The sequence below is a fragment of the Winogradskyella sp. 3972H.M.0a.05 genome (genome assembly GCF_040493455.1).
GTDB lineage: Bacteria > Bacteroidota > Bacteroidia > Flavobacteriales > Flavobacteriaceae > Microcosmobacter.
On record NZ_JANFDA010000004.1, the window covers coordinates 173,015 to 230,685 of the forward strand.

At 36.5% G+C, this 57,671-nt stretch carries 45 protein-coding genes and 1 tRNA gene (2 of these 46 running past the window's edge); 23 read left to right on the plus strand and 23 right to left on the minus strand.

The features are described 5' to 3' along the window. The 14 genes from NCE97_RS09910 to NCE97_RS09975 form a co-directional block, all read left to right on the plus strand. Positions 1-335 carry the 3' portion of a helix-turn-helix and ligand-binding sensor domain-containing protein gene (locus tag NCE97_RS09910; protein ID WP_353778957.1) on the plus strand. The gene continues 2,476 nt to the left of window position 1, outside the view, so 335 of the gene's 2,811 nt are visible here — the last part of the coding sequence; its start codon lies off the left edge, out of view; the stop codon is at positions 333-335. A 282-nt stretch (positions 336-617) separates the two neighbouring features. After that, entirely contained in the window at positions 618-3,794 is a 3,177-nt protein-coding gene (locus tag NCE97_RS09915) for a glycoside hydrolase family 2 TIM barrel-domain containing protein (protein WP_353778958.1), read from the plus strand. Positions 3,795-3,806: 12 nt separating this feature from the next. Then, on the plus strand, positions 3,807-5,222 hold the full coding sequence (locus tag NCE97_RS09920; RefSeq protein ID WP_353778959.1) for an immunoglobulin-like domain-containing protein: 1,416 nt from the start codon (positions 3,807-3,809) through the stop codon (positions 5,220-5,222). 13 nt (positions 5,223-5,235) lie between these two features. Further along, a complete protein-coding gene (locus NCE97_RS09925) occupies positions 5,236-6,090 on the plus strand; it encodes a glycoside hydrolase family 16 protein (protein ID WP_353778961.1) in 855 nt (284 codons plus the stop codon). A 32-nt stretch (positions 6,091-6,122) separates the two neighbouring features. Next, the gene (locus tag NCE97_RS09930) at positions 6,123-8,369 is read left to right on the plus strand and encodes a carbohydrate binding domain-containing protein (RefSeq protein ID WP_353778963.1); all 2,247 of its coding nucleotides are present in this window, start codon (positions 6,123-6,125) and stop codon (positions 8,367-8,369) included. 123 nt (positions 8,370-8,492) lie between these two features. Continuing rightward, positions 8,493-11,942: a 1,3-beta-D-glucan phosphorylase, GH149 family gene (locus tag NCE97_RS09935; RefSeq protein ID WP_353778964.1), complete on the plus strand. Its 3,450-nt coding sequence runs from the start codon at positions 8,493-8,495 to the stop codon at positions 11,940-11,942. Between the two features lie 7 nt (positions 11,943-11,949). Then, complete coding sequence (locus NCE97_RS09940) at positions 11,950-13,236, plus strand: glycoside hydrolase family 17 protein (RefSeq protein WP_353778966.1); 1,287 nt, start codon at positions 11,950-11,952, stop codon at positions 13,234-13,236. A 53-nt stretch (positions 13,237-13,289) separates the two neighbouring features. Beyond that, complete coding sequence (locus NCE97_RS09945) at positions 13,290-14,735, plus strand: glycoside hydrolase family 30 protein (RefSeq protein WP_503066096.1); 1,446 nt, start codon at positions 13,290-13,292, stop codon at positions 14,733-14,735. Between the two features lie 10 nt (positions 14,736-14,745). After that, positions 14,746-16,176, plus strand: a complete 1,431-nt coding sequence (locus NCE97_RS09950; protein ID WP_353778968.1) for an MFS transporter — start codon at positions 14,746-14,748, stop codon at positions 16,174-16,176. A 41-nt stretch (positions 16,177-16,217) separates the two neighbouring features. Then, the gene (locus NCE97_RS09955) at positions 16,218-16,853 is read left to right on the plus strand and encodes a hypothetical protein (RefSeq protein WP_353778969.1); all 636 of its coding nucleotides are present in this window, start codon (positions 16,218-16,220) and stop codon (positions 16,851-16,853) included. Positions 16,854-16,886: 33 nt separating this feature from the next. Next, entirely contained in the window at positions 16,887-18,317 is a 1,431-nt protein-coding gene (locus tag NCE97_RS09960) for an MFS transporter (RefSeq protein WP_353778971.1), read from the plus strand. A gap of 10 nt (positions 18,318-18,327) precedes the next feature. Then, positions 18,328-19,233 (plus strand): glycoside hydrolase family 17 protein, encoded by a 906-nt coding sequence (locus NCE97_RS09965; RefSeq protein ID WP_353778972.1) that lies wholly within the window; start codon positions 18,328-18,330, stop codon positions 19,231-19,233. Between the two features lie 208 nt (positions 19,234-19,441). Beyond that, the gene (locus NCE97_RS09970) at positions 19,442-20,908 is read left to right on the plus strand and encodes a T9SS type A sorting domain-containing protein (protein WP_353778973.1); all 1,467 of its coding nucleotides are present in this window, start codon (positions 19,442-19,444) and stop codon (positions 20,906-20,908) included. A 78-nt stretch (positions 20,909-20,986) separates the two neighbouring features. Further along, positions 20,987-21,994, plus strand: a complete 1,008-nt coding sequence (locus tag NCE97_RS09975) for a LacI family DNA-binding transcriptional regulator (RefSeq protein ID WP_353778974.1) — start codon at positions 20,987-20,989, stop codon at positions 21,992-21,994. Between the two features lie 3 nt (positions 21,995-21,997). Here the strand turns inward: NCE97_RS09975 and NCE97_RS09980 are convergent, their stop codons facing one another. Continuing rightward, on the minus strand, positions 21,998-22,747 hold the full coding sequence (locus tag NCE97_RS09980; RefSeq protein WP_353778976.1) for a hypothetical protein: 750 nt from the start codon (positions 22,745-22,747) through the stop codon (positions 21,998-22,000). Positions 22,748-22,996: 249 nt separating this feature from the next. Here NCE97_RS09980 and NCE97_RS09985 point away from each other — a divergent pair, with 249 nt between their 5' ends. Further along, complete coding sequence (locus NCE97_RS09985) at positions 22,997-23,446, plus strand: carboxypeptidase-like regulatory domain-containing protein (protein ID WP_353778977.1); 450 nt, start codon at positions 22,997-22,999, stop codon at positions 23,444-23,446. A gap of 24 nt (positions 23,447-23,470) precedes the next feature. After that, on the plus strand, positions 23,471-24,484 hold the full coding sequence (locus NCE97_RS09990) for a transglutaminase domain-containing protein (protein ID WP_353778978.1): 1,014 nt from the start codon (positions 23,471-23,473) through the stop codon (positions 24,482-24,484). A gap of 171 nt (positions 24,485-24,655) precedes the next feature. Here NCE97_RS09990 and NCE97_RS09995 read toward each other — a convergent pair. The 15 genes from NCE97_RS09995 to NCE97_RS10065 form a co-directional block, all read right to left on the minus strand. Continuing rightward, positions 24,656-24,729 (minus strand) — tRNA-Arg (locus NCE97_RS09995). Positions 24,730-24,743: 14 nt separating this feature from the next. Further along, positions 24,744-25,193: a GatB/YqeY domain-containing protein gene (locus tag NCE97_RS10000; RefSeq protein WP_353778979.1), complete on the minus strand. Its 450-nt coding sequence runs from the start codon at positions 25,191-25,193 to the stop codon at positions 24,744-24,746. A 103-nt stretch (positions 25,194-25,296) separates the two neighbouring features. Then, positions 25,297-27,207 carry a cell division protein FtsZ gene (gene ftsZ / locus NCE97_RS10005; RefSeq protein WP_353778980.1) on the minus strand — a complete coding sequence of 637 codons (1,911 nt, stop codon included), beginning with the start codon at positions 27,205-27,207 and terminating at the stop codon, positions 25,297-25,299. 47 nt (positions 27,208-27,254) lie between these two features. Beyond that, on the minus strand, positions 27,255-28,577 hold the full coding sequence (ftsA, locus tag NCE97_RS10010; RefSeq protein ID WP_353778982.1) for a cell division protein FtsA: 1,323 nt from the start codon (positions 28,575-28,577) through the stop codon (positions 27,255-27,257). Positions 28,578-28,580: 3 nt separating this feature from the next. Beyond that, positions 28,581-29,300, minus strand: a complete 720-nt coding sequence (locus NCE97_RS10015) for a cell division protein FtsQ/DivIB (protein WP_353778983.1) — start codon at positions 29,298-29,300, stop codon at positions 28,581-28,583. Beyond that, entirely contained in the window at positions 29,290-30,642 is a 1,353-nt protein-coding gene (murC, locus tag NCE97_RS10020; RefSeq protein WP_353778984.1) for a UDP-N-acetylmuramate--L-alanine ligase, read from the minus strand. The genes NCE97_RS10015 and murC overlap by 11 nt, the downstream gene beginning before the upstream one ends. Continuing rightward, positions 30,642-31,736 carry an undecaprenyldiphospho-muramoylpentapeptide beta-N-acetylglucosaminyltransferase gene (gene murG / locus NCE97_RS10025; protein WP_353778985.1) on the minus strand — a complete coding sequence of 365 codons (1,095 nt, stop codon included), beginning with the start codon at positions 31,734-31,736 and terminating at the stop codon, positions 30,642-30,644. The genes murC and murG overlap by 1 nt, the downstream gene beginning before the upstream one ends. After that, the gene (locus NCE97_RS10030; protein WP_353778986.1) at positions 31,736-32,929 is read right to left on the minus strand and encodes an FtsW/RodA/SpoVE family cell cycle protein; all 1,194 of its coding nucleotides are present in this window, start codon (positions 32,927-32,929) and stop codon (positions 31,736-31,738) included. Before NCE97_RS10030 ends, murG begins: the two co-directional genes overlap by 1 nt. 19 nt (positions 32,930-32,948) lie before the next feature. Next, positions 32,949-34,280, minus strand: coding sequence for a UDP-N-acetylmuramoyl-L-alanine--D-glutamate ligase (gene murD / locus NCE97_RS10035; protein ID WP_353778988.1), 1,332 nt, complete (start codon positions 34,278-34,280; stop codon positions 32,949-32,951). Further along, entirely contained in the window at positions 34,281-35,522 is a 1,242-nt protein-coding gene (mraY, locus tag NCE97_RS10040; protein WP_353778989.1) for a phospho-N-acetylmuramoyl-pentapeptide-transferase, read from the minus strand. Next, positions 35,522-36,985, minus strand: coding sequence for a UDP-N-acetylmuramoyl-L-alanyl-D-glutamate--2,6-diaminopimelate ligase (locus tag NCE97_RS10045; protein WP_353778990.1), 1,464 nt, complete (start codon positions 36,983-36,985; stop codon positions 35,522-35,524). The genes mraY and NCE97_RS10045 overlap by 1 nt, the downstream gene beginning before the upstream one ends. Then, positions 36,985-38,946: a PASTA domain-containing penicillin-binding protein gene (locus tag NCE97_RS10050; protein ID WP_353779216.1), complete on the minus strand. Its 1,962-nt coding sequence runs from the start codon at positions 38,944-38,946 to the stop codon at positions 36,985-36,987. The genes NCE97_RS10045 and NCE97_RS10050 overlap by 1 nt, the downstream gene beginning before the upstream one ends. A 61-nt stretch (positions 38,947-39,007) precedes the next feature. Beyond that, the gene (locus NCE97_RS10055) at positions 39,008-39,328 is read right to left on the minus strand and encodes an FtsL-like putative cell division protein (RefSeq protein ID WP_353778992.1); all 321 of its coding nucleotides are present in this window, start codon (positions 39,326-39,328) and stop codon (positions 39,008-39,010) included. Then, positions 39,325-40,221: a 16S rRNA (cytosine(1402)-N(4))-methyltransferase RsmH gene (rsmH, locus tag NCE97_RS10060; RefSeq protein WP_353779217.1), complete on the minus strand. Its 897-nt coding sequence runs from the start codon at positions 40,219-40,221 to the stop codon at positions 39,325-39,327. Before rsmH ends, NCE97_RS10055 begins: the two co-directional genes overlap by 4 nt. Further along, positions 40,208-40,678, minus strand: a complete 471-nt coding sequence (locus tag NCE97_RS10065; RefSeq protein ID WP_353778993.1) for a division/cell wall cluster transcriptional repressor MraZ — start codon at positions 40,676-40,678, stop codon at positions 40,208-40,210. The genes rsmH and NCE97_RS10065 overlap by 14 nt, the downstream gene beginning before the upstream one ends. A 291-nt stretch (positions 40,679-40,969) precedes the next feature. On the opposite strand from NCE97_RS10065, the gene NCE97_RS10070 reads away from it, so the two are divergent. Next, a complete protein-coding gene (locus NCE97_RS10070) occupies positions 40,970-41,734 on the plus strand; it encodes an alpha/beta fold hydrolase (RefSeq protein WP_353778994.1) in 765 nt (254 codons plus the stop codon). Between the two features lie 20 nt (positions 41,735-41,754). Continuing rightward, positions 41,755-42,369: a ribosome biogenesis GTP-binding protein YihA/YsxC gene (gene yihA, locus NCE97_RS10075; protein ID WP_353778996.1), complete on the plus strand. Its 615-nt coding sequence runs from the start codon at positions 41,755-41,757 to the stop codon at positions 42,367-42,369. Positions 42,370-42,408: 39 nt separating this feature from the next. On the opposite strand, the gene NCE97_RS10080 is transcribed toward yihA, so the two are convergent. Genes NCE97_RS10080 through NCE97_RS10090 form a run of 3 tightly spaced genes read right to left on the minus strand, consistent with a single transcriptional unit; the run spans position 42,409 to position 46,446 of the window. Beyond that, the gene (locus NCE97_RS10080; RefSeq protein ID WP_353778998.1) at positions 42,409-43,158 is read right to left on the minus strand and encodes a hypothetical protein; all 750 of its coding nucleotides are present in this window, start codon (positions 43,156-43,158) and stop codon (positions 42,409-42,411) included. Between the two features lie 12 nt (positions 43,159-43,170). Continuing rightward, positions 43,171-44,268 carry an ABC transporter permease gene (locus tag NCE97_RS10085; protein ID WP_353778999.1) on the minus strand — a complete coding sequence of 366 codons (1,098 nt, stop codon included), beginning with the start codon at positions 44,266-44,268 and terminating at the stop codon, positions 43,171-43,173. Positions 44,269-44,274: 6 nt separating this feature from the next. After that, a complete protein-coding gene (locus NCE97_RS10090) occupies positions 44,275-46,446 on the minus strand; it encodes a carboxy terminal-processing peptidase (RefSeq protein ID WP_353779218.1) in 2,172 nt (723 codons plus the stop codon). Between the two features lie 145 nt (positions 46,447-46,591). Here NCE97_RS10090 and surE point away from each other — a divergent pair, with 145 nt between their 5' ends. From surE to NCE97_RS10110, 4 genes are read left to right on the plus strand one after another with little or no spacing between them, the layout of a single operon-like run. Next, the gene (surE, locus tag NCE97_RS10095) at positions 46,592-47,368 is read left to right on the plus strand and encodes a 5'/3'-nucleotidase SurE (RefSeq protein WP_353779000.1); all 777 of its coding nucleotides are present in this window, start codon (positions 46,592-46,594) and stop codon (positions 47,366-47,368) included. Positions 47,369-47,413: 45 nt separating this feature from the next. Next, positions 47,414-48,532, plus strand: a complete 1,119-nt coding sequence (gene lpxB, locus NCE97_RS10100) for a lipid-A-disaccharide synthase (RefSeq protein ID WP_353779001.1) — start codon at positions 47,414-47,416, stop codon at positions 48,530-48,532. A 4-nt stretch (positions 48,533-48,536) separates the two neighbouring features. Then, positions 48,537-49,040, plus strand: a complete 504-nt coding sequence (locus tag NCE97_RS10105; RefSeq protein ID WP_353779002.1) for a C40 family peptidase — start codon at positions 48,537-48,539, stop codon at positions 49,038-49,040. 41 nt (positions 49,041-49,081) lie between these two features. Next, positions 49,082-51,103 carry a ComEC/Rec2 family competence protein gene (locus NCE97_RS10110; RefSeq protein WP_353779003.1) on the plus strand — a complete coding sequence of 674 codons (2,022 nt, stop codon included), beginning with the start codon at positions 49,082-49,084 and terminating at the stop codon, positions 51,101-51,103. Positions 51,104-51,108: 5 nt separating this feature from the next. On the opposite strand, the gene NCE97_RS10115 is transcribed toward NCE97_RS10110, so the two are convergent. From NCE97_RS10115 to NCE97_RS10130, 4 genes are all read right to left on the minus strand, one after another. Further along, entirely contained in the window at positions 51,109-51,672 is a 564-nt protein-coding gene (locus NCE97_RS10115; RefSeq protein ID WP_353779005.1) for a thioredoxin family protein, read from the minus strand. A gap of 88 nt (positions 51,673-51,760) precedes the next feature. After that, positions 51,761-53,539 carry a peptide MFS transporter gene (locus NCE97_RS10120; RefSeq protein ID WP_353779006.1) on the minus strand — a complete coding sequence of 593 codons (1,779 nt, stop codon included), beginning with the start codon at positions 53,537-53,539 and terminating at the stop codon, positions 51,761-51,763. A 52-nt stretch (positions 53,540-53,591) separates the two neighbouring features. Further along, positions 53,592-54,977, minus strand: coding sequence for a peptide MFS transporter (locus NCE97_RS10125; RefSeq protein ID WP_353779007.1), 1,386 nt, complete (start codon positions 54,975-54,977; stop codon positions 53,592-53,594). Between the two features lie 26 nt (positions 54,978-55,003). Continuing rightward, entirely contained in the window at positions 55,004-57,235 is a 2,232-nt protein-coding gene (locus NCE97_RS10130; protein WP_353779009.1) for a S9 family peptidase, read from the minus strand. A 159-nt stretch (positions 57,236-57,394) separates the two neighbouring features. Between NCE97_RS10130 and NCE97_RS10135 the strand changes: the two genes are divergently transcribed. After that, positions 57,395-57,671, plus strand: the 5' portion of a protein-coding gene (locus tag NCE97_RS10135; protein WP_353779010.1) for a hydroxymethylglutaryl-CoA reductase, degradative. 1,016 nt of this gene lie beyond the right edge of the window; only the first 277 of its 1,293 coding nucleotides appear in the window; its start codon is at positions 57,395-57,397; its stop codon lies off the right edge, out of view.

Consider the following 57,671-nt stretch of genomic DNA (forward strand, 5'->3'; position numbering starts at 1 on the left):
AAGGTGAACTCAAAAATGTAGAAAGTAATGATCTTAAGAGAGTAATCAGAATTATTGATAATAATATAAACAATACAGATGATTGGAAACTATTCGAAGAAGCTTTCAATAATGCAGATAAAGATTTTCTAAAAAAGATAAAAGCAAAACACAAATCCCTTACTCCAAACGACCTTAGACTATGTGCTTACTTAAGGCTTAACTTATCTTCCAAAGAGATTGCCCCTCTCCTTAACATATCTCCAAGAAGTGTCGAAGTAAAACGATATCGTTTGCGAAAAAAGATGAATTTACCACACGAAGCTAGCTTAACAAATTATATACTCGAAATTTAAAGACTAAACAAAACCTCTTTTCACCTATACAACAACACAACATGCCCTGTATTTTAACAATATAGCGCGCTCCCAAAGAGAAACTATTAATAACTTATATCAATGAATAACCACAAGGTTTTATTGAGAATACTACAATAAAACTGGGTTTTTTTTGAATTGTATGTTTTTTGTTGGGTCTTATTTTATCAGATTCATATTCCATAACATTAAATTTACAATGAGCGGTAAACGTATTCTTACTTAGTGTTTATCGCTTTGGTCAACTTAAAACACAACATTATGAAAAACTACGTTCTAAGATTATTTCTCTTCTTTTTTGCAAGTGCTCTTTTTGCACAAGCCGATAAGGTTTCTGTTGTAAAAAATAATGATGGAATGAAATTAGTGGTCAATGGAAAAGATTTCATCATTAATGGTATGAATTGGGATTACATCCCCATAGGTACCAACACATTAGATGCAAAATTTTGGGAGAAGTCTGACGACATCATTAAAGCTGGCTTAGATTCAGAGATGTCTCTCTTAAAGAACATGGGAGTAAATGTAATTCGTCAATATACAGGAGTACCTGCAAGGTGGATTCAATACATCTATGAGAACTATGGCATTTACACAATGCTAAATCACTCTTTCGGACGATATGGACTTACATTAGACGGTGTTTGGACACCAGTAACAATTTACGATGATCCTGTAACTCAGCAATTTTTAATGTCCGAAGTCACTACACTAGTAGAAGAATACAAGGACACACCAGGACTTCTATTATATCTTCTAGGTAACGAAAATAACTATGGACTCTTCTGGCAAGGGGCAGAAACGGAAGATTTCCCTGATGATGAAGATGAAAAGAAATTTATAGGAGAGCAAAGAGGTAGACCAATGTATAGGTTAATGAATGAAGCTGCAGTAGCCATGAAAGCAATAGACTCTTCTCACCCTGTTGCCATTTGTAATGGAGATGTATTATTCATCGATATCGTTGCAGAAGAATGTAAAGATGTAGATATATATGGTACAAACACATATAGAGGAGCCTCTTTCACGGACATGTTCAATGTCGTGAAGGAAAAATTAGATATGCCGTTAATGTTTACTGAGTTTGGTGCAGACGCATTTAATGCCAAGGAAAACAGAGAAGATCAAAAAGCGCAAGCATACTACATGGTAGAAAACTGGAGAGAGATTTATGCCAATGCTTATGGCTTAGGAGCTGGAAACTCTATAGGTGGTTTTACTTTTCAATTTAGTGATGGATGGTGGAAGTTTGGATTTGATGATAGAGAGAATGCAGACGTTCACGACAACAATGCATCTTGGGCAAATGGTGGTTATGCTATTGATTTAGCCCCTGGCCGAAACAACATGAATGAAGAATGGTTTGGAGTTTGTGCCAAAGGACCAACTAACGAAAGAGGACTTTATCAATTATATCCTCGTGCTGCATACTACGCTCTTAAAGAAGCACACGAATTAAATCCTTTTGAACAAGGAGTGAACGTTGACTTTGTCAATAACTACTTTGACAATATTCAAATAATGGATCATGTACTAAGAGCTAGAGGTGATAAAGCTGCTTTAGGCGGAAGTAGTAATGATAAAATACGAATTAGTCAATTACGCGCAGAGTTCACAACATTTAATACAGGTGGAAGCCTTATTACGACTCCAGATACAGAAGACCCTAATGACAATATCTTCCCTAATCAACTAGGATTTGATCACATGCAATCCTATTATGTAGGTATAGGCGGTAACCCTGCTCCTAACATGAAAGCAAACGTCACCTTTAATATATTAGGTAATGTTGCAGAAAATCCTATTGACGAAATCTTCTACGAAAACGCCGGTAGACCGATTACTGTTCAAGGTGTAGATGGTGGAAACGATTTAGATGTTGAAATAGGTGATTTTAATAGACTAAGAGTTTATAACGCAGAGTTCGAATGGAATGCTAAAGATTTTGACCTCAGAGGTTTTTATCGTACAGGACACTATCACTGGGGATATGAAGGTGACTTTTTTGGATTATATCCAGAAGCTAACTACGGTCCAAACTTAGATATATATGGTGGTGAAATTTTGGGAATTGAAATAGATGGTAAGGGATCCTTTGATGGGTTAAAAGCAGCCTTTGGACCACAATTATGGTGGGGAGCTAACCCTACTGCACTATTTAAGTATAGTAGAAAAATTGGCCATTGGGATGTTACAGGTATTTACCATAGAGATTTACAAACAGATTTAGAGTTTGATGAAAATGGTCAACGTGTACTAGATGCAAATCAAGTTCGAAGTGGTATTATTCCAGGATGGCCAGTAGAAAGAGCAACAGTAGCCGTAGAACGAGAGTTTGGAAAATTTGGAATCACCTTAGGTGGAATTTGGGGTGGTAGCCCTCTAAATGGCAGTACTTTCCAAGCTATGCGAGGTAACACCGTAGTTGAAGACGTCATTGAAAGTAGAGATAATTGGGGAGGTAAAGCCAAGATTACTTATGAAGGCGGAAAATTTAACTGGTATGCACAAGGTTCCGTGATGGGGTTAGTTGCTAACGGTGGTGCAGATGCAACACAAACATTTACTGGTTGGAAACTAAGAGATAGTGGTAGCGGAAATATGACTAACGTCTTAACAGGATTTACATATTCCTTTGACAACTTTCAAATAGCACCAAACTTCATGTACAGAAAACCGCTTGTAGATCCTATGCCTAACGGAGTAGATGCGCCAGGAAGATTACGAAATGTAATCGATGACCCATTTGCTGTCAGAAATGGCAACAGAGAAACGACTTCTGGAGAAATATTACTCACATTCGACCCAACACCAGGAACTTGGATGTACCAATGGGACAACGACCGAGCCGAAGACGCAAAATTCGCGATGAATCTTGGTTTTGTTTATCAACATTTCCCAACATCAATGGATGCACACATAGGTTTCCAGGCTAATCGTACATTCTTTGCGTTCCCTAACGCAGTACCAGCAGAAGACCTTTGGGAAATACATTCTAGAATGGTATCTAAACTTTCATCAGACTTAGGCTTAATAGGTAATTTCTACTATGGAAGTGCACAAGGTAATGGTGATAGCGAGAGACTTATCAAACGTTTTGGAGGTGATATAAGAATGATATACAAGAAGATGAAAGTACAAACCCACGTTAAAGTAAATGATTGGGGACCTTTCGATTATCACAGAGATTTCAACCTTACGTTTCCTGTACAACTAATGTTAGATGTTTCTACATCACTTGGAAAACCAGATTGGTTCATATTACCAAGCACAACAGTTGGTATTAGAGGAACATGGAGATCACTAGATGAATTCTCACCAAGATATTTACCATTACAAGCACCACCTTTCGGAGAGCCGCCATTGAGCACTGCTGGATTCGACGATGGTCAAGAATGGGAAATCAGAACCTATATACATATCAATATTGGAAAATAAAAATAGCAAATGATGAAAAATATAAATTCAATTAAATTCAAAAAAGTACTCCTACTAAGTTTAGCGTTAATTATAACCTTAGGCTGTGAGAGAGACCTTTCGGATGATGCGGCGGAAGCTACCTTTTCTACGCTAGGAGAAATTTTCGTTGAAGGACCAATTGGTATGGGTGTAAATTTCTACTTTCCTTACTTAGGTTCAAAAAATGACGCACTAGACTTCAACGGCACTAATGCTTTTGAAAGCAATACTTCAATGCGTATCGATGTTCCTAATGCGGACGATCCTACTGGTAACTACGCAGGAGCTATACTCAGAATCGATGGTGCAGGAAGAGACCTATCGGGTTATGATGCTTTAACCTTTTACGCAAGAGCCTCTCAAGGGGTAACACTAGATGCAATTGGTTTTGGAGAAGATTTTATAGAAAATAAGTATCAAACTACAATCACAAATCTTAGTATTGGAACTGGTTGGGCTAAGTATATTATTCCAATTCCAGATCCTTCAAAACTAGTCGAAGAAAGAGGTATGTTAAGATACTCCGCTGGGACACAAAACACAGGAGGATTTGGATACACCATTTGGTTAGACGAAGTGAGATTCGAAAACTTAGGAACGCTTGCACAACCGCAACCAAGAATTTTGAATGGTGAAGATGTGGTAGTTCAAGGGTTTACCAATATTGATGCTATATTAAGTGGTTTTAGTCAAACATTCAATGGACCCAATGGTCAAAATATAACTGTTGAGACAACCTCAGCTTATTTTGACTTCGAATCTTCTGATGAATCTGTAGCTACAGTAGATGAAAACGGACTGATCACTACATTAGGACCAGGCACTGTTACCATTACAGGGTCTATAAACGGAGTCCTTGCTGAAGGTTCATTGACTTTAAATATCTCAGGACCATTTGAATTTGCTCCTACTCCACCAGCTAGAGACCCAGGAGATGTTATTTCTATATTCAGTAATGCTTATGAAAATGTGCCAGTTGATTATTACAATGGTTTCTTTGCGCCTTTCCAAACTACACTAGGTGGTTCACCACCATTAAACATTAATGGAGATGATATAATACTATACACAGATCTAAATTTTGTGGGCGTAGGTACATTCTTAAATGTGGCACCAGTCAATATTTCCGGAATGACTCATCTTCATATAGATATAAGACCTGCCGAGAATATTGATCCCGGAGACTATATGAATATTCAACTCTTAAACGATGTTGGAGGTAATGAAACTTCAGGTACAGTAGGATTCGATTCAAGCAATTTTGCGCAAGACCAATGGACAAGCTTAGATATTCCAATTGCTGATTTTGGATTAGGTGATGTTACACAAATTGGACTACTGTTCTTTATCTCGGATGCAACAATTTCAAATGTTTATGTAGACAACATATACTACTACAGTGAATAAAAAAAATAAAGCGATGAAGAATATTATTGAAATAATGAAATATAGAACAAGCAAGAGAGCAATTAAAGCTTTAACATTCTCTATGTTACTGGTAGCCACTACGCTATTGGTTAACAGTTGTGAAACAGACGAAACTCAAACGGTAACAACACTCAACAACCTTGTGATGGCAGATGAGTTTGATGTTGAAGGTACTCCAAACCCAGCAATGTGGGGCTTTGATATTGGCACAGGTGTAAATGGTTGGGGAAACCAAGAATTACAATACTACACCAACAGACCAGAAAATGTAAGAGTAGAAAATGGCTTCTTATTAATAACTGCTATTGAGGAATCATTCGAAGGCTCCAGTTACACCTCTGGTCGTATCCTAACCAAAGGATTGTTCGAAACTCAGTATGGTCGTTTCGAAGCTCGTATGAGATTACCATATGGAAAAGGATTCTGGCCTGCTTTCTGGTTATTAGGAGCTAATATAGACGAAGTAGGTTGGCCACAATGTGGTGAAATAGATGTCATGGAAAATGCAGGTGCTAGACCTACAATAGTTAGTAGTGCAGTACATGGTCCAGGTTATAATGCAGGGCTTGCTATTACTAAAGAATATGATTTCGAAGACGCGAGAATCGATAATGAATTTCATGTATATGGAATAGAATGGAGTCCAAATCAAATAAACTTCTATGTTGATGATGACTTATATCATACGATTACTCCTGCTGATGTTACAGGTGAGTGGGTTTTTAATAATGGAGAGTTTTTCATTCTCATAAACCTTGCCGTTGGTGGTGTTTTTGACGGACCACCAAATGACGAAACGGTCTTCCCGCAAACAATGGTAGTAGACTATGTTCGTGTCTATCAATAATTATTAACAACCAAAAAAACTATTAAAAAGTCATGAAAAAATTCATAACAAATAACAATATAATTTGGCTATTTATCTTAGCACCCTTTTTCTTTGGTTGTGAAGACGATGATGATGCTATTGTAGTAGCAGATGTAGTAGCCAGTTTCGTGCATACGATAAACGAAGACACTGGTATGGTCTCATTCAACAATCTCTCTGAAAATGCAGATTCATATTCTTGGGATTTTGGAGATGGTACAAGTTCAGAACTAATAAATCCTGAAAAAACATACCCAACTGGAACATATACAGTGGTGTTGACTGCAACTAATTCTTCTGGCAGCGATACTTTCGAAGATGAAATAGTAATTAACATACCGCTTCCAATTAATTTCCCTGTCAATTTTGATGACCCTAATGTTAGCTACGATGTAAGTACATTCGGAGGAGCCTCTTTTGCGGTTGTCGAAAATCCTGATCCTTCTGGTACCAATCCAGATGTTTCAAACGTTGGAGCAGTTACCAATATAGGAGCTGCATTTGAAGGATTCTTTTTCGATCTAGGTGTACCATTAGACCTTTCAGTATTACAATCTGTTAAAGTTAATTTCTGGTCCAATACGCCTATCGATGTGCTTATGAAGCTAGAAGAAGGTACCGAGGGTAATATTGAAACAACCGCCAGTCATGGAGGTACAGGTTGGGAAGAAATAGTTTTCACATTTAGTTCATCAGCAAGCTATTCAAGAATTGTATTCTTTGTAGATGGTCCAGGCACAACTGCTGGTACATTCTATTTTGATGATATTACACAAGTAGAAACACCACCAGATCCTTGTACTCCAGATGACATGCAATCATTAGATGCATCTGACTTTAATTTATCTTTCGAGACAGATCCAACAGCAAGTATTATGTCGTTCGACGTTGGATTCTCTTGGATAGATAATCCAGACTTCATGAATTCTGTTAATACGTCTTGTAAAGTGGGACAAATTGATAGAAGTGGTGCCGCACTTTTTGCAAATAATCAAATTGATTTCGATTCAAAATTCGATTTTACAACTAACTCAGGTTTCAAACTTAAAGTTTGGTCTCCAAATGCAGGTACTAATGTTCTAGTGAAATTAGAAGACAAAACTAATCCAGCAATCAACACTGAAGTTCCTGCTGTAACAACTGTGGCAAGTGGATGGGAAGAACTAACCTTTGATTTTCCTGGTAGCCAGAGTAATCTATATGACAAAATTATTCTATTCTTTGAATTAAATACTAATACCACAGAAACATATTACATTGATGACTTCATGCTATACGGTACTGGAAGTGGCGGTGGCGGTGGACCATTTGATGATGGTCTTTTAACCAATGGAGATTTTGAAGACGGTACTACAGCTTGGAGCGGAAATGCATTGAATGTACTTACAGAAGGTGGTAATTCTTTCAACTTTGCCAATGTAATGACTGCTGGTAATCCGTTCGATGTTAACTTGAGCCAGGTTGTATCCATCACTCAAGGAGAAACTTACGAACTATCCTTCAAAGCTTCTTCCGATGTTAACCGTACTATGGTAGTTGGTATCGGATTAAATGAAGCACCTTGGACAGCTAATACCCAAGTTGTAAACCTTACACCAGATCAACAAACGTTCACACTAACACTTGAAGCTGCCGACTTTGGCATCCCTAACAGTCGTGTACTATTCGATATGGGAGCGGATGTTGGTGTTGTAGTTATCGACGATGTCGCCCTATTCTTAGAAGACGGCGGTGGCGGTGGCGGCGGCGGCGGTGGAGGCACCGGCGACAACATTGCTACTAATGGTGATTTCGAAACTGGTGATGATACAGGTTGGATGCTATTCCCGAATGGCGGAACCGCAACATTGGACAACTCAATGAATAATGGTGGTGCATGGTCTGGAAGAATTGTAGTAGGCGAATCTGGAGGAAACCCAGGTTTCAAACAAGAACGCATCGGTCAAGGAACCGTAGCTGCAGGTGATGTAATTCAATTAAGTTTTGATCATATAGGTACTATAAGTCAACCTGGAGCAGTAGTAAATGTTCTTCTGTTTGGAGAAGGAAGCTCTGAAGTTTCGTTTACACATGTATTCAATCCTGGTCCTGATGTAAGCGGATCGTGGCAAACATTTACTGGAACATTCACAATTCCAAATGGAGCAGATGTCTCAGAAGGAATTTCATTCCTCATAGAAGGTGTCTGTGGAGCTGTTGCAGGATGTGGTGTAACAATGAACATAGATAACGTTTCAGTAATTGTAAACCCAGAATAAAAACTTACAACAGTAACGTTTCCATAGTGAGCCATGAGCTCTTGAAATTGATTTTAAAAATTTGGAATAATCCAATTGGATTCTAAACCCAACGTTTAAAAACATTAAGTGATTTTGACTATAATGAAAGATATACCGACTCTTGATAAAAGCATTAAACTCAAAAAAGTAAGCATTGATAATGAATCGTATTACATGATTACTAACAATGATGAAATGCGACCATTTTTCATGAGTATTGTCAGTGATTCAGACCATTGGATGTTTATCTCCAGTAATGGTGGATTAAGTGCTGGCAGAAAAGATGCTGATAATGCATTATTCCCTTATTATACTGATGATAAGATTACAGAGTCTTACGACATAACCGGAAGTAAATCCATCTTTTGGGTAGATAGAGATGGTGAACCAAAACTTTGGGAGCCATTTTCCGAAAGAAACTCAGGCTTATACAATTGCACTAGAAATCTTTACAAAAACGATTACGGCAATAAGGTTCTTTTTGAAGAAACAAACCATGATCTTGGTTTAACATATAGATATCAATGGAGTTCTAGTAACCAATTTGGTTTTGTAAAGAAAGGTTTCTTGATCAATAATCTTGAGACTTCGGTTAAAGTACGTTTGCTAGATGGCATCCAGAATATTATGCCTTTTGGCGTAAATACAGATGTCCAAGCCATAAGAAGTAATCTTGTTGATGCATACAAAAAAAGTGAGCTTGAAGCCGAAATAGGATTAGGCATATATGCCCTTAGCGCTATTATTGTGGACAGAGCCGAACCAAGTGAAGCTTTAAAAGCTAATGTTGTTTGGTCTTCAGGATTAGATAATCCTACCTACCTCCTATCATCATTGCAATTAGACAACTTCAGAAAGGGTAATGCATTACAACAAGAAGTTGACATAAAAGCTGAAAAAGGCGCATACTTTGTTTCTGAAGCATTGACTTTAGCTGCAGAAGCTACTAAAACATGGATCATTGTTGCCAATGTAAATCAAGGGCCTTCCGCTGTTGTTGGTATTTCTGAACGTATCAAGTCCGATAACAATTTAGCTAATCAAGTTAACAAGGATATCGAAGCAGGTACTCAGAAGTTAGTCAATTTGGTTGCCGCTTCTGATGGATTTCAATTAACAGCAGACAAAAGACGAAATACCAGACACTATTCCAACACATTATTCAACATAATGCGTGGTGGAATTTTCGATTACAACTATCAAATTGAAAAGTGGGATTTCGACAATTACTTAGCTAAAGCCAATCGAAAAGTTTACAGAACTAGCGAGTCTTTACTAGAAAGTCTGCCAGACACGTTTTCACTTCAAACATTAAGAACATTAGCTTACGATAGTGATGATAAAAACTTCCGTCGTTTAGCATTAGAATATATGCCATTGAAGTTTAGTCGACGTCATGGTGATCCAAGTCGCCCTTGGAATAAATTTTCTATCAATACTCGTAGTGAAATAGATGGTTCTAAAATTTTGGATTACGAAGGCAATTGGCGAGATATTTTCCAGAACTGGGAAGCATTAGCCCATTCTTATCCAGAGTTTATAGAGAGCATGATCTATAAATTCTTAAACGCTAGCACCTTTGATGGATACAACCCTTACAGAGTCACCAAAGACGGCTTTGACTGGGAAGTTATTGAGGAACACGATCCATGGTCTTACATAGGATATTGGGGCGACCATCAAATTATCTATCTACTAAAATTCTTAGAATTCATTCAAGATTACTATCCAAATAGGTTGAGTAGTTATTTTAATAAAGACTTATTTGTATATGCCAATGTTCCATATAAAATAAAACCTTATTCTAAGATTCTAGAGAATCCTAAGGATACCATAGAATTTGATTACGAGTTAGATTTAAAGATACGTGAAAAGCGATCAGAGTTTGGAGCAGATGGCGCATTACTTAGAGATGAAAATTACTTCATTCATAAAGTAAACTTCATAGAAAAAATCCTCGCGACAGTACTTGCTAAGATTTCAAACTTTATCCCAGAAGCTGGTATTTGGCTCAATACCCAAAGGCCAGAATGGAATGATGCCAATAATGCTTTAGTCGGTAATGGTGTATCTATGGTAACGCTGTATTACTTAAGACGATTCTTTAAATTCTTCAGCGACATACTCGAGTCTCATCCACAAGATGAATCCGTTGAAATCTCTAGAGAACTCAAAGCATTCTTTGACAAAGTGAATGAAACTTTAGGTTCAAATAGTAGTCTATTGCTTGGCAGTATTACAGACAAACAACGAAAAGATGTTCTCGATGGTCTTGGTAACGCAGGAAGCGAATATAGAGCTCAAATCTACAATCATGCATTTTCTGGAAGAAAGGAAAGCATACGAATGGATGAGCTTACAGACTTTGTTGAATTAACACTCAAATACTTAGAGCATTCCATTGATGCAAACAAGCGAGATGACAACATGTATCATGCCTATAACCTAATGACGTTAGAAAATGATCATGAAATCTCTATTACTTACTTAGATGAAATGCTCGAAGGGCAAGTAGCTGCTCTAAGCTCAGGATACCTTTCTGCTACAGAATGTCTAGCACTATTGGATAGTATGAAAGGTAGTAAACTGTTCAGACCTGACCAATATAGCTATTTACTATATCCAGATAAAGAACTAGCCCGATTCACAAATAAAAATATAATACCAAAAGAAAAAGTAGAAGCATCTCCGCTATTAAAACAGTTAATACAAGATGGCAATACAAGAGTTATAGAACGTGATATAAATGGCAACTATCATTTTAACGGCAATTTTAACAATGCAAATTCACTAGAAGAAGCATTAGCCATAGTCTCTGATGATGGATATGCCGAACAAGTTCAGCAAGAATCTGAATACATATTACAAGTTTTTGAGTCTGTATTTAACCACAAAGCTTTTACAGGCCGTTCAGGAACATTCTTTGGTTTTGAAGGTTTAGGATCTATTTACTGGCACATGGTATCCAAACTATTACTGTCTGTAGAAGAATGTTGCCTAGATGCAGTAAATCAAAACAAATCTGATGAAACAGTTGGTAGATTATTAGAACACTATTACGAAATCAATGAAGGTATTGGCGTTCATAAATCTCCAGAACTATATGGCGCATTTCCAATAGATCCATATTCTCACACGCCATCTGGTAAAGGCGCTCAGCAACCAGGTATGACAGGGCAAGTAAAAGAAGATATTTTGAGTCGTATGGGTGAACTCGGCGTATCAGTACAAGATGGACAAGTTCAATTCTATCCTTGCCTATTAAGAATTGGTGAATTCTTGAAAGATTCCAAAACATTCAGGTTTACAGATATCAATCAGAATAAAAAGGCAGCTATTCTAAATGAAAACGAATTAGCATTCACATATTGTCAAGTGCCAGTGATATATAGTATTTCTGAAGAAAACAGCCTTGAAGTTGTATTTACAAATGGAGAATCTGAAAAATCTAAGTCCTTGACATTAAGCCAATCAACCAGTCAAAAATTATTCGAAAGAACTGGTGAGATTGATAGTATCAAAGTAAACGTAACCAAGAATATTCTAAAATAAAAAGTAAATGAGATCAAGATATAACATAGTGTTTATAGCAGTTATTGCCCTACTAATATGGTCTTGTAATCAAAAACAAAAAAAAGAAGAAGTAATGCATCCCCAAAATAAAGTGACAGCAAAAGACATTTTAGGTAATCCAGATTATTTGGCAATATCCTATGGCGGCTATCGCAAAACAACTAGAGATATTCAACCCACTGTTGAGCAATTAAAGGAAGATATGAAAATCCTTTATGCGATGAATATTAGGCTGCTGAGAACATACAATGTTCAATTGGCTCAAGCTTCAAACTTATTAAAAGCCATTACCGAGTTGAAAGCTGAAGACAATAACTTCGAAATGTATGTAATGCTTGGGGCTTGGATAGATTGCAAGAATGCCTGGACAGATAAAACCCCTGACCACAATGTAGAGAGCGAGCAAAACGAGGGTGAAATTGCTAGAGCTGTAGCCCTAGCAAATCAGTATCCAGATATCGTAAAAGTCATTGCTGTGGGAAATGAAGCTATGGTTAAGTGGGCAACTAGTTATTATGTTCAGCCCAATGTGATTCTCAAATGGGTTACACATCTTCAAAACTTGAAAGCCGATGGTAAATTACCTAAAGACCTATGGATAACTAGCTCCGATGATTTTGCATCCTGGGGAGGAGGCGATGAAACCTATCATGTTAAAGACCTTGAGGAACTTATAAAAGCTGTGGATTATGTCTCAATGCACACCTATCCTTATCACAACACACATTACAATCCTCAATTCTGGGGAATTGCAAAAGAAGAAGATAGCCTTCCAAACCAACAGAAAATAGAAGCCGCTATGCTTAGAGCCAGAGCGTTCGCAAAAAAACAATATGACTCTGTATCTAATTACATGAAAAATCTGGGAGTAGACAAGCCTATTCATATCGGTGAAACCGGTTGGGCAAGCGTATCTAATGGATTTTATGGACCAAAAGGGTCTATGGCTACAGATGAATATAAAGAAGGCCTGTACTATAAGTACATGAGAGAATGGACCAACGAAGCAGGTATTTCTTGTTTCTATTTTGAAGCCTTTGACGAACCGTGGAAAGATGCTCACAATGAAAAAGGTTCCGAAAATCATTTTGGTCTATTTACTGTCGATGGTAAAGCCAAATATGCATTATGGGATTTGGTAGACAAAGGTGTTTTTGATGGATTAACAAGAGATGGAAATACCATTACCAAAACATACGATGGTGACGAAAAAATGCTCTTGAAAGATGTGCTATTGCCAGCAACAAAAGAGGAATTAGTCCTTGAGGAGTAAAACATAAAACTATGAACCTTAAAAATTATTTAACAATACTTGTTTTTATCATTATGAGTTCTTGTGCTGAAGAGGAAGCAAAACAATTGAATGCTAGCGTTTACGAAACCTCTGCAAGTGGTAATAAGCTTACCCTAATTGAAACATTTGAAGAAAGTGACAGTACACAACACATTAAAATCCTTCCAGAGAAAGAACTACAAACAATTTCAGGTTTTGGAGGTGCATTCACAGAATCTTCTGCCTATCTGTTAAATAAGTTAAGTAAGGAAAATAGAGACAAAATTTTGCAAGCCTATTTTGCTAAAGATGGTGCTAGATATTCGCTCACCAGAACACACATGAATTCCTGTGACTTTTCTTTAAATCAATATTCATACACACCTACTGAAGACAAAGAGTTAAAAGACTTTTCTGTTAAGGAAGATATGGACGATTTAATCCCGATGATCAAAGATGCCATGGCTACCTCTGAAGATGGGTTCAAGATTTTCGCATCTCCTTGGACAGCACCACCATGGATGAAAGACAACAAACATTGGGTTGGTGGTAAGCTACTACCAGAGTACTACGATACTTGGGCTTTATTCTTTTCAAAATATTTAGATGCTTACAAAGCTGAAGGTATAGATATATGGGGATTCACAGTTGAAAATGAACCGCACGGAAATGGTAACAACTGGGAAAGCATGCACTTTTCGCCTAAAGAGATGACAGACTTTGTTGAATTTCATTTAGGTCCTAAACTAGAAGCTGATGGCTATGGTGATAAAATCATATTAGGATATGATCAAAACCGAGCTGGATTAAAAGAATGGGTTGATGAAATGTATAGAGATGAATCGTCTTCAAAATATTTCGATGGAACCGCAATCCACTGGTATGAAAGCACCTATGAAGTTTTTCCAGAAGCCTTGCAATACGCTCATCAAAAAGCACCAGACAAATACTTAATAGAAACTGAAGGCTGTGTAGATTCTGAAGTCCCAAAATGGCAAGATGATGCCTGGTATTGGGCCAAAGAAGCTACAGATTGGGGCTGGGATTGGGCAGCAGAACACGAAAAATATTTACACCCAAAATATTCGCCTGTAAATCGCTATGCTAGAGATATTATTGGCTGCCTAAACAATTGGGTTGATGGTTGGGTCGATTGGAATATGGTACTCGATAGACAAGGAGGTCCAAATTGGTTTGAGAACTGGTGCGTTGCACCAGTAATTGTAGACCCAGATAATGATGAAGTTTACTTCACACCATTATACTACGTGATGGCTCACTTCAGTAAATATATAAGACCAGAAGCCAAAGTTATTGGCATTGAAAACTCAGATGAATCACTACAAGTAACTGCTGCAAAAAACCCAGATGGTTCAATAGCTGTAGTAGTATTTAATGAGACAAAAGATCCTAAGCAATTCACGTTGTCTTTAGGAGATAAAACAAAAGCTGTGAGTATCCCAGGTCAAGCTTTACAAACCATTATGATAACCAACTAAATCAAAGTATATGTCACAATATAAAACCGCAGCCAAAGATAAAGTCCCTTTAGGACAAAAAGCAGCATTTGGTGCAGGGCATTTGGTTTTAAACCTATACCCTGGAGCATTAGGCTTTTTTATGTTCTTTTTACTGACTGCTTTTGGCATGGATCCATTTTTAGCAGGGCTTTTAGGAGGGTTGCCTCGATTTTTTGATGCGATTACCGACCCAATAATGGGGTTTATTTCAGACAACACAAGCTCTAAATGGGGAAGAAGAAGACCATACATATTAATTGGTGGAATTCTGAGTGCAATCACTTTTGTTCTTCTCTGGCAGCTCGACGAAAACAATTCTTCGGATTATAACTTTTGGTACTTTCTTATTATGTCTATGGTCTTCCTCATCGGAAATACCATGTTTGCAACACCATTAGTTGGTCTTGGTTATGAAATGACCTCAGATTATAACGAACGAACACGTTTAATGGCATTTTCTCAAACCGTTGGTTTAATCGCATGGGTAATAGTGCCTTGGTTTTGGGTAATTATTGCTGATCCAGATATTTTCAGTAATCAAGCAGAAGGTGTTAGAACAATGGCTATTTATGTCGGAGTAGCTTGTTTATTTCTCGGTCTTTTACCAGCTATTTTTTGCAGAGGTATTGATGCTTCGCACATGGGAAATAGAAAGAAATTAACTCTTAAAACTATTTTCAGCAATTTAAAAGATTTGTTTGGTAGTATAAAAGAAGCTGTAAAGAATAAGCCCTTTATGAAATTATGTGGTGCTACTTTTTTAGTATTTAACGGATATCAAATTGTGGCATCTTTTAGCTTTTTCATTTTCGTTTTTTACATTTTTAATGGAAGTTATGATGCCACATCCACTTGGCCTGCTTGGTTTAGTTCTATTGGAGCATTGGTTTCTGCATTTCTAGTAATTCCTATTGTATCAAAAATGGCTACAAAATGGGGTAAAAAGAACGCTTTTATAATATCAACTGCTCTTTCGATCGTGGGTTATCTAATGAAGTGGTGGGCGTTTACTCCCGATAATGTGTGGCTTTCTTTCATTCCAATCCCTTTAATGTCATTTGGTCTAGGAAGTTTATTCACTTTAATGATGAGCATGACTGCAGATGTTTGTGATCTCGATGAGCTTGTTAATGGAATGCCAAGGAAAGAAGGAACTTTTGGAGCATTGTATTGGTGGGTTGTAAAACTAGGACAAGGATTGGCTTTAGTTTTAGGCGGTCTTGTATTAAAATTAATAGGATTTGATGGAAATGCTGCAACTCAAACAGCAGATACTTTAACAAAATTAAGAATCGCTGATATAATTATCCCAGTAGTGACAGCAGGATTGGCTATTTGGGTTATGTGGAAATATAGTCTATCTGAAGAAAGAGCAAAAGAAATTAAGGCTCAGTTAGAGGAAAGAAGAGGAGTATTGTAATACTCTTGAATAATTTATAAGTAATTAAATAAAATATTAAGATGTCGGCAAAAATAATAATCATAGCAATAGGAGTTTTACTTACTTTAATTGCAGTACTTGGCAGTATAAAAATAAACTCACATAAAAGACTCCTCAATACTAAGATTGGAATACCTATGGGCATCATTGGTGTTTTAATGATGATGTTTGGAAGTTATTCTTCAGAATTTGTGAATTACAACAATCAACTTGAACAAGTTTCCATTGGGAATAAACTAAAGATTGAGGGACCAGTTGAAACAGTTAAAGTGGTTTCTCCTATAGATAAAGATTCCGTAGATTGTCGTATTCTCACTATGGGTGTTTATCCAGAATCTCATAAAAAAGACATATGGGTATTAATAAGACCTACAGATGATAGATATTACCCGCAATCAGATCACACAAATACTTCCTATAAAAGAGATGGAGAATGGCAAGTTGTTACTCGTTTTGGTGGTGATAAAGGAGAAGCTTATGATCTAATTATCTATGAAGCAGATTCTACAGCTTCGTCTTTTTTTAGTAATACAATAGTCAAATGGAAAGAGGCTGACAACTATCCTGGTTTAAAATTAGAAGAAATTCCAAATGGAGCTAATGAAGTGGAACGACTTGTTGTTCATACAAGGAAAAACTGTAGAGGTGTTTTCTAATGAAAATCTCATTAAATGCTATAAATCTTAATAATGATTAAACCACATAAAAATAGAGTTTCATTTGATCAAAAGGTTGCATTCGGGATAGGCATGTTAGCCAATCAAATGTTTCCTGCTATTTTGGCAATTTTTATGGTCGTTCTTGTTCAAGATCTAGGCTTCCCAGGATGGATGTGGGGAGTTCTTTTCTTCTTACCAAGAATATTTGATGCTATAACAGACCCTATCATGGGCTTTATTTCTGACAACACAAAATCTCGTTGGGGAAGAAGAAGGCAATATGTCTTCGTTGGAGCAATCATCATGGGTATATCATTTGCTATTATGTGGCAATTGTACAGGGAAAATGGGATTAATTATAACTTTACTTATTTCCTTATCTGGTCTTTTGTTTTTTATTTAGGCCTAACCATATTTAGTGTTCCTTACGTTGCTATGGGTTATGAAATGAGTGATGATTTTCACGAGCGTACAGATATAATGGCTGTTGCTCAATGGATCGGACAATGGGCTTGGGTTATTGCGCCATGGTTTTGGGTTATTATGTACGATAAAGGTTGGTTTGATTCTGCTGACATAGCAACACGAGAATTAGCTATTTGGGTTGGTGTTGTCTGCATGCTATTTGCCATGGTTCCAGCAATTTTTATTAAAAGTAAATCAACTTTAAATGAGGACTATACTCCATTGACCGCTAAAAATATTGGACGTAGTTTAAAGAAAATTTTCAACAGCTTTAAAGAAGCATTTCAATCAAAACCTTTCAGAAAGCTTTGTGTCGCAACCTTTTTCGTTTTCAATGCATTTAATACTGTAGCAGCATTCTCGTTCTTTATTATTGTTTATCATTTGTTTAACGGTGATGCTGGTGATGCTGGTATATGGCCTACACTTTTTGGAAGTATAGGTGCTTTAGCTACTACATTTTTGGTCATTCCAATTATCACTAAAGTATCTAAGATGATAGGTAAAAAGAAAACCTTTATGATTTCTCAAGGTATTTCTCTTATAGGGTACATAATGCTCTGGTTCCTATTTATTCCTGGAAAACCTTACATGTTCATTTTTGCACTCCCTTTTTTCTCTTTTGGTATTGGTAGTCTCTTTACTCTTATGATGTCAATGACTGCTGATGTCATTGATCTAGATGAGTTAAAGACTGGGAAGAGAAGAGAAGGAATTTTCGGTGCTATTTATTGGTGGATGGTTAAATTCGGTTTTGCCATTGCTGGGCTGTTAAGTGGAGCCATTATGTCTATGGTGGGCTTTGATCCAGATGTAGCCATTCAGACAAATTCTGCTATTACAGGTTTAAGAGTATTTTATTCTGGATTGCCAATAGCTGGTACATTAATAGCCATGTTAGTAATGAGGAATTACAGCGTTACGGAAGAACGAGCTGAAGAAATTAAATTACAACTCATTGAACGACGAGAAGAATTAACATTAATAACAACTTAATAAAATAAAAATGTCATACAGAGAAGGACGCCTTGTAGGTGTTAAGGATAAGTTTTCGCAACACATCGGAGTTGAGTTTGACAAATACTCAGATGAAGATTTAGTGAATCTCTGGCATGAAACGTTAAAAAACGGCATGCATGGAATTTGCTTCAGTATGTATGAAGATGGCCAAGAGCCAGGCGACACGATTACTATTGAGCAAGTTGAAAGACGTGTAAAAATCCTAAAACCTTATACGAAATGGATTCGCTCCTTTTCATGTATTGAAGGCAACGAGCACATCCCAAGAATTGCAAAAAAACATGGCATAAAAACTTTGGTAGGTGCATGGCTTGGAGATGATTTTGAAAAAAATGAAGAAGAAATTGAAGCACTCATCCAATTAGCCAATGAGGGCCATGTAGATATTGCTGCAGTAGGTAATGAAGTATTGTACAGAAAAGATTTAACCGAACAGCAACTATTAGATTATATCTATCGTGTTAAAGCTGCATTGCCAAATGTAGAAGTCGGCTATGTGGATGCTTACTATGAGTTTTCTAATAGACCTGCAATAACAGAGGCATGCGATGTGATTTTATCTAACTGTTATCCATATTGGGAAGGCTGTAGTATAGAATATTCTCTAAACCATATGCAACAAATGTATGGTCAGGCAAAAGACGCTGGCAACGGAAAACGCGTCATCATTACAGAGACAGGATGGCCTAGTCAAGGAAGCAGCCTTAGAGGTGCACACTCCAATGCTGTTAATGCAATGAAATATTTTATCAACGCACAAGTATGGTCGGAAGTAGATGACATCGAAATGTTCTATTTCTCATCATTTGATGAGTCTTGGAAGGTTGGAGACGAAGGTGATGTTGGAGCATATTGGGGACTTTGGGATAAAAACGAAAAACTAAAATTTTAAGCTGTTTTTTGTGATAACAATAAAAAAGCATACTGATTTTAATAAAAAACATCAAAAATTAACACTTTTCACGTGTTTGTATACTTTTTGTAGTGGTAAAAAAATATGGTATCTGACCTATGGTTGATACATTTAGCCACAATAATTAAAGCTAATATCAAAGACAAAAAAAGACTAATAACTAAGTATTAATTAAAAAAATGAAACAATGAAAAAAATTACTTTTCTTTTTACTCTTGTTTGTGGATTAACAATTGGGTTTTCACAAACAACAGAGCTTCTTAATGAAACTTTCGATTCTGCTTTACCTGCAGAATGGACTAACAACACCAACCCTACGTATTTGTCCGAAACTACTTTTGGATGGACAGGCACCGAAGGCAATCCGGCTGGAGCCATGTTTGCCTCAGGATCAGTAGATGAAGCGAACGGAACTTCAGAAGGTAGAGCATTTCAATTTCTTTATAACAATAATGCTTTTGACTATGGCAATTCTTCAAGTGTAGAGATTTCATTTGATATTAGAATTACTGGAGCTGTTACGAATGCCAACCTACAATTTCAAACTCAGGCAGCTAGAGATGGTGGTGGTGTAGTTGTTGTTAATAACGAAAATATTCAAAATGGCGTTACTCAAGGAGTTTGGACTAATCTTACATTCAATATGACTCCAAACCCAAGTGAGTTTGATACTGATGGTACTCTACTTATTTTCTTTTTCAACTTGGCATCTGCACCGATTGGTGGTTCTGGAGGAGCTTTTGAAGTAGACAATATTGTAGTTACTGGAACAGACGCAGCTGCTCCTACATGTGATGATGGTATGCAAAATGGTGATGAAGAAGGTGTAGATTGTGGTGGTGCTTCTTGTCCTCCTTGTGCAACAGATCCAACTGACGGCCCAGGTAATAATGGTTCAGCAGGTACAGATTTCTACATCTACAGTGAGTTAAGTGGAAATCCAAGCTCATCTGATTTTGCTGGATTTAATTTGGTAGACTTTTCTAATCCAGAAGCAGCATTTTCTCAACCAGATTTAAATGGTGATACAGTTTTAAGAGTAGACAATTTAGGATTCTTTGGAAGTGGTTTTGGTGAAAACTTTGACGCTACAGGTACTTACACTTATGTTCACATTAATTACTATGCGACGACGTCTACAGCATTTAACTTCTCTCTAGTTGATGATTCTCTGAGTGCAACTATTTGCTGTGGTAACCCAGAAGAACCATTTTACAGATTTGGTGTTGACGAGCCTCTAGAGACTGGTCAATGGGTAAGTACTTTCATTCCATTGTCTCACTATGCGACTTTCCCTGCATTAGTAAGCGGTACTTGGGATGGTACAGACCTTAAGCAAACATTATTTACAGGTAATGGGACTGTTTTTATAGACAACCTTTATTTCAGTACATCTGACACGCTTGGTGTAGATGATTTGAGTCTTGTAAACTTTAAAGCTTTCCCTAACCCAACAAATGATAATTGGGAAATTCTTGCTAATAGCGAGATTAAAAATATTACAATGTATGACATGTTAGGCAAGCAGGTTTTATCCTTAACACCTAACCGTAATTTTACGACTATAAAAGGTTCTGACCTAAATGACGGTATCTATTTTGCCAAAATAGAAACTGTAAGTGGTTCAGAAACTATAAAACTTATTAAAGATTAGTTTTATTAATAATTGTGCATTAAGAGCGTATTCCTTTCAGTTAAAGGATACGCTCTTTTTTTTATTTTTACACATAGTATGATGACTATAAAAGAACTCGCCAAAAAACTAAATATATCTCCTTCAACTGTATCAAAAGCGTTAAATGACAGTCCAGAGATTAGTTTACCAACAATTAAACGTGTAAAAGAAGCTGCTAAAATCTATAATTACAAACCCAATAAGGTTGCACTTAGTCTTAAGAGTAACAGCACCAAAACTATTGGAGTTATCTTACCCGATATTCTCAATCACTTCTTTGCTAAAGTGCTTTTGGGCATAGAAAAAGAAGCTACTGAAAATGGCTATAACATTATTACTTGCCTTTCAAACGAGTTCACATCCAAAGAAAAAGATAGTCTGGAATTATTATCGAATGGCAGTGTCGATGGGTTTATTTTATCTGTTGCTGAAGAAACACAAGTCTCTAAAGAAAGTGCTCATTTTAAGTCTATAAAAGACCAAAATATCCCTTTGGTGATGTTTGATAGAGTTGCAAATGATATTGAATGCGATAAAATCATTATTGATGATTTTAAAGCTGCATATGACGCTACTAAATTCTTGATTGATAAAGGTCGAAAGCAAATCGCTTTAATCAGCAATATTGATAATCTAAGCGTGGGAAAACTTCGTTTAGACGGCTATAAAAAAGCTATTGAAGATCATCAAGAAGTTTCAACCGAAACGCTTATACTTAGTGTAGATCGTAGTGAAGACCCTCAAAAGAAAATCGCAGATTTTCTTGATAAGCATAAAAACATCGATGGCATATTTGCCGCTGACAATACGTCTGGAGTTGTTGCTATAAATTTATCCAGAAGTAAAGGAAAATCTGTTCCAGAGGATATCTCTGTTATCGGTTTTGCTGATGCTTCTATAGCCAACTATTCGACACCAAAATTATCTACCATAAATCAACATGCAGATGAAATAGGTAGAATGTCATTAAACCTCCTCATTAAGCGATTGCATAATAAAGATGAGATAAAAAAGTATGAAACTACTGTAATTCCTGTCACAATAGATCAAAGAGAATCGACATAAACACTAATCGATTGCTTTAATAACTTTTCTGAAGTCTTCGGTCTCTACAATAATTACCTTTACTCCTTTATGGTTTAGGTTAATTCTTTCAGAATAAGAATTTTGAACAGATAGATTCTTATTATCGTAAATCATCTTCCCTAACAAATCATAAACTTTCACAGACACTTCAGAATATGTAGCGTTAGGAATAAATAATCTATCATTGAAGTACTTCACCACGTTATTTGAAGCATTGACATCTCCAATACTAAGTGTAGAATCTTTCATAGCATCGGTAAGGTCTATGTATAAGTTCTCCGTCTGATTATTTGGCTGTCCTAATCCCCCAAACTGATTCTGAAACAATAAGTTGAATCCAAAAACCATTGTTCCATCTGGTACAGAACTATACTCATCCGCCAGATTAATAATAATGCTATAGGTATTTGGTTGCGCATTATTATCTCCGTCTATTAATACCAAAACTGGATGTGAGACCAAATAATCATTAAAATCTGGCGCACCTTGAAACGGTCCGTCAACTGTATCTAAGCCTCCATACATATAAATCTGATCTTGAAATTGCGTGTAGAAATTTTGAATAATGTCTACATCTTCAAAAACAATTATAATATCATCATTTACTGTTGAAGTAGCAGTAACCGTAAATCCCGATCCGTTATATCCAGATAGATTTACTGTTTCTTGAGCGAATAACACAAAAGTGTTTGCAATTAATAGCGTAAAAAGAAAACGTAATTTTAATGTCATAGTGAATGGGTTTATAACAAATTTAGAAAAAAATGCTTCAAACCTGATACTCTATTGTTTATCATTATTCACATAATATGTTAGTTAATTAACATCCATGTTTTCAATCTATGTGTTTTTTTGATTAATTTCATAGATTAATACCTTAACTAATTCATTAGACACATTTACAAAGCGAATCATATCGATAACTCAAAACAACTTTTATAATAATACTTAAGCCAATAGATTTGGATAAAACAAAGAATTATGAAAACACAAATTAAATTAACACAGTACAAAGTATTTAGCTTAGCCGCTTTAGTGCTAAGCTTTGCGATGATTGCAGGGTTAAATACTGCAAATGCTCAGAGTGAGGCTGCAAAAACGAGTTTACTCTCTAATGTTGTAAAAGCTTCAGACCAAACAACTATCAAAGGAAATGTAAGGGATAACACAGGCCCATTACCTGGAGCCAGTGTCGCCCTAAAGGGAACAGAAATCGCCACTTACACAGATAAAGATGGTGTTTTTGTATTCCCTCAAGACTTGAATCCAGGAGATATTTTGGTTTTTAGCTATTTAGGATACAAAACTCAAGAGATCGTTATCAAGGAAGACACTACTGTTCTACGAATTGTTTTAGAAGAAGAATTGATAGACATTTTAGAGTCTGTACAGGTAAACAAACCTTATAAATCTAAGCGTAAGGGCTCTTAATACCTTATAACAAATTTCTCTTAGATGAAATTTCTTGTACATCTGTTATGCCTTGTTTTTGCATGCCATGTAAGTGCGCAAGTATCTGATTTTGATCATATAAATTTTCGAAAAGCAGATAGTACAGCATTGGCATGCAAGGATGAAGGTCTTACTAATCTAACTGGATTGGCCAGTAGGCTTACATCAAATTTGGATACAGATGTAGAACGATTTAGAGCTATCTACATTTGGGTAACGAGTAATATTGAAAATGATTACGGTTTCTTTTTAAAGAACAAGAGAAAAAGAAAGCGCTATAAAAATGATAGCATACTGCTCAAAAACTGGAACGATCGCTTTAAAAAAGATCTATTTTCTAAGCTTCTTAATAACAAGAAAACAATTTGTACTGGTTATGCATATCTAATCAAAGAGTTGTCTGTGTTGGCAGATATCAACTGTACCATAGTTCAAGGGTATGCCAAAACAAGCACAACTAATCTCGACAACTTAGATACTCCAAACCACTCTTGGAATGCTGTACAGCTCGATGGCAAATGGTACCTCTGTGATCCTACTTGGTCTAGTGGTTTGATAAATCCAGATAATAATCAGTTTACATTTCAGTACAATAATGGGTATTTCTTAGCTGAACCTAGATTATTTATAAAGAATCACTTTCCTGCAGATACCAAATGGACACTTTTAGGAGACGACGCTCCTACTTTTGATGACTTCCTAGAGTCACCAATCATTTATGGTAAAGGGTTTTCTAATTTGGCGCTACACAACACGCCTAAAAAAATGCATAATACCGTTAGAAAGCACGAAACCGTGACGTTTGAGTACAAATTACATAAGTTCATTAATACAGAAGATGTCGTCATTGTTCTGGACAGAGGTGTAAAAAACAGAACTATAAAACCTTCTCCTACCATCGATAAAGATAACACCTTAACCATAGAGTTTGAATTTGATCAAACTGGTTTCTATGATGTGCATCTAATGATTGAAGATGATTACATCTCCACATATACTTTCAATGTAAAAAAGTAGTTTTAGCGAATCTAGCAGGATTAGATTTTTTGCAAAAATGATAGGATTGCTAGCGCATCCCTAGCGCTACGCGCTGAAAACCAACAAAAGAAATTACAGCTACATCCAAAATAAAAAAGCAAGCTCTTTATTTTGAACTTGCTTCATTTCAACTTTTTGTCGGTTTATTCGTGACCACGGCAGGATTCAAACCTGCGACCGCTGGAGCCGAAATCCAGTGCTCTATTCAGCTGAGCTACGTGGCCTTTATTGATATCAACTAAGACAATTTAGCCTTAACAATAGTCGATATAGTTTTACCATCGGCTTGCCCAGCAAGTTGCTTGCTTACAATACCCATTACTCGTCCCATATCCTTCATACCTTCTGCTCCTATTTCATCAATAGTCATTACAACTACTTTTTCAATCTCTTCTTCACTAAGAGCTTCTGGCAAAAATTGACTAATGACTTCAGCTTCATCGATTTCAGGTAGTGCTAAGTCTTTTCGATCTTGTTCTAAATAAACCGCAGCACTATCCTTACGTTGCTTTACAAGTTTTTGAAGTAATTTCAATTCCTGTTCTTCAGTCAATTCTCCACTAGATCCACTTTCAGTCTGAGCCAAAAGTATTGCTGATTTAACTGCTCTTAAAGCTGTTAATGCTACTTGATCTTTCTCTTTCATGGCTGTCTTCATTGCAGCCATAACGTCTTGTTGTAAACTCATTGTGTTTAATTTATTTAGAACTGCGAAGATAAAAAGAAAACCCGAAAAGCTGGCATCGCTTTTCGGGTTTGACAAGTGTGAAACACTAAACTAAAATTTGCTATTAATCTACGTTGTCGTGTAAAAATGAATTGTTACTTCTTAGCTGAATATCGTCGTTGTCGTCAGTTCCAACGGATAGTCTAGAAGCATTCGTTTCTGAAGAGTGTTGTGTCTCTTCTAGATTCACACCTTGTCTTTTATAAGCAGGTTCTTTTTCTATTTCATCAATCTTTGCATTATTGAACTTGTAGTTGAAATCTTTCATCTTTCTTCTGCGTTCATCGGCTCTCGCCTTTAGCAATTCTGAAATAGGGCTGTTCATCGGGTCTATCTCTTCTTGTTCATCAGCCTTTTCATCTTCGGCTGGTAGAACTTTCTTTTCGAAAACTATTTCTTCTTCTACTTCTGGCTCAACAGCAGCAGCTTTGTTCATAGAAGATTCGTAAGTTGTTACATCTTCGAGCGCATAACGTCTCTCTCCTGTTTCGTTAGCTTCTGTTACAGGAATCATCTCGGTATACTCAACATCCATATCTTTCACCTCTTCATCTAAAGAGAACAATATCTTCTCCTCTTTTGCTGGCTCTTCTTCCTCTATTGGTTCCGATAATGGTAAGTCGAAAGTTAAAGTGATTTGTTCTTCTTCCGTATCTTCTACCACAACTTCTTCAACTTCATTAACAGGTGTAATTACAAAATCATCTTCTATGGTTTCTACAGTAGCTTCTGGTGTATCCAATACTTCATCATACACCACACTAATATTTTTTATGAATTCTGTTGTTGGAATCAAATCCATTGGATCAGCTTCATTCTCTTCCATGTCGTCATCCGTAAGCGTATGAATAACAACCTCTTCTTCCTCTTTTTCCAGAACAATTTCAGGAGCAATAATTGCTGGGTCAGCTTCCTTCACATTGATATCTTCATCATCCTCTAAGGCATGAACAACTTTTTTAGCCTCAGTATTAGATAATTCGTTTTGCTGATCAACATTAAAGCCTGTTGCGATAATCGTCACTGCAATTGCTTCTTCTAGAGATTCATCTTCACCAACACCCATAATGATATTGGCACCATGACCTGCTTCACTTTGAATATGGTCATTGATCTCTCCAATCTCATCGATGGTGATTTCTTGTGAACCAGAAACGATAAGCAACAATACATTTTTGGCTCCAGTAATTTTATTATCGTTTAATAATGGAGAGTCTAAAGCTTTCATGATTGCTTCTTGCGCTCTGGTTTGCCCAGATGCAGTTGCAGATCCCATTATTGCAGTACCGCTATTACTAAGTACTGTTTTAGCATCGCGTAAATCGATGTTTTGAGTATAGTGATGTGTAATTACTTCTGCTATTCCTCTAGATGCTGTCGATAAGACTTCATCGGCTTTAGAGAATCCTGCCTTGAACCCAAGATTTCCATACACTTCTCTAAGCTTATTATTGTTAATTACAATCAATGAGTCTACATGCTGTCTAAGGTTTTCTACACCTAGCTGAGCTTGTTTATTTCTCATCTTACCTTCAAACTGAAATGGCATTGTAACAATACCTACAGTAAGAATATTTAATTCTTTTGCCATTTTAGCAATAATAGGTGCTGCTCCAGTTCCGGTACCACCTCCCATACCAGCTGTGATAAATATCATTTTGGTATTGGTATCTAACATTCTACGAATGTCTTCTAAGCTTTCTACAGCTGCTTGCTCTCCTACTTCTGGATTGGCTCCTGCACCTAATCCTTCGGTAAGGTTTACTCCTAATTGGATTTTATTTGGGACACCACTATTCTGTAGTGCTTGTGCATCTGTATTGCAGATGACAAAGTCTACACCTTTAATTCCTTGTTGGAACATGTGGTTAATGGCATTGCTTCCCCCTCCTCCTACACCAATAACCTTAATCACATTGGATTGGTTTTTTGGTAAATCGAAAGCAATATTGCCAAAATCGTTTTTGTTGCTCATGTAATCAGTTTTTGGGTTCTATAATTGATTAATTAACTGTCTTTATTTTATTCTGCGTTATCTAAAAAATCTTTAACGCGCTCCGTGAGTTTATCCAAAAAGGATTTGCGCTCTGGTTTTTGCACTGGCTCTTCTTCTGGCATTGCTTCTGCTTCAGAAGATTCCATTTGCTCTGCCATTGCTGCTCTTTCTTCAACACGTTTGCGCTCTTGTCGTTTTAAACCATCCATAACCAATCCTACTGCGGTAGCAAATAATGGACTGGTAATGTCTTCATCACTTCCTCCTGCCAAATGCTCGTTAGGATAGCCTATTCTGGTATCCATACCAGTGATGTACTCAACTAATTGCTTTAAGTGTTTTAGTTGGCTTCCTCCTCCTGTTAAAACTATTCCTGCAATGAGTTTTTTCTTCTGCTCTTCGTGTCCGTAGTTCTTTATTTCTACATAAACTTGCTCGATGATTTCTACAACTCTCGCGTGAATGATTTTAGATAAATTCTTTAATGTTATTTCCTTTGGATCTCTTCCTCTTAACCCTGGAATCGATACAATTTCATTATCCTTGTTTTCACCTGGCCAAGCCGAACCAAATTTTATTTTTAGCAACTCTGCTTGCTTCTCTATGATGGAGCAGCCTTCTTTGATGTCTTCTGTAATGACATTACCACCAAAAGGGATTACTGCTGTATGTCTTATAATGCCATCTTTGAACACCGCTAAATCTGTTGTTCCTCCACCTATATCAATCAATGCGACTCCAGCTTCTTTTTCTTCTTGACTCAAGACTGCGTTTGCAGATGCTAATGGCTCTAAGGTGATGCCTTCTAGTTCTAGTCCTGAACTCTTCACACATCTACCAATATTTCTTATGGATGAAACCTGACCAACTACAACATGGAAGTTCGCTTCTAATCGACCTCCATACATACCCTTTGGCTCTTTAATTTCAGCCTGTCCATCAACTTTATATTCTTGTGGCAATACATGAATAATTTCTTCACCTGGAAGCATCACCAACTTATGTACTTGGTTAATCAAACGATCTATATCTTCATCATCAATCACCATTTCTGAATTAGCTCTGGTGATATAATCACTATGCTGAAGGCTTCTAATGTGCTGCCCAGCAATTCCTACGGTAACCTCGTCTATTTTTTGTCCTGCTTCGGCTTCTGCTTCTTGTACAGCTTGCTGAATGGATTGGATCGTTTGCGTAATGTTATTGACCACGCCTCTATGCACACCAAGGCTTTTGGATTTTCCTATACCCAAAATCTCGAGCTTGTCGTACTCATTCTTACGACCTATCATAGCCACAATCTTTGTGGTTCCTATGTCTAATCCTACTGAAATCTTGTTGCTTTCCATAGTTTATTTTTTAGTGCATATCACTTGGCTATCAAACTTTAAATTCACTATACTATAACTATCTATAGTTTTGTCCTTAATGGCTTTTTTGTAAAAGGCTTTAAGGTTATTAATCTTTTTATCTAATTGTTGTAAACTACCTAGTTGAATTTTAAAGTCATTACCGCGTACTCTTAAGTCTATGGTTTCATCTTCATTTTGATGAATCGCAATGACGTGCGTTTTGAGGAACTCATCAGATTGAATCTTTTGAGCAACTTTAAAAATTTTAGCTAGCTTATTCTTTTTCACAACACCAGTAACCAGAGGTACTCTTGCAGAATAATTAGTTGACAACGGCATAAAAGAACCCTCATCATCTATGTAATACGACGCATTAGTATGAACTCTTGCAATAGGCTTTTTCTGTTCGATTTCGGCCGTAAGCACACCACTCACTGACATATGTACTTGTGCCTCTTTAATCATGGGGTTAGAGTTTAGGGCGACTTCTAATCGGTTCAAATCTATAACTTCTTTAGGCTTGTCCGTAACACTCTGTTGATTTTGTATTAACAATTTACTAACAGCCTCTTGGGTAATATATAGGTTATTTTCTCCTGAAAATTTGATCTTAGGTTCTTCTACTTTTCTTACTGAATTTCTATGTGCCGAAAAGGCAAACAAAAACACCACTAACACTAGTAATACAAAGACTTTTATGTAATTATAATTAACTCGCAATTTGTAATGCTTCTTTAATACGTTGTACTTCTTCTCCTATATCACCCGCGCCAATAGTAATTACAACTTGCAATTCTCTGGTTTGCAAATCATTAACTATATCTTTCTTTTCTATTAATTTTTTATTCTGATTATCAATTTTTTCTAATAACCAATCTGAAGTAACGCCTTCGATTGGCAATTCTCTTGCTGGATAAATTGGCAATAAAATAATGTTATCGAACAACGATAGTGCTTCAGCAAATTCATCAGCAAAATCTTGAGTTCTGCTGAATAAATGTGGTTGAAAAATGGCCAAAACCTGTTTTTCTGGATACATTTCTCTAACTGCTTGGTGCACTGCTTTGATTTCCTCAGGATGATGTGCATAATCATCAATAAAAACCAGCTCTTTGGTTTTAATTTGATACGTGAAACGTCGTTTTACTCCTTTGTAAGATGCTAAGGCCTTGACGAGCTGCTGGTGAGGGCAACCATACTCCACAGCCATCGCCAAGGCTATTAATGCATTCGACAGATTATGTCGTCCAGGTAGGCTAAATTCTACATCTTTAAGTGTGTGCTTTGGTGTCTTCACATCAAAAACGTAGGTTCCACTTTTTATCTTAATATTTTGTACTGAATAGTCTGAATGGTCTTCTATACCATAGGTCATACCCTCTATAGAAAGTCCTTGTCTTGCAAAGAGTTTCCCATTGGGTTTTAACTGTTTTGTGAACGCTCTAAACGAATCTTCCAACGCTTCAACTTCACCATAGATGTCTAAATGATCTGCATCCATGGAAGTAATACAAATGAAGTCCGGAAAGAGGGTAAGGAACGAACGGTCAAATTCGTCTGCTTCAACAACTGTAACCTCTGTGCCATGTAGAATAAGGTTGGAATTATAGTTTTCGCTTACGCCTCCCAAAAATGCTGTAACTGGCACCTCACAGCATTTTAGTAAATGTCCTAGAATACTGGTCGTCGTCGTCTTACCATGTGTTCCTGCAACGGCTAAACAGAAGGTGTTTTTTGTGATCTCCCCTAAAACAGCAGAACGTTTTAACACGTCATAGTTGTTGTTTCTAAAATATGTAAGCTCAGTATGTTCATTTGGAATCGCTGGTGTGTAAACTACTAATGTCGTTTCAGGGTTTAGATACTCGACTGGAATCAAATCAACATTATCTTCAAAATGAATAGAAACACCCAAATCTTCCAGTGCATCTGTAATGTCGGTTTGTGTTCTATCATAGCCAGCCACCTGCTTTCCGTTTGCAACAAAATAGCGTGCTAGAGCACTCATACCGATACCTCCGATACCTATGAAATAAATGTTATGTGCTTTTTTTAACTCCACTATATGTTTAACAGTTTTTCAACCTCATCTACAATGTCTTTTGTAGCATTGGGCATGGCTAGTTTTTTAATATTTTCTCCTAATGTTCGTTGCTTATCTTGGGAGCTAACTAGCTGTGTAAATGCGTTTTCAAAATCAACATCCAAATCACTTTCTTTAACCATCATAGCCGCATCTTTCTCTACAATTGCCATTGCGTTTTTAGCCTGATGATCTTCTGCCACATTCGGAGATGGAATAAAAATCACTGGCTTACCAACAACACACAACTCTGATACCGAACTTGCTCCTGCTCTCGAAATAATAATATCGGACGCAGCATAAGCCAAATCCATCGTATTAATAAAAGGGTGCACCTGGACATTATCCAGCTTATTATATTGCTTGTATTCTGAATAATATAGCTTACCACACTGCCAAATGACTTGCACATTTTGTGTTTGAAAAAACTCTAGTTTGTCTTCGATCAATTGATTAATTCTTCTAGAACCTAGGCTTCCTCCTAAAACTAATAGGGTGTACTTCCCATGGTTTAGTTTGAAGTTTGTTTTTGCATCAACTGTCTTGCCTTCAATATGAAGCAAGTCTTCGCGTATTGGGTTTCCGGTTTTTATAATTTTTTCCTTCGGAAAGAAACGCTCCAAGTCATCATAAGCCACACAAATTTTATTCACCTTTTTCGATAACAACTTGTTAGTGATACCAGGAAAAGAGTTTTGCTCTTGAATAAGACTAGGTATCTTTTTCCCTGAAGCTACTTGCAGCAATGGACCACTAGCAAAACCTCCAGTACCTATGGCAACATCGGGCTTAAATGTTTTGATAATCTTTCTGGCCTTCATCAAACTGCTCAACAACTTGAAAGGGAACATCAGGTTTTTCAGCGTTAACTTTCGCTGGATTCCGGAAATCCAAAGTCCTTCAATATTATATCCAGATTGAGGCACTTTCTCCATTTCCATTCTATCCTTAGCACCTACAAACAAAAATTCAGCATTAGGAAAGCGTTGTTTCAATTCGTTAGCAATTGCAATGGCAGGATAGATATGTCCCCCTGTTCCCCCTCCAGATAATATGATCTTATAATTGCTCATTAAATTGTTTCGCTAAGTATTTCAAGAGGATTGTCCTCGTTAATTGTTTGTTCTTTTTCTTCTTGTCGTTTTGCACTTACACTAAGTATTATCCCTATTGCTAAGCATGTCATCCAAATTGATGTTCCTCCACTACTTATTAATGGTAATGTTTGACCTGTAACTGGGAACAATTCTACAGCCACAGCCATATTTATTAATGCTTGAAACACAATTGGCAAGCCGACTCCCAGCACGAGAAGTTTTCCAAAAACTGACGTTGCTTTTTGTGAAACAATAACGATTCTAAACAACAACCATGAGTATAGAATCAACAAGAACACACCACCTATTAACCCATACTCTTCTATTATTATCGCAAATATGAAATCGGAAGATGATTGTGGTAAAAAGTTTTTTTGTATGCTCTTACCAGGACCAAGTCCTTGAATGCCTCCAGAAGCAATAGCAATTTTTGCTTTTTCGATTTGGTAATCTGCTTCAGTGTCTTCTCCGTTGGTAAAACTCTCAATTCTGCCCATCCATGTATCAACACGATTTGGCATAGCCTCTGGAAATGCTTTAGCTACCAGAATGAACATTGCAAATGCCACAACACCTGCACCTATGATCGTCACTAAATATTTTATTGGATAACCACCAATAAAAGTCAACATAACCACCATGGAAAAAATAATGGCTGTTGTTGAAAAGTTTGCTGGAAGAATAAGCATTAAGACTAAAAATACGGGTAACCATAAAGCAAGAACAGACTCCTTAAAGGTGATAGCCTTGTCTTTAATTTTTGATAGATATCTCGCCACATACACCATTAACACGACTGAAGCCAACGTAGATGTTTGAAACGACATTCCAACGACTGGTATTTGAATCCATCGACTTGCATTGGCACCTCCAATAGTTTTACCTTGCACAATGGTAATTGCCAACAATACCAATACAATTGGTAACATCACCATCGATAAGCCTCTAAAATATCTGTAAGGCACTTTGTGGACACCATACATTATTGCAAAGCCTAAAAACAAATGCATAAAGTGCTTCACGAAATAGCTAAATGTATTGCCCGCTCCTCCAGTATAAGCAAGATTACTAGCTGCGCTATACACAGGTAAAAAAGAGAAAATTGCCAAAAGTGCTACTATAGCCCAGATGAGTCTATCTCCTTTTATGTTTGTTAGTAATCCTTTCATTATTTAAACCTAAAAACCTTTATAAGTTTCTCACTGCGTTTTTAAATTGACGTCCTCTATCTTCATAATTCTCAAATAAATCGAAGCTAGCACATGCTGGCGACAACAATACATTATCTCCTGCTTCTGCAACTTTATAAGCAATCTTTACAGCTTCACTCATAAATTGCGTTTCGATAATAACATCCACCATACCTGAGAATGTTTTCATCAACTTTTCATTATCCACACCTAAGCACACAATAGCTTTGACCTTTTCATTTACAAAAGGGAACAACTCTTCATAGCTATTGCCTTTATCTTCTCCTCCTACAATCCACACTGTTGGTGCATCCATACTTTCTAAAGCATAATATGTAGCGTTAACATTAGTAGCCTTAGAGTCATTGATGTAGTCTACCTTGTTGATTTTGAGCACGTGCTCCAAACGATGTTCTACACCCTGGAAATTCTCTAGGCTTTCCCTTATGGTTTGTTTTCTAATCTTTAATAAATGCGCCACTGTTGATGCAGCCATCGCATTTTTAATATTGTGTTTACCCTCTAGTGCTATACTTTTTGTTGGCATAATGATTTGGTTGTTATCTATTGTTATTTTTATATTCTCTTTATCTATACAGGCGCCATTTTCTAACTTTTTTTCTAAAGAAAATGGCAATAATTTGGATTGAACAGGATGCTTTTCCAACCAACTGGTTATCACTTCATCGTCGGCATCGTAAATGAAAAAGTCATCAGAAGTTTGATTCATTGCAATTCTGAATTTTGAAGCGATATATGCTTCGAAATTGTAATCGTAACGATCCAAATGGTCTGGTGTAATATTGGTTAAAACAGCAATTTTTGGCTTGAAGGTTTGTATCCCGTCTAACTGAAAACTGCTTATCTCCAATACATAATTCGGGTAATCTTCCTCTAAAACTTGTTTCGCAAAGCTGTCGCCAATATTTCCAGCCAATCCTACATTTAATTCTTGCTTTAAGACGTGATTCGTCAAGGTTGCTGTAGTAGTCTTTCCGTTACTACCTGTGATTCCGATAATAGTGGCATCTGTATATTTTGATGCAAACTCTATTTCTGAAATCACAGGAGTCCCTAGAGCTATTAATTGGTGTACTATTGAAACCTTTTCAGGAATACCAGGGCTTTTCATAACCAGATCTGCATTCAGTATTTTAACTTCTGAATGTTGTCCGTCTTCCCATTCAATCTCATGATGTATAAGAACGTTCTTATAATTTTCCTTTATCGTTCCTTTGTCCGAGACAAAAACCTCAAAACCTTTAGCTTTTGCTAACAAAGCTGTTCCTACTCCGCTTTCTCCGCCTCCCAAAACAACGAGTCTCTTCATCTATCTAATCTTCAAGGTCACGATCGTTAAAATGGCCAGCAGAATTCCTACAATCCAGAATCTGGTAACTATTTTACTTTCGTGATATCCTAATTTTTGATAATGGTGGTGTAAAGGAGACATCTTAAAAATGCGTCGCCCTTCTCCATATTTTTTCTTCGTGTACTTGAAATAGCTCACTTGTAACATTACCGATAGGTTTTCTGCCAAGAAGATTCCACATAGTAATGGAATCAACCACTCTTTTCTTACTGCTATTGCTATTACTGCTATGATTCCTCCTATTGTTAAACTTCCCGTATCACCCATAAACACTTGAGCTGGATACGTATTGTACCATAAGAATCCAACCAAAGCTCCTACGAATGCAGCGATGTATATGGTGATTTCTTCAACCCTCGGGATGTACATAATATTGAGGTAATCGGAGAAAATGATATTACCAGATACCCAAGCAAAAATCCCTAGCGTTAATACGATTATTGCCGAAGAACCTGCTGCCAATCCATCGATACCATCGGTTAGATTTGCTCCATTGGAAACTGCCGTGATAATGAATATTGAAGCTAAAATGAAAATGATCCAGGCATACTTACCTAAGTCTGGGTTTATCCAAGTGATTAAATCCGCATAATCGAATTCATTTTTCTTCACAAAAGGAATCGTAGTTTTAGTTGATTTCTCTTCATCCTTAAAAAACTTAGCTACAGAAGTATTTGGGTCTTCTTGAAGCAACTGCTGTTGCTCAACCATAGGTATTTTCTCTTTTACGGTAACATCATTATGGAAATACAATGTTGCACCAACTATAATCCCTAAGCCAACTTGGCCAAGCACTTTAAATCTTCCTTTCAGACCTTGTTTATCATTTTTGAATTTTTTGATATAATCATCTATAAAACCAATGGCTCCCATCCAAACGGTGGTTATAATCAGTAATATGATATAGATGTTTTCAAGCTTCGACAATAACAGAACTGGAATGAGTGTCGCAAGAATAATTATGATTCCTCCCATTGTTGGTGTCCCAGCCTTTTGAGCTTGCCCCTCTAACCCGAGGTCTCTAATGGTTTCTCCTACTTGCTTTTTTTGCAAAAACCTAATGATGCGTTTACCATAAACTGTAGAAATCAGTAATGATAAAATGATAGCCATAGCTGCTCTAAAGGTGATAAACCCAAAGAGTGATGCTCCTGGAAACTGAAATTGTTGTTCTAAATATTCGAATAGGTAATACAACATTATTTCTGCAATTGTGTTAAAAATTCCTGTACTATCTTATAATCATCAAAATCAAAGCGTTCTCCTTTAATTTCTTGGTAGGTTTCATGTCCTTTACCTGCAATGAGAATGATATCATTAGCATTAGCCATTTGACATGCTGCCTTTATCGCTTGTTTTCTATCGAGAATAGAGACTACTTTTTTGAAATTGATTGGCTCTACACCTTGCTCTATATCGTCTATAATTGATTGTGGCTCTTCACTTCGGGGATTATCGCTGGTAAAAATGACTTTGGTACTCAATTCTGAAGCAATGTGCCCCATTTTTGGACGCTTCGTTTTATCTCTATCACCTCCACAACCAACAACAGTTATGAGTTCTTCATTCTTTGTTCTTATTGAATTGATGGTCTCTAATACATTTTTTAAAGCATCTGGAGTGTGCGCATAGTCAACTATAGCAGTGATGTTTTCGTCTGATACAATGTATTGGAATCGCCCACTAACACTTTCTAGCTCACTCATTAATCTGAGGCATTCTACCTTTTCCAACCCAAGCAACTGAGCCGTAGCATAGATCGCCGCCAGATTATAGGCATTAAAGTGCCCAACGAGTTTTGACCACAAATCATTCTCATTGATTTTCAGCAATAAACCTCCAAATTGATTTTCTAGAATCTGCGCTTTGTAATCAGCATAGGTTTTTAATGCATAGGTATACTTCCTTGCTGCTGTATTTTGCAACATTACTAAACCATTCTTATCATCTATATTGACCAATGCAAAAGCTTTGGCAGATAACTGATCGAAGAATCGTTTTTTTACATCTCTGTATTCTGCAAATGAAGCGTGATAGTCTAAATGGTCGTGCGATAAGTTGGTAAAGATTCCACCTTCAAAATACAAACCTTCAATACGGTTCTGATGAATTCCGTGCGAGCTCACTTCCATAAAGCAAAACTCAACGCCTTCATCATTCATCTGCTTTAAATGCGAGTTAATTACTAATGGATCTGGAGTTGTGTGTGTCGCATCATAGGCTTTATCGTCTACCATAATTTTTACAGTAGATAATAACCCAACCTTGTATCCTGCTTTCTTGAATAACTGATATAGCAATGTGGCAACTGTAGTTTTACCATTTGTTCCTGTTACACCTACAAGTCTTAGATTCTCTGATGGCAATTCATAATAATTGGCTGCCATAAATGCTAATGCACTACTAGAGTCTTCAACCTCTACATAAGTAATTCCATCTCTGAGATTTTCTGGCAGTGCTTCACAAACTACAGCTACTGAACCATTATCTATAGCCTTGTCTATATAATTGTGTCCATCGACACTCACACCAGAAATAGCTACAAAGACATCGTGCTCTGAAGCTTTACGAGAATCGTAATTAATTTCATCAATGACAATATTAGTACTGCCAACAACTGCATTGATAGTAACCTTATATAATATGTCCTTTAATGGTGTCACTAAATCGTTAATTCTACGGTTTGATTTTTTTTCACTTTTACACCTTTAGCTATAGATTGCTCTTTTACAATTCCCACACCACTCACTCTTACTTTCAGACCCATATTCTCTAATAATGCCATAGCATCCATAGTTGGCATGCCTTTTACATTTGGCATTATTGTTTTAAATGTTTCTGCGGTATCGAAATAATTTTCAAAACTCTTTTCAGCGGTATTATCATTTACTGCCAAAGTCTTTACTTCATCAATCAGCGGTGTATCTGTATAAATTTTTTGTGCAATTTTTTTGAAGACTGGACCTGAAACATCTGCACCATAGTATCCTTTCTTCACACTTGGCTTGTGGATTACTACAATGCATGAATATTTTGGATTTTCTGCTGGGAAATAACCTGCAAATGAAGAGACGTAACGCTTATTCTCACTCCAATCTTTCATCCAGTATTCCGTCTGAGCTGTCCCCGTTTTTCCAGCCATAGAAAAGTTTTCAGAATGCAAACGATAGCCTGTCCCATGCTTTTTCTCCACTACATTCTTAAGTAGCTGTTGTAATTTTTTGACTGTTGCTTCTGAACAAATCTTCTTGTTTATGACTTCTTTATCGAAAGACTCAACAACATTTCCATATTCTTTTACCTCTCTTAAAAAACGCGGTCTTAACATCTCCCCGCCATTTGCTATAGCATTGTAAAACGTAAGTGTTTGAAGTGGCGTCATTTTTACATTGTATCCATAAGCCATCCATTGCAGAGCAATACCACTCCAAAGCCCATTCTTTACTCTCGGGTCTGGTATTATCGGCTTTCCTTCTCCAAGAATTGGCAAGTCAAGCTGTTCATGCAAATCCATATCATAAAGCCCATCCACAAACTTTTTAGGGTTTTTACCATAGTGCTTATCAATAGTTTTTACAATCCCTGTATTTGAAGACACTTCAAATGCTTTTGAAACGGTTATCTTACCATATCCTCCACGTCGAGAGTCTCTTACCTTGTTGCCATAGAAACTCAAAATTCCTCCTTGCGTGTCTACCACGTCACTTGTGTCTATGACTTTATCTTCTAAAGCAACTGCCAAAGCCATTAACTTGAATGTTGAACCTGGCTCATGCGATTCCCAGACGGCATAGTTTCGTTTCTCGTAGTAAGTTCCTTTTTCCGTTCTTCCTAAATTGGAAATTGCTCTAATTTCACCTGTATTAGTTTCCATCACAACTACACAACCATGGTCTGCCTCATAGTATTCTAATTGTTCTAACAAAGCATGATGCGCTATATCTTGGATATTAGCGTCAATAGTAGTGTAGATATCATACCCATCTTGAGGCTCAACTTCATTATTATCTCTAATAGGTTTCCATTGACCATTACCTATCTTTTGCTTCATTCTGTGACCGTTCTTTCCTCGTAAATATTTTTCCCCAAAAGCTCCGTCTATTCCCGCTCTGGTCACATTTCCTTCCTCGTCAAATCGTTCGTATCCAATTGCTCTATGTGCAATGCCTCCCATAGGATGCTCACGTTTAGTTTTCTGCTCTACAATTAACCCTCCCTTAAACGCACCGAGACTCAATAATGGAAAGTTTCTAAACCTTATATAGTCTGTATAGCTTAGGTTTCGAGCTAAAAGGAAATATCTATTCTTGTTTGTTCTTGCTTTGCGAATTTCTCTTTCGTAATGCCCTGATGATTTACCCAAAAATCTAGATAGCGAATCTGATAAAGACTTTACATTATCTTCAAAGTTTGCTGTAGAAGGGGTTAGCGCATCTAATCTGATATCGTATTTTGGAACTGAAGTCGCCAACAAACTACCATCTGCAGCATAAACGTTACCTCTATTGGCTGGGATTTCAACATTCTTTACTGTACGTTGCTCAGCAAGGCTTCTGTATTTGTCACCTTGAATAAACTGAATGCTCATTAGTTTGAATACCACCGCAAGGACAAAAACAAACATGCAGCCAGCAACAAAATACAATCGGTTTAATATTTGTTTTTCTTCTACTGCCAATGCTTTGTTAGTTGCTTTGAGATTTAACTTTTATTTTTTTTGGTGGTATTAAGGATGTTTTTATTCCTTTTTCTGATACTTTTTTCACGACTGATGATTGCATTTTCAAAGCCATCAATGTCTTTCGGCCTTCAACCATAATCGATCTTAATTCTTTCACTTCATTATTCAACCTTGCAATCTCGTGCACCTTCTGATCTGCACTGTGAGAGCTAGCAATCATTATCAAAGCCAAAACAGATATGAAGATGATCATCCTCCAATTCTTAAATGAATCATCGCTGATCAAAAATTTCCCTCTAAGTATGCCGTATATGTTCTTCTTCATAGCTTCTCTGCTATTCTCAGCTTTGCACTTCTTGCTCTGTTATTTTGTTCTATCTCTTCTGCTGTTGGAATTATTAATCCTCCAACTTTTTTTAATGGCACTTCAAAACGCCCAAATACATCACGCTCTGGCTCTCCTTCGAAAAGTCCATTGCGTATAAATCGTTTTACTAATCGATCCTCTAAAGAGTGGTACGATATAAAGCTTAAGCGTCCTCCTGTTTTTAGTAATTCTGAAGTTTGAAGCAGTAATTCTTTTAAAACCTCCAGTTCTTGGTTAACCTCAATCCGAATAGCCTGATAGATTTGGGCCAGAATCTTGTGTTCCTTTCTTGGTAACAAAAATCGTTGCAAGACCTGTTTTAATTCAACGCTGGTTTCAATGGGTTTATTTAGTCTGGCCGCAATTATTTCTCTTGCCATAGCTGGCGCTTGCCTTAGCTCTCCATAAACTTTCAGCACTGTTCTTATTTGATCTTCGGAATATGTATTCACCACATCATAAGCAGACAGGTCTCCATCTTGATTCATTCTCATGTCTAGCTGCCCATCGAATCTTGTGGAAAATCCTCTCTCGGGAACATCAAACTGATGTGAAGACACACCAAAATCAGCTAAAATTCCATCTACTTGCTTATATCCATAAAACTTCAAGAATCGTTTTACGTATCTAAAGTTTTCGTTGATTAGTAAAAATCGATTGTCATCAATGGTATTTGAAAGAGCGTCTTTATCTTGATCGAAAGCAATTAATCTTCCATTTTCTCCTAGCCGATTTAATATCTCCCTGCTATGTCCGCCACCGCCAAAGGTGACATCCACATACACACCATCTTCTTTAATGTTTAAACCGTCTACTGTTTCTTGGAGCAGAACTGGATTATGATATTCCATTGTCGTCGTCATCTTGTCCCATTACTTCTTCTGCCAAATCAGCAAAATCTACTGTAGCATCATCTATAGCTTTTTCATAGCGTTGCTTATCCCAAATTTCAACGATATGAACAGCTGATGCCATAACCACATCTTTAGTTATTCCTGAAAAGGCCATAAGATCTTTGGGCACCAATAATCTGCCAGAGTTATCAACTTCAATAATCTTCACACCAGCAGTAAAACGTCTTATAAAGTCGTTGTTCTTTTTCTTGAAGCGATTGAGCTTATTAACCTTTGACATAAGCGCATTCCATTCTTCCATAGGGTATAATTCCAAACATGGTTGAAAGACTGCTCGCTTAAGCACAAACCCTTGTTGCAAAACAGGAGACAACTGCTTTTTTAAAGCAGAAGGAAGAAGTACTCTTCCTTTTGCATCTGCTTTGCATTCGTATGTGCCTATTAATGGGTTCAAATATTTGGTTTTAAGCTTGTAACGACTATGATTCAAATATATTGAAAAAAAACCCACATTTACCCACTATATCCCACTTTTGTTAATAAGTTTTCGATGAAGTGCTTAATTGATGCGTTTTGCTAGCATATCTTAGGCAAGAGATGTTCTAATTATCAAAGAATTACAATTTCATTTGAAAGTGGAAAAACTAATGTTGATATCTATCTCATAACCTACTTCTGGGCTCTATAATTGTAGCTTTAAAATATGTAGGATTTAACTATATTTGTTTTTAACAAAAGACCCTATATGGCGCACATTTTAAAAAAAGAAAAAGAATTCAGCTACATAGAGATTGGTGAAGGAACTCCAATTATTGTGCTTCATGGGTTGATGGGTGGACTTAGTAATTTTGATGGTGTTTCAGGTTTTTTTTCTGAGCGAGGCTATAAAATTGTTATTCCTGAACTTCCTATATACACCATGTCTTTATTGAAGACTAATGTTAAAAGCTTTGCCAATTATCTTCATGATTTCATAGAGTTTAAAGGTTTTGACGAAGTGATTTTATTGGGTAATTCTCTTGGTGGTCATATTGGACTTTATCACACTAAAATGTATCCTGAGAAAGTTAAGGCTTTGATTATTACGGGAAGCTCTGGTCTTTATGAAAGCGCTATGGGAAGTGGCTATACTAAGCGTAGCGATTATGAGGTTATCAAGAAAAAAGCTCAGGATGTATTTTATGACCCAGAGGTTGCTACCAAGGAGATTGTGGATGAAGTTTATGCAACTGTAAATGACAGAAACAAGCTTGTAAAAACGTTGGCTATCGCTAAAAGTGCTATACGTCATAATATGGCCAAGGATCTCCCTAAAATGCAAACACCAACTTGCATTATTTGGGGAAAGAATGACTCGGTTACACCTCCTGAAGTTGCAGAAGAATTTAATGATTTACTTCCTGATTCTGAGTTATTTTGGATTGACAAATGTGGTCATGCGGCTATGATGGAGCATCCTGATTTATTTAACGAAATCTTAGATTCCTGGCTGAATAAGCGCGGGTTTTAAAACTTCTAATATCACACTAAATGCATATTAAATCTGCCGAGTTTGTAATGAGTAATTCGGACGTTTCAAAATGTCCTAGCAATACGTTGCCTGAATATGCTTTTATTGGTCGTAGTAATGTTGGGAAATCGTCATTAATCAATATGCTTACAGGTCGAAAAAGTCTTGCCAAGACTTCTGGAAGGCCTGGAAAAACGCAACTGATTAATCACTTTATCATAAATAATAATTGGTATTTGGTTGATCTTCCCGGGTATGGTTATGCAAGAGTATCTAAGTCTTCAAAAAAGATTTTTCAAAAATTTATTACTGATTATTTTTCCAAAAGAACCCAACTGGTTTCAGCTTTTGTTTTAGTAGACATTAGACACAAACCGCAGCCAGTTGATTTAGAATTTATGCAATGGATGGGTGAAAATCAGATTCCTTTTTCGATTGTGTTCACAAAGGCTGACAAGCTTAAACCTAAGGCTATTGAACGTCATGTTGATGAATACAGCGAAATACTATTAGAGCAATGGGAAGAGATGCCAAACTACTTTATTACGTCTTCTAGCAAGTATATTGGTAAGGATGAATTGTTACAGTTCATTCAGGATACAAATGATGAAATAAATGCTTTGAGGAAAAGCTAAGATTCTTATAGTTAGGACTTTCTAGTGTCTAGTTAATCGCTAATTTTTCTGCTCAACAAATTCTCCATTTTCAAAAACTAAAGTTACTCTTCTAGAATCACCTTTATAAAACCCTACGTCTCCATCAAATTCATAATAATCAAAGGATAATGTTTTTGATTCTGGATTAAACTCTAGGTTAATTTTAGCGCCTCGATTTGCTCCTATATACAAATATTTCTCTCCTTGAAATATCGCGTCACATAACGCCAGTTCATTGCCTTTAATTTTATATGCTCTGGCCAAAATATGCTTCTTACCTCCTCCATAAGTTCCATACCCCATAAGTATATAATAGGTTTCGCTTTTGACTTTAAACTCACTAATATCATAGATAGTAACACTTGTAGGCTCTCCTGTACTAAATTCATCCCCTGAGTCTAATCTTTGATATTTTACTTCCCCATATTTTGTTTTGTATTGTATATACGAGGCATAATCATGCCAGCTTCCTCCATTTATTCTATCCCAACTCAAAGTTTTTACTAGACTATCTTCTGATCTTCTAATGGTAACATATTCGGATAATTTTTTAAATGGATATTTGAAATTTGCTGGATCATCAAGACTAGATACCAGCCTTTCTTCTATTATGGGTGCCATACAGTTAGCAATTTCAGTATCAACAGAATAGAATGTCTTAAAAAGACCAGATAAATATCTATCACTAAATTCTTGATCACTTTCTTGGGTATAAGAAACATTTGAACATATAATCAAATTAACTAGTAAGATTGTTAATCGCTTCATTTTGTCTTTTTATTATCCTGTCTTAACGTCTAATGCATCTCTAAGTGCATTCCCAATAAGCATAAAACTCATTACCAAAACCATGATACAAAGCCCAGGGATTATTGCTAAATAAGGCTTCCCGAGAATTATATAGTTGTAGTGATCTTTTATCATTGCTCCCCAACTTGCCATTGGTGGTTGTGCTCCAATACCTAAAAAGCTTAATCCACTTTCGATGAGTATTGCTGCTGCAAAATTGGCTGCGGAAATCACAATGACTGGCGCCATAATATTGGGTAAAATATGCTTGATAATAATTCTGGAGTTTTTAAATCCAAGTGCTTTTGCAGCTGTAACGTATTGCATTTCTTTTACTGAAATCACCTGTCCTCTAACCACTCTAGCCACTTCTACCCACATCGTAAGCCCAACAGCTATAAATACTTGCCAAAATCCTTTTCCAAGGGCTAATGTAATGGCTATGACTAACAGCAATGTTGGTATGGACCAAGTAACGTTGATAATCCACATGATTATCTTATCTACTCTTCCTCCATAAAAGCCGGCTAAACTCCCCATGGTTATTCCTATAATCAATGAAATAAACACAGCAACAAAGCCTATAAAAAATGATATTCGAGATCCAACCAAAATACGACTCAAGTAATCTCGTCCATATTTATCGGTTCCGAATAAAAATTTATGTTCTTTGATGTATGGTTTATAATCACCATTTGGAAAGACACTAAGCGGTATTATTTTAGTATCTCCTTCTTTTTCGCCTTTTGTATATTCTACATAAGTCAGTGTTTCTTCATCTACTTGATAGCTAGAGATAGGCATTTCTACACCGCTATTCTTAACACCAAAAAACAGTTTAGAAAAATAACTTTGATCCGTCTTTATGTCCGAAGGTATGGTAAGCATGCTAACTTTAAACCCTGGCTTCATAGAGTGAATTGACAAATGCATTTGGTTGGCATATTGCGAATTATCTGGCGCTAACACATAGGAAAATATAGCAATGACACCAATTATAGCAATAACCCAAAAACTAAAAACGCCCCAAAAATTCTTTTTGAATTTTCGGAGCGCAAGTTGAGTTAATGAACTGCTTTTTCTATGCATTCAGTATTAGTTCTTTACAGCGACCTTTGATTTGATTTCGTAAGTCATTTTTAAGTCGTGTAGTACGTTTAGAGCTTCTTCAATATAAACATCCTGACTTAGAGCCTCATGCCAACGGTTACGCTTTTGCTTAAGCACAGAATCTTGCTCCATTAGCTTAATTTCATAAGGTAATGACTGAAAAGTAAGGTTTGTTTTATAATCTCCAATTTTATCAAATCGCTTTGCTTCCTCTTCATTGAGATTCATTTCAGCTTTATACTTTTCATAATTCAAAGAATACACTTCACGATCTCTAATCTTCTTTATCCATTGTGCATTGGCATCAATTAATCTTAATTGCTCATTATTAGCCATACGCTCTTTACTCTTTTTGATCGTAGCATCGTAATCAAAGTAGTTGCTCCACTCGTTGAAGTCTACTGCATCAATCTTATCCCAAGGCAATGGGTTCTCCTGATCCTTTTCTCCGATGTCTATATAGCTATAACGGTCTGGAACAATCACATCACTCTTAACGCCTTCTAATTGAGTAGAACCACCATTTACACGGTAGAACTTCTGCGTTGTGAACTTTAATGCTCCCATATCGCCATTACTGTTGTTTCTCACCATTCGGTTAAGGTCTAATACATTTTGTACTGTTCCTTTTCCATAGGTTTGCTTACTTCCAATAACAATAGCTCTTTTATAATCTTGCATAGCAGCCGCTAAAATTTCGGATGCTGATGCTGACAATTCGTTTACTAAAATTACTAATGGTCCATCCCACACAATAGCTTTATCTCTATCGTTTAGAACTTCTTTTGGCTCTCCAGTAGTCTTTACTTGTACAATTGGGCCTTCTTTGATAAATAACCCTGCCATGTCGACAACTGTTTGAAGCGATCCTCCTCCATTATTTCTAAGGTCAATTACAAGACCTTCCATACCTTCCGCTTTAAGGCGCTCTACTTCCAGCCTAATATCTGTAGCTGCATTTCTCTTTTTATAATCTTCGAAGTTCACATAAAACTTAGGAAGGTTAATTACTCCAAATGTTTTTCCTTCTTTTTCAACTTTTGAAGATTTAGCGTAGGTTTCTTCTAACTCTACAATATCTCTTGTAATGGTAATATCTTCAATAGTACCATCAGTTTTCTTAAGCGTTAGCGTTACTTTAGTACCTTTTGGCCCTTTGATGAATTTGATAGCATCGTCTAGACGCATTCCTACTACATTTACACCTTCTTCTTCTTCTTCCTGTCTTACTTTAAGAATATTGTCACCGACTTCAAGTTCGTTTTGACGCCAAGCTGGTCCTCCACTGATAATTTCATTAACCACGATAGCATCCATTTTCTTCTGGAGTCTTGCGCCAATACCTTCAAAATTACCAGACATGGCAACATCGAATCTATCTTTGTCTTCTGGAGCAAAATAGAATGTGTGTGGATCAAACTCTTCTACAACGGCATTAATGTATACTGAAAACCAATCTTTACGTTGTCTATCATCAATAAATACATACAACTCATCTAAAGAGCGAAGTGTAGCTTCTCTTGCTTCTGCTTCTAACTCTTTATCTGTCTTCATTTCTTGTTTACCATCTACCTTATCATTGGTAGCAGAAAACGCTCCTTCAGGAATATCTGAAGCACTCGCCAAATCTTGTTGATTTACCGCATCATCAAAATTTGCAATGGTAGAAAACTTTAACTGCTTTCTCCAGCGCTCTTTCATTTGCTTCTTATTTTTTGCATAAGGCAAGCTTTCATAATCTGTAGAAAAAGATTCATTCAAGGTGAAGTCGAAAGGATCTTCTAAAATTTCTCTATAGATTTTCTTAGACTCTTCTATACGTTCTAAAAGTCTTTGATGCGTAAGGTTAAAGAATGTAATATCGTATTCTCTAAGCTGATCATCTATTTTATCCTTATAGGCTGAAAATTCTTTGATATCTGATTCGTAAAAATATCTTTTGAACGGATCCAATTGCTGCAGATAGTCATCAAAAACATTCTGAGAGAACTCGTCATCAATATTCTTCGGATCAAAGTGTCCTTCTTCGAGAACATAAGTAATCAACTGAATTAATAATTTGTCCTTATTTGGGTCACTAAACTTTTTAGACGTAAAACTGCATGATGCAAATGCTAAAAGCAATGCAAGCAACAAAAATCTATAATTCCTTCTCATAAATCTCATGGTATATTTTTCACTAAAATAAAAGAAAAAACCATGCCAATAAAATTGGCTGTACATAATTTTTTGTTAAACCATTAATAACAAGGGTTTCATCGGTATTTTGTGTATTTTAGTACGGTAAAAAAGTGAACAAAAAATGTCAAAAAAGCCTCTTATCCTAGTCATTAACGATGACGGCATTACAGCACCAGGAATCCGCGCATTAATTGATGTGTGCAACGCTATTGGTGATGTTGTAGTGGTTGCTCCAGATAGTCCGCAAAGCGGCATGGGTCATGCCATAACCATTAATTCTACGCTTTTTGTGGAACATATTACTATTGATGATGGAAATCAGAAGGAATATAGTTGTTCTGGGACACCTGCCGATTGTGTAAAACTTGCTGTAAATGAAGTTTTGGATCGTAAGCCAGACCTTTGTGTGTCTGGTATAAACCATGGTTCTAACGCATCTATCAACGTAATCTACTCTGGTACTATGAGTGCTGCTATAGAAGCTGGTATTGAAGGGATTCCTGCTATTGGGTTTTCGCTATTGGATTATAACTGGAATGCCAATTTTGATGCTGCTAAACATTTTGCAAAGACCATTATTATTAATGCCTTAAAGCAAGGGATTCCGAGAGGTGTTGTGCTCAATGTAAATTTTCCTAATCTTCCTAAAGAGGATATAAAAGGTATAAAGGTCTGCCGACAAGCCAGAGCTAACTGGAAAGAGGAATTTGATAAACGTAAAAGTCCTATGGGACGCGATTATTACTGGCTTACAGGTAAGTTTGTGAATTTAGACAAAGGTGAAGATACCGATCAATGGGCTTTAGAAAATGGCTATGTATCTGTGGTTCCCATTCAATTCGATCTTACAGCCCATCATTGTATCCAGTTATTAAATACTTGGAGTCTTAATGAGTAGTATTTACACGAAATTCATAATTTGGTCTATTAAATTCATCAGTCTATGAAGTATTACATAATAGCTGGAGAAGCTTCAGGAGATTTGCATGGCTCTAATTTGATGAAAGCACTCATCAAACAAGATGTTGATGCAGATTTCAGGTTTTGGGGAGGCGATCTTATGGAAGCTGTTGGTGGTACGTTGGTAAAGCACTACAAGGAACGCTCCTTTATGGGTTTTGCGGAAGTAATTCTCAACTTAAGAAAGATCTTTGGGCTCATTAAATTCTGTAAAACTGATATTGCAACATATCAACCCGATGTTATCATTTTTATAGACAATTCTGGTTTTAACCTTAGAATAGCCAAATGGGCTAAACAGGAAAACTATAAAACGCATTATTATATTTCGCCACAAGTTTGGGCTTCTAGAGCGAGTCGTGTTGAGAAAATAAAACGTGATATTGATGAGATGTATGTTATTCTTCCTTTTGAAGAGGAATTTTACAAGTCTTACAATTATGATGTTCATTTTGTTGGTCATCCGTTGATTGATGCCATTGCAGATCGTTCTCAGGTTGATGAATATAAATTTAGAGCAGAGCACGGACTTAATGAAAAACCAATTATTGCACTATTACCAGGTAGCCGTAAGCAGGAAATCATAAAAATGCTTTCTGTAATGCTCAGTGTTGTGAAGGATTTTACGGATTATCAATTTGTCATAGCTGGTGCGCCAAGCCAAGACTATGAATTCTATCAGCAGTTTATAAAGACTAATAATGTGGCGTTTGTATCAAACGAAACTTATGATTTATTGAGTATTTCTACAGCGGCCTTAGTGACCTCTGGGACTGCAACCTTAGAAACAGCTTTATTTAAAGTTCCACAAGTGGTTTGCTATAAAGCGAATGCCATTTCGTATCATATCGCAAAGCGCATTATTACGCTAAAGTTTATTTCTTTAGTGAACCTCATTATGGATAAAGAAGTGGTTACTGAACTTATACAGGGCGACTTAAACACCAAACAACTAAAACAAGAACTAAATTTAATACTCGATGAGAGCCACCGAGAGCAATTGTATCTTGATTATTATGAGCTAGAACAAAAGCTTGGCGGAAAAGGTGCCAGTGACAAGGCCGCTCAACTCATCTATAACTGCTTAACCAAATCTAACTAAACTATTGAAACGAACACTACTTATACTCTGTATCTTATTATCGCTTAGCAGTTGCAAATCCTCGAAACGGGCTGCATCCAAAAAATCACCCAGAACTACAACAACGACATCCAATAGCTATTCTCCAAAAGCCTCAAAGATTATTAGCTATGCACAACAGTTTGAAGGTGTACGATACAAATATGGTGGTACTACCAAACGTGGTATGGATTGCTCTGGTTTAGTATACACAAGCTTTAATGCGCATGATATTGTGCTTCCACGAATTTCTTCGGATATGGCAAAGCGTGGTGATTGGATCGATATTAAAGCGATACGCCCTGGAGATTTGGTGTTTTTTGCTACACGAAAGAATAGCAGACGTGTTAACCATGTTGGTTTGGTAACCAAAGTACGTGGTGATGACTTTGAGTTTATCCATGCTACGACTAGCAAAGGCGTCATTACCTCATCGATAAAAGAACGGTATTGGTATCTGGCTTATGTACAGGCCAGACGAGTTTTATGATCCTAGCCACCCCAAATTAGTCCATTTTAATAACCTACTTTATGAAATTATTGAGATTTCCTCTTATAGCATTTACGCTATTCCTAATCATAGGCATTCTTATTGCGCATTGTTTTACAATACCAACAAGGTATTCCTTTATATTACTGATTGTAATATCTCTAGTCACATTAATTTCTTCATTCCTAAAGTCTTTTAGAACTTCCTTTGCGTTCTACCTATTAATATTCTCTTGTTTTATTTGCTGTGGTATTGTAACGTATAACCTTCAAGATGAACAACGCTGGGAGCTTCACTATACCAAAATTCAAAATGATGAACCAAGCATTATTACTTTTGAAATTACCAAACGCTTAAAGCCTTCAAAATTTCACCATAAGTATGAAGCTTATGTTCACAGCATTGACTCTTTAAATACCAAAGGCACTATACTTCTTAATATTAAAAAGGATTCTCTGACTAAAGCCGTTTCAGTTGGAAATAGATATTACGCATATGCAGCTTTAGATTCTATAAGACGTTCATTAAACCCGTATCAATTCAACTACAAAACATATCTTCAAAAGCAATATATCTACAGACAACTAACTCTCAAACCTGATGCTCTTATCGTAATAGATTCTTCTAAAACTTCTATTCACAGCTATGCCAATCGCTTTAGGGAGCGAATCACTAATAATCTAAAGGGAAGTTCATTTAATAGTGATGAACTGTCTATAATACAAGCATTACTTCTTGGACAAAGACAAGACATTAGTAAAGATCTCTACACTAATTTCTCAAAAGCTGGCGTAATTCATATTCTTGCAGTTTCAGGGTTACATGTTGGTATCATCTTATTCATCCTTCAGTTTTTATTTAGTCCTCTTGATCGATTGAAACGTGGGAATTATATAAAGATGGTAATTATAGTTCAGCTTCTTTGGTGTTTTGCCATCATTGCTGGATTATCTCCATCCGTTACCAGAGCGGTAACGATGTTCACTGTGGTAGCCATAGCAATCAATTTGAAACGCATTACTAATATTTATAATACTCTTGCGATTTCAGCTTTCTTTATTTTGCTGTTTAAACCAATGTTCTTATTTGATGTTGGCTTTCAGATGAGTTACGCAGCTGTACTAGCCATAGTGAGTTTTCAGCCTTTACTTTACAACTCCATAAAACGTCCAAAGTTCATTATTCTAGATAAAGCATGGCAAATTGCCACAGTGACTTTAGCGGCACAAGTTGGTGTATTGCCGCTTAGTCTTTATTATTTTCATCAATTTCCAGGATTGTTTATCGTGTCTAACCTAATTATCATTCCTGCCTTGGGTATTATTCTAAGCTTAGGAATGCTCGTTATTGTATTAAGCTATTTTGATGTACTCCCTGAATTGTTAGTGAAGGTATATAGCTCTATACTCTCTACTATGAACAACTATGTAGAATGGATTTCTGCTCAAGAGTCATTTTTATTTAAAGAAATCTCTTTTAATGAACTTCAAGTAGTCTCTTGTTATCTCTTAATCTTGATAACTTATAGGTTTTTGAAATCAATAAACACAAGAAATCTCATTTTAGGATTTGTTTGTTTGATATTGGTTCAAGTATCTTTCTTGTACAGTCTTTTGAAGGTAAAACAAGATCGTTTTATTGTTTTCAATAAGAATCGATATAGTGTAATTGGGATACAGCATGATTCAAAATTAAAACTACATCATAATCTTCAAGGTGATGTAAGATCTGAGCACTTAGTGACTAACTACAAAATTGGCAATAGAATTGATACCATCGAATCTGATTCAATTGACTATGTATATCAATTCGAAAAGCAAAACATCCTAATAATTGATAGTTTGGGTTTATACAATGTCTCATCATTTAAACCTGATTATGTACTACTCAGAAATTCACCTAAGCTTAACTTGAATCGTTTGATTGATAGCTTGCAACCAAAACAAATCATTGCTGATGCTAGCAATTACAAATCATATGTTTCGCGTTGGAGCGCTACTTGTTTACACAAAAAAATCCCTTTTCATAGTACTTATGAAAAGGGAGCATTTATAATTGATTGAGATATTTAACCTTTGAAAGAGGGTTGAAACGCAGCATAATACTCATTAAACTGCTCTTGAGATTTCATCTCTTTATAGTCATCGTCTTTAAACAGTTTTAAAAACAGCTCTAATTGCTGTGGTGATTTGTAGCCTTTTATTGGCGCAATCATTTTGCCATCTTCATCAAAAAAGACCATTGTAGGGAATGCACTTACTCTTAAGTAACGCGTTAATTCGTGTGAAGCATTTCTACGCTGAGCTTTTGCTGGATCATATCCTGGATTTGAAAAAGTTCTGCCGTCGTAGGAGATTGTAGAATCACCTTGTGCATTGAACTTTACTGCATAGTAATTTTTGTTAATATAATCTGCTACATCCTGATTTTTGAAGGTGTTTTTATCCAACATCTTACATGGCCCACACCAAACGGTGTATACGTCCATCATTATCTTTTTAGGATTCTTCTTTTGAAGTTCTAAAGCTTCTTCGAAACTTACCCAGTTGATTTTGTCACCTTGCTTCTTTTGCGCTGTGCTTAAAGTAGTTCCCAGAACTGCGATAAGCATAAATATTACGGCTCTTTTCATAACTCAATTTGTTGCAATTTCCATTCCGAACTTACAAAAAATGCGCCTGAAAAGGCGCATTTTGCGTTTATTTTAACGTTTTATTCGATTATCGAACTCCATGCATTAGTTTTTTCAATAATGGGTGTAATAATAAAGCAACTATACCCATTCCAATTGGAATCAATGTGAAAATCAAGAAAAATCCTGACAAGCTATGCTCGGCTGTTATCTTTTCAATATCACCTCCTACATAATGTGCTAACTTATTACCGATCGCAATAGCTAAATAATACACCCCAAACATGAAGGCAATCATTCTGGCTGGAATAAGTTTACTCAAATAGGATAATCCCATTGGTGACAAACACAACTCTCCCAGTGTATGGAATAAGTAGGCCAATACTAGCCATGCCATACTTAAGCTTGCTGTTTCTGCTCCAGCAGGTACATGTCTTGCCCCAAAAGCCAGAAATGCAAATCCGATCCCTAATAAGAATAATCCTAAGAAATATTTTACGGATGCTGGCGGATTGTAACGGCTATCCCACCACTTCGTAAATAGTGGCGCAAACATAATGATGAATAGTGAGTTTAGAATCGCAAACCAGGTTACTGGTACTTCAGTCTCTGTTGATTGAAATTCAACATATAATTTGTAAATCACAATTGCCCAAACAATCACAAAGCTGAATCCGAGAATTGTATTAGATAATCCTATGCGATTGAATGTTTTTCGGAACAAACTCAATAGTACATAGGTAATAATTGCTAATGGAACTACAGTAACAATAAGATCAACAACTTTAAAAGTTGTTGCTGCACCACCTTCTAATAAGCGGTCTGTAAAATCTCTTGTGTACAGTGGTAACGATCCCGCAGCTTGCTCAAAAGCCGCCCAAAAGAATATGGTAAACAAACAGAATATCGCAAAAGCAATCATTCTATCGCGTTCTATGGTAACATATCTAGGAATTCTGATAATGAGTAGCAAAATGAATGCTACGGCAGCTAGTAGAGCAAAGAATAAGGAATCGCCCATTCCTGCAACGGTGAAATTGAGTGTTTGAATATCTCCAATTTTACTTAGCGGATCATTAATGATGAAAATAAGTGCAGATATAGCAAATACAACTATTAAGACGACATCTATCATTCTGAACTTATTAAGTCTAGGATCATCGCCTGTTTGTCCTCTGAAAATCTCTTTGGCCACTTCAACAGTGGAGTGGGATTCTATTGGTTTTATTGGTTTGTCCCCAACTGTTCCAAATAATGGTTGTGCAAAATAAAACTGAAGCATTCCGAGTAGCATGAAGATTCCTGCTAATCCGAAACCATAACTCCAACCTACTTTTTCGCCTACCCATCCACACATCATGATTCCAAGGAAAGCACCGGCATTAACACCCATATAAAAGATATTATAGGCACCGTCCTTCTTTTCATCGTGTCCTTCGTACATTTTTGAGATTATAGAGGTCATATTAGGTTTGAAGAACCCATTACCTAGTATAAGCAGTGCAATTCCTATGTAGAGAAATGTAGGTGTTTCAACAGCCATCGCGGCATGACCAAGCGTCATCAATAAGGCGCCTATCACAACAGCCATACGATAACCTATTTTTTTATCGGCTAGCCAACCTCCAACTAAAGGTGTTAAATATACAAAAAGTGCATAGGTTCCTAGTAAAGATAAAGCAGCTTCAGTACTCCAGCCCCAACCTGGATTTTCTCCGGTTACTAATCCTGTAAGGAATATTACCAATATGGCACGCATGCCATAGTAAGAGAAACGCTCCCACATTTCAGTAAAGAATAGTACAAACAACCCTGCTGGGTGCCCCATTACCTTATTCTCAAAAAAATTCTCAGATGATTTATTCATATCGAAAAAGTTTAGTTAGTAGAAAACCCTCAGAAAAGAGGGTTTTTATATGTTAATTATCCGCTAATTCGAAGCCTTCAGCTTCTTCATGCATTGTACGCTCATTATCTTCTGCCCCATGTGTTAAGGCTTCTAGTTTCTTTCTGAACAATAGAACCAGAGCTCCAAAAATCACACAGAATACAGCAATACCTGTAAAGATCGTAAACTCTCCAAATTTTGAGGCTGACTCACCTAGTAGACCTGCTAATTTATTCCCAAATCCTGTCATCGCAAAGTAAACACCCATCATAAGAGACGCATATTTTAGTGGTGCCAATTTAGTAATATAGGATAGTGCTACTGGAGAAATACATAGCTCACCAACTGTATGGAATAAATAAGCTAATACTAACCAGTACATTGCTGAAGCTCCAGTACTTTCAAATTCTGCTGAAGCTGCAGACATAAAGAAGAATCCTGTACCCATTATTATAAGACCGATAATCATCTTGAATAAAGAGGTAGAAACTTTGCCTTTTAATTTTCGATTAGCCCAATAGGCTGCAACCGAAGTTCCTAAAAATATGATAAACATTGCATTGAGCGATTGGAACCAAGACGCTGGAACTTCCCAACCCATAAGCATTCTATTGGTGTTTTCTTTAGCATAGATGTTCATTAAACCTCCTGCTTGTTCGAAAGCTCCCCAAAATACGATTACTAATAAGAACGAAATAAAAAGTACTACTATTCTATCCTTCTCAATTTTAGTAAGTGGCTTTTTCATAGCTTCTTTCTCTTCAGCATTTTCTGAAGTTCCAAGGAAATTACCAACATGCTTTAAATGTTTCTGACCTAACAGATATTGAAGTAACCCTAAAGCCATTCCGATTCCTGCTAATCCAAAACCATAGTGCCATCCATGAACTTCGCCTACGTAACCAACAATTAAACTTGATAAGAAAGCTCCAATATTAATTCCTATATAAAAAATTGTAAATCCTTTGTCCCTTCTTATATCTCCTTGCTTATATAAACCACCTACCATTGTAGATATATTTGGTTTTAGCATTCCTACTCCAGCAATAATCAGCCCAAGACCTGTATAAAATGCCCACATTTGTTCTACAGCTAATATACTGTGCCCCAGCACTAATAGAATTCCACCATAAAGAACAGATTTCTTTTGTCCTAAAAACTTATCTGCTATCCAACCTCCAGGAATAGACATAACATATACCAACATGGTATACCATCCGTAAAGCGCTAACGCTTCACCATTTGTCCAACCTAAACCAGCATTATCGCTATGTACTTCTGCTACTAAATACAGTACTAAAATTGCTCGCATACCATAGTAGGAAAAACGTTCCCACATTTCTGTAAAAAACAGCACATATAATCCGACTGGATGTCCAAATAGCTCTTTCTGTTTTATAGTTCCTGAATCTGCCATAAAATTTATTATTAGTTAGTTATAGTTTATCCTTTGATCTTAATGTTTTCCTTTTCCTCCTCTTTGGAAGTTTCCCTTTTGTCTCCCAGAGTTTTGTGTACAAAGTTGGTCATCTTCTTATACAAGTGTAATCTTGTATTTCCGCCATAGATACCATGATTCTTATCAGGGTAAATCATCCACTCAAATTGCTTATCTGCTTGTATCAATGCTTCAACCATTCTCATGGTGTTTTGTACATGAACATTATCGTCTCCTGTTCCATGGATTAACAAAAAGTCACCTTCTAATTTATCGACATGGTTTATTGGAGAATTTTCATCATAACCGCTTGGATTTTCCTGAGGAGTTGTCATGTAACGTTCTGTGTAGATTGTATCATAAAAACGCCAGCTTGTTACAGGTGCTACTGCAATAGCCATACTGAACACGTCGCTACCTTTGAATAGTGCATTACTACTCATAAAACCACCGTAGCTCCATCCCCAAATACCGATGCGATCTTCATCAATATAAGGTCTTTTGGCTAACTGTCTTGCAGCCTCAATCTGATCTTCAACTTCATATTTCCCTAATTCTTTTTGAGTCACTTTTTTAAAGGCTGCTCCTTTAAGACCTGTTCCTCTTCCGTCAATACAAGCCACAATATAGCCTTCTTGTGCCAAGTGCTGATACCAGTAATCGTTGCTACCATTCCAACGGTTTGCTACCTGTTGAGAACCTGGTCCTGAATATTGGTACATAAAGAGCGGATACTTTTTATTTGGATCAAAATCTGCTGGTTTTATCATCCACATATTCAAGTCGTTTCCATTGACATTGATCGTACTGAATTCTTTCTTGGACGTTTTATAGTCTAGTAGTTTTTTAGCGAGTTTATCATTGTCAACAATACTTTTAATAACGTCTCCATCTTTTGAGTCATTCAGCGTGTATTCTGGTGGTGATGTTGCACTAGAGTGTGTATTGATATAATATGTAAAGTCAGCACTAAAAGCTGCTCTGTTAGTACCATCAGTTTTAGAAAGTCGTTTCTTATTTTTCCCATTCAAACCAATACTGTAGATGTCTCTATTGATAGAACCATTCTCTACAGATTGATAGAAAATACGCTTAGACTTAGCATCATAACCATAGTAGTTCGTCACTTCCCAATCACCATTTGTTACTTGATTAATTAGCTTTCCGTTTTTATCGTAATGGTAAATATGGTTGTATCCGTCTTTTTCACTAGTCCAAATAAAGCTATCGTCTTTCAGGAATGTTAGGTTATCTGTAACATCAATGTAAGCGTTATCTGTTTCAGCTAAAACCAAATTTGAAGACATTGTTGCAGCATCAATCATCCAAAGGTCCAACTCATTTTGGTGACGATTCATATACTGCGCACTTAACACATTGGGTTGATTAGTCCATTCGATTCTTGGAATGTAATAATCTGAATATGGCTTACTCACTTTTACCTCTTTTGTAGAGGCATCACCTAAGTCATAGATATGTAATGATATTATCGAGTTTTTCTCACCTGCCTTAGGGTATTTAAAAACTTGTTGAGTTTGGTACAAATCTCGCCCGTATACATCCATAGAGAATTCTGGAACTTCTGTTTCATCGAAGCGAATAAAGGCTATTTTATTGCTAGATGCATTCCAATCGAACGCTCTTACAAAGGCAAATTCTTCTTCATAAACCCAATCTGTAATCCCATTGATAATTTTATTCTTAACACCGTCTTTAGTGATTTGAGATGTAGTCCCAGTAGTTAGGTCTTTTATGTGCAGATTGTTCTCAAAACCGTAGGCTACTTTAGTACCATCTGGAGATAACGTTGGCTCCTGAATTAATTCATCAGAAATCCTTATCAGGCTCTTGTCTTCTGTATTGTAAACATAATAAGTTCCCAAAGTAGAGCGTCTAAAGACTGGAATTGATTCGGTAGTTAGTATCACCTGCTTTTCATCCTTGCTAAAAGTGTAGTCTATGAAATATTGAATTTCTGAAAGGTCAGCAGAATTTAATAATGTTTTGTCCTTACTTAATGTTTTATAATTGTAGATATCAATTGAAGATGTACCGTTCGTCCTATCAAAATTTAAAACAGAATATTGTTTTCCATTATTCATGGAATGAAGCGATTGCATTCCTTGTGTTCTAAAAGTTCCTCCCCAAATATCTTCAAGAGTAATCTCTTTATTCTGTCCAGTAAGTGAAAAGGTAAATAAAAAGGCAAAAATCGCTAAACTTTTGTATATCTTCATTAAGGTAGTTTTTTTGACAAAATGATGCCAAGTTTACTAAAAATAATGCAAAAAACCGTAACTATTAACAGTAAATCCTTATTATTAGTAGTACTCGCACAATATTCATACCAAGAATAGTATCTTTGCAGGAATACAAATTACAGACAAACAGATAGTATGATTAAAGGGTTTTCTAAACTGTCTAAATCTAAAAAAATTGACTGGATCATTGAACGTTACTTCAATGGTAATGATGATGCTAAGTTAGTTTTACAGCAATATTGGAATACCAACGAAAAGCTTCAACAATTACATGATGAGTTTATTGAAAACACCATTACGAATTATTATTTACCATATGGTGTTGCTCCAAACTTTCTAATCAATGGCATCAATTATACTATCCCGATGGTTATTGAGGAAAGTTCTGTTGTAGCTGCTGCAAGTAAAGCGG

What these genes read in the sequence shown, in the direction of transcription:
- NCE97_RS10090 (WP_353779218.1), bottom strand. Translation starts at nt 46,446, where the DNA reads ATGAGAAGGAATTATAGATTTTTGTTGCTTGCATTGCTTTTAGCATTT.
- NCE97_RS10130 (WP_353779009.1), bottom strand. Translation starts at nt 57,235, where the DNA reads ATGAAGATATACAAAAGTTTAGCGATTTTTGCCTTTTTATTTACCTTT.
- rsmH (WP_353779217.1), bottom strand. Translation starts at nt 40,221, where the DNA reads ATGGAATATCATAATCCAGTTCTGCTCCAAGAAACAGTAGACGGTTTA.
- NCE97_RS10080 (WP_353778998.1), bottom strand. Translation starts at nt 43,158, where the DNA reads ATGAAGCGATTAACAATCTTACTAGTTAATTTGATTATATGTTCAAAT.
- NCE97_RS09985 (WP_353778977.1), top strand. Translation starts at nt 22,997, where the DNA reads ATGAAAACACAAATTAAATTAACACAGTACAAAGTATTTAGCTTAGCC.
- NCE97_RS10115 (WP_353779005.1), bottom strand. Translation starts at nt 51,672, where the DNA reads ATGAAAAGAGCCGTAATATTTATGCTTATCGCAGTTCTGGGAACTACT.
- ftsA (WP_353778982.1), bottom strand. Translation starts at nt 28,577, where the DNA reads ATGGAAAGCAACAAGATTTCAGTAGGATTAGACATAGGAACCACAAAG.
- NCE97_RS09945 (WP_503066096.1), top strand. Translation starts at nt 13,290, where the DNA reads ATGAGTTCTTGTGCTGAAGAGGAAGCAAAACAATTGAATGCTAGCGTT.
- NCE97_RS10120 (WP_353779006.1), bottom strand. Translation starts at nt 53,539, where the DNA reads ATGAATAAATCATCTGAGAATTTTTTTGAGAATAAGGTAATGGGGCAC.
- surE (WP_353779000.1), top strand. Translation starts at nt 46,592, where the DNA reads ATGTCAAAAAAGCCTCTTATCCTAGTCATTAACGATGACGGCATTACA.
- NCE97_RS10030 (WP_353778986.1), bottom strand. Translation starts at nt 32,929, where the DNA reads ATGAAAGGATTACTAACAAACATAAAAGGAGATAGACTCATCTGGGCT.
- NCE97_RS09990 (WP_353778978.1), top strand. Translation starts at nt 23,471, where the DNA reads ATGAAATTTCTTGTACATCTGTTATGCCTTGTTTTTGCATGCCATGTA.
- NCE97_RS10110 (WP_353779003.1), top strand. Translation starts at nt 49,082, where the DNA reads ATGAAATTATTGAGATTTCCTCTTATAGCATTTACGCTATTCCTAATC.
- NCE97_RS09980 (WP_353778976.1), bottom strand. Translation starts at nt 22,747, where the DNA reads ATGACATTAAAATTACGTTTTCTTTTTACGCTATTAATTGCAAACACT.
- murD (WP_353778988.1), bottom strand. Translation starts at nt 34,280, where the DNA reads ATGAAGAGACTCGTTGTTTTGGGAGGCGGAGAAAGCGGAGTAGGAACA.
- NCE97_RS09915 (WP_353778958.1), top strand. Translation starts at nt 618, where the DNA reads ATGAAAAACTACGTTCTAAGATTATTTCTCTTCTTTTTTGCAAGTGCT.
- NCE97_RS09960 (WP_353778971.1), top strand. Translation starts at nt 16,887, where the DNA reads ATGATTAAACCACATAAAAATAGAGTTTCATTTGATCAAAAGGTTGCA.
- NCE97_RS09975 (WP_353778974.1), top strand. Translation starts at nt 20,987, where the DNA reads ATGATGACTATAAAAGAACTCGCCAAAAAACTAAATATATCTCCTTCA.
- NCE97_RS09950 (WP_353778968.1), top strand. Translation starts at nt 14,746, where the DNA reads ATGTCACAATATAAAACCGCAGCCAAAGATAAAGTCCCTTTAGGACAA.
- NCE97_RS09970 (WP_353778973.1), top strand. Translation starts at nt 19,442, where the DNA reads ATGAAAAAAATTACTTTTCTTTTTACTCTTGTTTGTGGATTAACAATT.
- mraY (WP_353778989.1), bottom strand. Translation starts at nt 35,522, where the DNA reads ATGTTGTATTACCTATTCGAATATTTAGAACAACAATTTCAGTTTCCA.
- NCE97_RS09940 (WP_353778966.1), top strand. Translation starts at nt 11,950, where the DNA reads ATGAGATCAAGATATAACATAGTGTTTATAGCAGTTATTGCCCTACTA.
- NCE97_RS10125 (WP_353779007.1), bottom strand. Translation starts at nt 54,977, where the DNA reads ATGGCAGATTCAGGAACTATAAAACAGAAAGAGCTATTTGGACATCCA.
- murG (WP_353778985.1), bottom strand. Translation starts at nt 31,736, where the DNA reads ATGAGCAATTATAAGATCATATTATCTGGAGGGGGAACAGGGGGACAT.
- NCE97_RS10070 (WP_353778994.1), top strand. Translation starts at nt 40,970, where the DNA reads ATGGCGCACATTTTAAAAAAAGAAAAAGAATTCAGCTACATAGAGATT.
- yihA (WP_353778996.1), top strand. Translation starts at nt 41,755, where the DNA reads ATGCATATTAAATCTGCCGAGTTTGTAATGAGTAATTCGGACGTTTCA.
- lpxB (WP_353779001.1), top strand. Translation starts at nt 47,414, where the DNA reads ATGAAGTATTACATAATAGCTGGAGAAGCTTCAGGAGATTTGCATGGC.
- NCE97_RS09935 (WP_353778964.1), top strand. Translation starts at nt 8,493, where the DNA reads ATGAAAGATATACCGACTCTTGATAAAAGCATTAAACTCAAAAAAGTA.
- NCE97_RS09965 (WP_353778972.1), top strand. Translation starts at nt 18,328, where the DNA reads ATGTCATACAGAGAAGGACGCCTTGTAGGTGTTAAGGATAAGTTTTCG.
- ftsZ (WP_353778980.1), bottom strand. Translation starts at nt 27,207, where the DNA reads ATGAGCAACAAAAACGATTTTGGCAATATTGCTTTCGATTTACCAAAA.
- NCE97_RS09930 (WP_353778963.1), top strand. Translation starts at nt 6,123, where the DNA reads ATGAAAAAATTCATAACAAATAACAATATAATTTGGCTATTTATCTTA.
- NCE97_RS10055 (WP_353778992.1), bottom strand. Translation starts at nt 39,328, where the DNA reads ATGAAGAAGAACATATACGGCATACTTAGAGGGAAATTTTTGATCAGC.
- NCE97_RS10050 (WP_353779216.1), bottom strand. Translation starts at nt 38,946, where the DNA reads ATGTTTGTTTTTGTCCTTGCGGTGGTATTCAAACTAATGAGCATTCAG.
- NCE97_RS10000 (WP_353778979.1), bottom strand. Translation starts at nt 25,193, where the DNA reads ATGAGTTTACAACAAGACGTTATGGCTGCAATGAAGACAGCCATGAAA.
- NCE97_RS09920 (WP_353778959.1), top strand. Translation starts at nt 3,807, where the DNA reads ATGAAAAATATAAATTCAATTAAATTCAAAAAAGTACTCCTACTAAGT.
- NCE97_RS09925 (WP_353778961.1), top strand. Translation starts at nt 5,236, where the DNA reads ATGAAGAATATTATTGAAATAATGAAATATAGAACAAGCAAGAGAGCA.
- NCE97_RS09955 (WP_353778969.1), top strand. Translation starts at nt 16,218, where the DNA reads ATGTCGGCAAAAATAATAATCATAGCAATAGGAGTTTTACTTACTTTA.
- NCE97_RS10085 (WP_353778999.1), bottom strand. Translation starts at nt 44,268, where the DNA reads ATGCATAGAAAAAGCAGTTCATTAACTCAACTTGCGCTCCGAAAATTC.